Origin of the sequence: Methanoregula sp., assembly GCF_050010295.1 — an archaeon.
Lineage (GTDB): Archaea > Halobacteriota > Methanomicrobia > Methanomicrobiales > Methanospirillaceae > Methanoregula.
Map to the genome: position 1 here is coordinate 53,606 of NZ_JBEKLH010000008.1, position 54,732 is coordinate 108,337.

Genomic DNA, 54,732 nt, shown 5'->3' on the forward strand with positions numbered 1-54,732 from the left:
GGACGTTCCGGCCGTCGACAATGACCCCCTTGTTATGGATCTTTTCGATCCGGTTCGTATCGAGGTCTGCACACCGGGCTTCCAGGGGGATATGTTCAGCGGCGCCGATACGGTTGATGAGCGCAACCATCTCGTCGTTGTCGTTCCGGCCATCAACGTTATACCAGTACGAGTCCAGCAGTACCCTGACACGGACGCCACGCCGCGAGGCATTGATGGCGGCGGACAGGTACGGGTTCAGGGTGAGGGGGGTCTCATTGGTTATGTACGCCTCCTCGATCTCGATGCTCACTTCTGCCGATTTTATCAGGTCCGCGATCTGGCCGCTTGTATCGGGCGCAAGAACCGGGATGACCGTGGCATTATCGAACCTCCGGGGCGCGAACTCAGCGGCATATTTGACTGTCGAGGGCGATTCCGGATTTCCGGCTGCCCCGCTATAGGGGACAACTGACGGGCTTTTCATATCCGTCAGGAAAACGGTTGAGAAATAGCCGGCCAGCGCCGGGTCCTCAAGGTAGACACCCCACCCCCTGTTGCCGGTCGTCCCCGTTTCCGCAAACCCGCTGAATTTGAAATTCTCGCTCGTCAGCAGGACCGCCCTCCGGTCAATGACGGCATATTTTGCGTGGTCGTAGCGGTACGGGGCGTGCACGTCCTTTGAAGAGACCATCGCAGAGACCGGAATTCCGCTCCGGTTCATCTGCCAGAGGGCATCTTTTTCTTCGGGCAAAATCCCGCCCACCGGACCACCTTCAACGAGGACCTGCACGTCAGCACCACGGTTATGCGCCGCCATGAGAGCCTCCCCCATCGCCGGGCTGGAGAACTCGTACACGTTGAGCAGGATCTCCTTTGTGGCATTGTTCACGACATAAGCGAACAGCCCGTCAGAACAGTCCGGGGAAACGAATGCTGTCACCGAGACGTTCCGGAAGACCGCAGGAGGAAACCGTGACTGGCCGATCATGAGGGGGCGGGGATCCCACCGGCCGTTTTCGAGGAAGTGGACCTGCCCTTCGCGCGGTTTCACGTCCCCCGGCCAGCTGACTTTCTGCACAAGGTTCCCGTTCTCGTACAGCATCAGCGCGCCCCTGGTGTTCGCCATGCGGAGGGTATCCCCGCTTATCACGTCCGGAATATCCGGGGACGTGTCCAGCCATTCAAAATCCGGGGGCCTGCCATGGCTCTGCTCGAACGCCTTCCCGCTCCGGGCAACCGTCGTGCTCCCGTCAATTTTTGCGCCGGCCGGGAACCGGAACCCTCCCCTCCCGTCAGAAACCGTGATACCGTCAAGCGCCCCGGTCCCGGAAAGGACGATATACTCATCAGCATCATCATGAAGATAAGGATCGGGACAGAACTCAGCGATCCGGACTGCCGCTCCCGCGTGCGTCACGCACAGGCAAAAAAGGATGAGCACAGGGAGGCAGCGTATACTGAGCCAGTTCATGCCATTGAAGATATAAAATTCATGATATAATAGATAACCGTTATGATCCGGCAGCAAAGACCAAAGGTACACTCTCATGAGAGACCCCTCGTAGTGAAAGTCGGGGGGAGCCTGTATAACCGGGTCCCGGACCTCGTGCCTTTCCTCCGGTCCTCAGTGCGTCCGCTCTTTGTCGTCCCCGGGGGCGGCCCGTTTGCCGACGCCGTCAGGGATGCGGGGCTCGATGATGAGACCGCCCACTGGGAAGCCATCGCGGCCATGGACGAGTACGGCAGCTATATCGCATCGCAGGGTATTCCTGCCACGGACCGGCTCGCGGTGCCGGACCAGACCGTCGTCCTCCTCCCCGCCCGCGTCCTGCGGGAGCGGGACCCTCTCCCCCATTCATGGGACGTCACGTCCGATACCATCGCGGCATGGGCAGCCTCCTCCCTCTGCCTCGACCTCCTCCTCCTCAAATCCGTGGACGGGATCGCGAGCGGAGGTGTCCTGCGGGAACACGTGGACACCCCGCTGGCCACAGACGTGACCGACCTGCTCTTTATTCCCTATGTCCTTAAAAACCGGGTGGATACGTTCATTCTTAATGGATCGCGCCCGGAACTGCTCCGCCGATACCTCAGCGGCGACCCGGTCCCGGGCACGCGCATCAGTACAACCTTTTAAAGGTTTCAAAAGAGATACTATAGGAATCCTTGGAGGAGCAATAATGTCAGATAAGAAGTGTACATCCTGCAGCGCTCCGCTTGCAGAAGAGGGCGCTACGGAATTCGGTTGCCCCGCGTGCGGTGTCGAGATCACCCGGTGCTACCGGTGCAGGGAGCAGAGTATTCCCTACGTCTGCTCTAAGTGCGGGTTCGGGGGACCGTGAACCATGGGCAGTGTCGCTGTCATCATGAAGGTCATGCCCGAGTCACCTGAAGTGGACCTCGAGCAGCTCAAAAAGGCACTCAGAGAGAGGTTACCCGGCATCCAGGATATCAAGGAAGAGCCCATCGGTTTTGGCCTCAAGGCGATCAAGTTCGTGGCGATCGTCAACGACGCCGGCGGGGAAACAGACGCCCTTGAAAAGTCCATCGGTGCCATACCCGGTGTCGAGCGGGCAGAGATCATTGAAGTGACCCTGACATAACACAGTTCAGGAACGTCTTTTTTTCATCCCCGGTTTTTTCCCTGGGACTCTTACTCTTCCATCACCGATTCTTCCAGCGCTTCGAGCACGTGTTTCGTGCTGATGCGGATCTTTTCCACGGACTCGCGGAACGCGATGACTTCCGATTCATCGATCCGGATTGCGATCGGGAAGACCCCTTCGCGGTTGATTCGGGCAGGCACGCCGATACAGACATCGCCGATCCCGTGGACTTCGCGCTTGATATAGGCGGACACGGTCAGGATGCGGTTTTCATCGGACAGCACGGTCCTGACTAGGGATGCGATCGCCTCACCGGGCCCGTACACGGTTGAGCCCTTGTTCTGGATGATCATCTGGCCGCTGCACTTCACCGACTCGATGATCTCCTTAACCGGCAGGTGTGAAAACTCCGGCAGGTTCGAGATCCTGATACCGCCGATGGTGGTCGCGGACCAGAGCGGGACAAGGCTGTCGCCATGTTCGCCGATGATACGGGTATGGACCTCGCTCACGTGGACATGGAAGTACGAAGCGATCAGCGATTTGAGGCGCATCGAGTCCAGGTGCGTCCCGAGGCCGAAGACCTGGGTGGGCTTCAGCTTCGAATATTTCAGCGCAACGCTGGTCATGACATCGACGGGGTTGGTGACCACCAGTATCTTGGTCTCCGGAGCGATCTCGCCGATCGTCCTGGCAAGCGGGGCAATGATCCGTGCGTTGCCCATCGCAAGATCAAGGCGGTCCTGTTCCGGCGTGCGCGGTGCTCCTGCAGTAATGACGACCACATCTGACCCTGCAGCGTCTTTCAGGTCAGTTGTCCAGGTGACCCGCATATCCGTCCCCCGTGCAGCAAACGAGTCCCCGAGATCCTGGGTAATGCCTTTCAGAAGAGATTCGCGCCCTTTCCTCCCATAGAGAAGGATCTCGCTGACATGCGGGATAGCGGAGATGGCATGTGCGGCAAACATCCCGACATTGCCCGTTGCACCGATAATGGTCACTTTTGCCATGATATTCGCGAATGGGGACGTGTTATCGGTCGACTGCACGTTTCTGCGTTTGCCAAAGCGCTCATCCTCCGCCCCGTTACCCCATGGGCGCCGGATGTCTGCGGTAAGTCTGCTCCCTTCCGGGCCTGAACCGGTCCCCGCAGCGACAGGTCGCCATTCCCTCCGGAATTTTGATCCCTGGCCATCGACCTCATGGGACAAGGTTTCACGGTCAGAACGCACAAGCTCCCGCAGGCCGTTGCAGCCTCAGTCAAACTTCGCCCCCCGCGTACCGACGGTTTCGGGTAACAAGTGACGCCGAGCCACCCGGGCTAGTCCCCATATACTTTTGCACACCGCCCAATAAAGGCTTCTTGCCCTGTGCACGGATGCACCCGCGATCTTCCGGAACCGCCGGCATGAGTTCACGGGATGAACGCTTCCCCGCCGGCCCGGGCCAGCCATTCCTCCTGTATCTTTCGGGTGGCCGCAACGTCATTTTTGTCAAAAAGATCCAGCGCGGCCAGCGGGGGGACGCCCGGGAGCAGGACCGGCGGCAGCTCGAGGAGGTCCCCCTGGTACACTTCGATCACCTGCTCTCCTTCCGTCTCCGCGATCTTTACCGGGTAGCGGGTGACCGGGTGCTTCTGCATGTCCTCGAACTGTTCGAATATTTTCACCCGTCGTATCCTGAGGTACCCGCGGTTCACTTCAAGGTTGAAGGCAGACCAGAATGCCGAAGCGTACCAAGCGTCGTTCATCACGACGCGGGGCACACCGAGGCAGGCAGCGGAAAGGCCGAGCGTCCCCGCACCGGAACAGGCATCGACAAAATACCGGGCCGGGGGATTCCCCACGTGCTGCTCCACGGCCCGGATCTTCGGGTACCCTCCGCGAGGAAACTCGATATGCAGGAGGGACTGCTGCTTGTACACCACCAGGGGGCCAGTGCGGAGCGGGAAGATATCCGCCCGTACATCGCATCCCGCAAGGAGTTCGTAGACCTTCGGGACCGTTTTCAGGTCCGGGCTGGTTATTCCCGGGACAAAACTGCCGGTCCTGACGACCCCGCGGAGTTCAGGGACCTCTGCAACGAGGCGTTCTGCCGTCTTTTTTGTCACCCGCGGCGAGAGCAGTACGAGCGATTTCTCCGTAAGGAACGGCGGGCGGTCCATGGCATACCCGGGGTGCACGAGCGGCGACCCGACAGCGATCAGCGGGTCCGTCCTGTTCAGGTCCCCCTCCGCGACCATGATTACGTACATGTGGGCAAAGACCTCGTCGATGAACCTTTTGCCGCACGAACACGGCCGGGCATACTCCAGCGACGGGAGCGGGGCACGCTTGTCAAGGATCCTCAGGCTGCAGTCCGGGCAGGGGAGAAAAAGGGAGGGGAGGGTTGCCAGGACGTCCTGTGCGGATTTGACACAGTCCATCTCGCAGACAGGACACTTCATGCTGCTCCCTATGATCGTCCCAAGATAGAAAGTTTTTCAAATTTTCCTTCGGGGCATGGCGCTGGGAAGGGACGGGAAGAGAAGACCAGTCAAAAGGACCAGAAAACAGTGGGCCCGAAGGGATTCGAACCCATGACCGCCCGGTTATGAGCCGGGCGCTCTGACCGGACTGAGCTACGGGCCCTTTAAACGCCCCCCACAGGGCTCGAACCTGTGACATTCGGATTAACAGTCCGACACTCTACCAACTGAGTTAGGGAGGCAGTCTCACTGCGCCTTATTAGATTCTTTCTGAGTACTTTTAAAGGTAACTACCGGGAGGCAGGGTGTGCAGGTGACGGGGGATACCGTCAATAATGTTCATCCCGCTTCATGGCCTCGAGGAGCCCGATGATCTCCTCCAGGTCCGCGTTCAGGTGCGTGAAGAGCTCCACGGTCCGGGGAGTTACCACAGCGCCATCAGGTGAAGCACGGATGTACCCCAGCTGCTCCAGCACGTGCAGCGAATAGCGGATGCGGTGGGAGGGCAGGTCGAGGAGCTCGGAGAGTTTCATGATGCCGATCGTTTCGTGGTCAGCTACGGCACGGGCCACCTGCAGGTGGCGGCTGACCAGTTCAGCCTCGTCCTTCATCTTTTCGAGCATTCGGTCTCCTCCATCCTCCGGATCGCCGGTATTATTCACCGGTTTTTTTATCCGGTTGTTCGTGAAGCCATGCCCTGGTCTCCCGGTATTTTTTCCGGAAATTGACCGAAAGCACCAGTGCGCCCGCGAGCAGCACGGCGACCAGCGGGAGCCGGAACCGTGCCGGGATGAGAAAAAGGGCCAGGACGGATACCGCAACGAGAAGGACGATGATATTCAGCTGTACTGCAAGCCGGTAGAACTTCCACCTGAACTGGTCTTTGGCTTTCGCATCCATCACTCGTACGTCGACCCCGGAATAAAAGTACTTGACGTTTCACTACATATATTCCCGGCAGATGGATCCACTTTCCGATACGATCAGGAAGAGCGGTGCCGACGCCTACGTCACGTATGCCTCATCGCGCGACGCAGACATGCGGTACCTGACGACATTTGTCACGAGCGACCCGTTCGTCTTCTTCAAAAAGCCCGGCAGGAACGGCGTTATCATCATCTCCCAGATGGAGACCGGGCGCGCGTCCCACGAATCGAAGGCCACGGTCATGACCCGGACGCAGGCCGGGTTACCGGAGATACTCAAAACGGAAAAAGACCCGTTCCGCGCGACGGCACGGATGATCGCCGGCCAGACGGGAGAAAACATTCTCGTACCGCCCCAGTTTCCCGTAGCCCTTGCCGAGGCACTCAGGGAGTACTGTACGGTCACGGTCGACAAGGGGACCGTCCTTTCCCTGCGGGCAAAAAAATCTGCACCGGAACTCCGGGCGATACGGCACGTCCAGGAGGTCACCGGGGCTGCCATGGGGCTCGCCGTGGCCCTCATCAGGAAGTCATCGGTAAAGAAGGGAGTCCTCCACCTCGGGGGAAGACCCCTCACTGCCGAACAGGTGAAATATGCCATGCACTGCCACCTGCTGGAGCACGGCTGCACCGCGGTTGACACCATCGTCTCGTGCGGGGAGGACACCGCGATCCCCCACATGACCGGTACCGGCCCGCTGAGGGCTGACGAACCGGTCATCATCGATCTCTTCCCGGTCGAAGAAGAGAGCGGCTATTATTCCGATATGACCCGCACTGTAGTCAAGGGCGAGCCGTCTCCCGGGATCCGCGAGATGTACGATGCCCTGCGGGAGGCAAAACAGCTCGCGGTGTCCAAGGTAAAACCGGGAGTGCCGGGTGCAGAGGTATACCAGGCCGTTGTGGACTTTTTCCGGGAACGGGGGTACGAGAGCGACACCCGCGGGTTTGTCCACAATCTCGGGCACGGCGTAGGGCTGCAGGTCCACGAGCTCCCCACGGTCGGGCCCTCGGGAAAGGAACTCGAAGCCGGCAACGTCATCACCCTCGAACCGGGGCTCTACTATCCCGGAACCGGCGGCGTCCGGCTGGAGGATATCGGCGCGGTCACACGGAAGGGCTTTGCAAATTTCACGGATTTCCCGGAGGATCTCATCGTATGAATGACGAAGTGTTCGAAAAATACCGGGATGCAGGGAGGGTTGCGGCAACGATCCTGCAGGACGGTGCACGGTCCATCCGTGTCGGGGCATCATACCGTGAACTCGTCGAATCGATCGAGGCGAGGGTCGGGGAGGAAGGGGCAGCGCTCGCCTTCCCGCTCAACCTCTCACTCAACGAGGACGCCGCGCACGACACTGCCTCGTACGGCGATGAGCGGGTATTCTCCCGGGGCGACGTGGCAAAACTGGACCTCGGGGTGCAGATCGACGGGTACATTGCGGACACCGCGACCACGGTCGACCTGGGCAGCAATTCGCTCCTCCTGCAGGCCTCCGAACAGGCACTCGAATCGGCGATACGGTCAGTCCGGCCGGGGGCAACAGCAGGCGGGCTCGGGGCGGCCATCCAGAAAGAGATCGAGAGCCGCGGCTACCGCCCGATCTCGAACCTGACCGGGCACGGGCTTGACCGGTACGTCCTCCACCGCTCCCCCACCATCCCCAACATCGGGATCTCCGGTGGGGTGGTACTCGAGGAAGGGATGGTCTTTGCCATCGAACCGTTCGCCTCGACAGGCATCGGCCGGGTGGGCGAGAAACCGAGGAGGGAGATCTATTCCCTGGTCTCCCAGAGACCGGTCCGGACGCCTGCCGGCCGAATCGTGCTCGAAAAGATCCGGGAACGCAACGGGCTGCCCTTTGCCCGCCGCTGGCTGGGGGATAAAAAACTCGATATAGCACTGCCTTTGCTTGTCCGGTCGCAGGTGCTCCATGTCTACCCGGTACTTTCTGACATCCCGGGGGCGCTGGTCTCCCAGCACGAGCACACGGTGATTGTCACGCCGGACGGCTGCGTCGTGACGACCCGGTGAGATAGCCTTATTCATTCTGGCGATGAATAATTAAGGTTACAGCCATGTCTGGAGATTCTGAAGCCCTGCGCATTATGGAAGTCGTTCTGACCGCTGAGATATTCAACCAGAACCCAGAACTCGATATCAACGACCTGACCCCGACCTGTCGCGAGATCTTCGGTGCGGCGACCGCCACGGAAGTCAAGCGGCCGGTGTATGTCAGCGACGGGCTGATCAAGCGCACCCTCGCCATTCCCGACGCCCACCAGAAACTCGCGGCAAACCCTTTTGTCGCCTACGAGGAGTTTGGCCAGCGCCTCCGGCTCACGGCACTTGAACCGGCTGCCCGCTGGTTCCTGAAACAGGGAGGCAGGCCCTGCATCGAGAAGAACCCGGCACTTGCATTTTTCTTCGAAAACCTTGACTCTGCCGGCGTCTCCTACAAGGCGGTCCGCGCAGCCAACCCCCCGTTCGAGGACACGAAGGCGCACCTCGATGCCCGCATCTCAAAACTGGTGAGCGAAGACGAAAAACTCAGGGGAGCGCTCGACCTTGTCATCATCAACGCCCCCGAAGAGGTCGAGCAGCACATCGACGACCTTGTCTGCACCCCGGACCAGATGGCGATAATCGGCAAGATCCAGCACGCCCTGATCCACCGCGAATTCCTGCACCGGCACCGGATCTACGAGATCGGGAAACTCCTCTTCGTAGGCCCGCCGGGCACGGGGAAAACCTCCATGGCGCTCGCCATGTCCCGGACCATGCATATGCCCGTGCTCGAGGTGCGGCTCTCGATGATCACCTCGCAGTACCTTGGAGAGACCTCGAAAAATATCGACCGCATCTTTGAACTTGCAAAAAAACTGTCTCCGGTCATCCTCTTTATCGATGAATTCGACTTTGTCGCAAAAAGCCGGACCACCGATGATCACGGGGCAATGAAACGCGCGGTGAACTCCCTCCTGAAGAATATCGACAAGATCAACCTGATCAAGAACAGCGTCATCCTGATCGGTGCCACCAACCACCCGCAGCTGCTGGACGAGGCGGCGTGGCGGAGGTTCGATGAGGTGGTGGAGTTCGCGCTCCCCGACGAAGAGATGCGGAAGAACATCTTAAAGAAAGTGACCTCCACTCTCAGGTGCACGGTGGACTACCAGAAACTGGCAGCCCGGACCGAAGGGTTCTCCGGCTCCGATCTCCGCATGATGATCAAGGAAGCTATTCTCTCCGCGCTCATGGACAAGCGGCAGTCCATCGAGACAACAGATATTGAAAAGGGGATCAGCATGGTCAGGAACCGGGAAGCGATCCGCCACCTGAACTGGTTGTAACATGAAGATCACGCTGCTCGGGACCGGCGATGCCATCGGGACACCGAAGGTGGGATGCAGCTGTTCCCAGTGTTCCCATGCAAAGGCCACCGGCGCCATGCGCCTCCGTACATCCCTCCTTGTCGAGAACGAGGGGCGGCACCTCCTGATCGACTCGTCACCCGACCTGAGGCAGCAGCTCCTGCTGCACGGCTCGCCGCATATCGATGCGGTCATCTGGACCCATGGGCACTATGACCATTTCATCGGTTTTGGCGAGTTCTACCGGATCCAGGACATCCCCCCGGTCTTTGCACCGCAGCCGGTCCTCAGTTACTGTGCCGAGATCTTCCGGTTCCTCACCTTCGACAAGGGCGCCATCCAGCCCTACGAGTCGTTCGATATCTTCGGGGTCACGGTCACACCCTTCATGGTCAGGCACCCGCCGGCATTCACCTGCGGGATGCTCTTCGAGACTGAAGAGTCCCGGGTCGGGTTCACATCGGACACGAACATCGATATCCCTAAAAAGAGCCTGGACCTCCTGAAAGACCTCGACCTCCTCCTCGTCGACGCACTCGTGCCCTCCAGCATCACCATCCATAAGCACATGAATTACCTTGATGCCTGTACGCTGGCCGGACGGCTCGGCCCGCAGGACTTCCGCTGCGTTCACCAGAGCCACCTTCTTCCCTGGGGGCTCCCCCACCTCGGTACCGACGGGGAGACTTTCGATTTTGCGTAAAGAGACCGGCCCGCGGGTGTACTACGGGGTCACCACACCCATACCTTAATAGTTTTCACGTTCCCAAACATAGGTGCATGATTGTAAAAGTACTCGAACTCGAAAAGGACAAGGTGCGGCTCATCATCCAGGGGGAGGGGCACACGTTCATGAACGCCCTTGTCGAGGAGATCCTGAGCGACCCTGACGTCGATGTCGCAAAATATATGATCGAGTTCCAGTTTTCTGACCCGGAACTGCTCGTCACGACGAAAGGCAGGAAAAATCCCCTGCCCATCATCAAGAAGGCCTGCAGGCGGGTCAGCGGCCACTGCGATGAACTCATCAAGGGACTGAAGAAGCGTTGAATAAAAAGATTACGGAATATTTTTTTGGCAGATTGTGATTTAGTTCCGGGAAGACGTTTCCTTCAGCGGGGTCGACCCTGGCCATTGAAGGGATCTCGCCTCGACATCCGGCCCGGTATCACCCTGAACAGGAAGGGCCTCACGTTTAGGACAGGAAAAAAATGTTTCATTATCAGGAGACAGGGTCTCCAAAAAAAGTGCCGGGCTATTCCGCACGTTCGGTGAAAACGATCGATCCGGAAATCCGGGAGATCTTGATCTTGACTTTCTGTCCCGGCTTTGCATTCGCCACGTACATGATGTACCTGCCCATCTTCACGACCCCGTCCCCGCGTTTGGAGATCGACTGGATCTCGACATCCAGTATCTGGCCTTCCTCGAGGTTTTCCGAGACGGGCTCGGTGCGGGCCTTGCGTTTCCTGACCGGGCGGTGGCTCCCGCAGGCATCGCAGCGGAGGATCATGACCCTGTCGTCCTTGACGAGCCTTGTATCCGGCTTGCCGCATTCGGAACAGATCACGTAGTCGTCTACGTAACTCTTGATGATGGCCTTGATAAGGGATACCTCGAACTTCCCGTTGAAAATGGCGCGGTTCCCGTCGATCTTCCCGCTCGTCCCGAGTTCTCCCAGCAAAAATTTCATCAGGTGGTCCTGGTCACGGCGTACTTTTCCCACGATTTCGGCAAAATTTTCCAGCACGGTCGTCTTTCCCTCGACGTAGGCCTTCGCCTCGGGAACGACAAAACGCTCGGAGGATTCGGTCTTCTCAGTGATATTGGAATAGGCCTGTTTGAGAAGATTTTCGTACGGGTCCGTCATAATTGTATACAACAATGGTGCCGGCTGACAAAAAGGCTTTCCCCGGTAAAGAACAGGCAGCCGGGAACGGGGTTTTATTGAGGGAAGGATTATGCATGCCGGGAGATACAGAACGGTTCCCTTCGATCCCGGCAGAAACCAGCGCACCTGCGAAAAAAGAGGACCGCCTCCGGGTCTGCACCACCGCACAGGGAGTCCGGGGTCAGGAGGGGTGTGAATTTTTGATCAGAACGGAGACCAGTTCCCGGGTCTTCTTCTCATTCTCGATATCGTCCTGGTGGATGTTCCCGTTCCCCACGCATTTCATGCCCCGTGCCTCTATCCATTTCCGGAAGACTTCGGCAGTCTGCCCGGGTCTGCCGCCATGCGTGCAGAACGCAGTCGCCTTCTTTCCTTCGCACCCCTTCAGCGCATCGATCGCGGCATGGATCGCCGGTGTCGGCTTGAACGCCCAGACAGGTGACCCGAACACGAGCTGGTCGTAGCCGGAGACATCGATAACCGCCGGTTCGATCGGTGTCTTCTCTTCCCCCCGTGCCATTTTGCACCGGACAAGGAACCTGGTCAGCCGGTTGTAGCTGGCCTTGTCCGTGATCTCGATCAGCTTCCCGTCGCAGGCCGATGCAATATGCTGGGCCACGTGGCGGGTGTTGCCGCTCTCGCTGTGGTACATGATGCAAATCTTCATCAGGATATAATTGGAAAACCACGCTATAAAAAAGGTGGTAAAAACGGCAATACCTTATGACAGGCATGGGAGTCGCTACTGCAGTCACACCAATGGAAGGAAAAATGACCGGAGATAATTTCCTGAACCACGAGGGAGCACGTCAGTGCTCTCCGAGTGGAGAAGGAAATAATTTCTGAAAGAAATTATTTCCTGAACTGGGGCATCATGGCCCGGACTTCCTTTCCGACCTCTTCGATCAGGTGCTCCTCGTCCGCTTTTGTCAGGGCGTTGAACTGCGGGCGGTTGACCAGGTTCTCGAGCATCCACTCGCGGGCGAACCGCCCGGTCTGGATATCCTCGAGTATCTCCTGCATCGCGTCGTAGGCTTCCGGCCCGATGACCCGGGGGCCGCGGGTGAGGTCGCCGTACTGCGCCGTGTTGCTGATGTATTTGCGCATGTTGGTGAGGCCGCCCTCGTAGATCAGGTCGACGATCAGCTTGAGCTCGTGGAGCACTTCGAGATAGGCCATTTCCGGCTCGTAGCCGGCCTCGACCAGGGTCTCGAACCCGGCCTTGACAAGGGAGGTGCAGCCGCCGCACAGCACGGCCTGCTCGCCGAACAGGTCGGTCTCGGTCTCCTCGCGGAAGGAGGTCTCAAGGACGACGGCACGGGTCGCACCGATGCCTTTCGCGTACGCAAGGGCAATCGCGTGGGCTTTTCCCGAATGGTCCTGGTGCACGGCGATGAGCGCGGGCACGCCTTTGCCTTCCTCGTACTGGCGGCGCACCATGAACCCGGGCCCCTTGGGTGCCACCATGATGACATCCACCGCCGGCGGGGGGACGATCTGGCCGAAATGGATGTTGAACCCATGGGAGAACATGAGGCATTTGTTTTCTTTGAGATGCGGCATGATCTCGCTCCGGTAGACTCCCGCCTGGTGCTCATCGGGGAGGAGGATCTGGACGATATCCGCTTTCTTTGTTGCCTCGGCGACCGGCATCACGGTCATGCCGTCCTTTACGGCAGCATCCCAGCTCTTCCCGGGGCGCAGCCCGATCACGACATCGAGCCCGCTGTCCCTCAGGTTCAGCGACTGCCCTCTGCCCTGTGACCCATAGCCGATCACAGCGATCTTTTTGCCTTTCAGCACGCCGGGATCCGCGTCTGCCTCATAATATTTTTTTAACATATGCGATCCCTTTGATATCAGCAACAGAGAACATAAATATGATATGAAAAAACTAAAGAAGCACAACGCGAAGAACCATCTGGATGCGATGACCTATTCCTGTTAAACACACCCATGCTGACCAGTCCCCGGACAAGACATTCTCAAAGGACTTGCCGGATGTCCAGGCAACCTCTCCCGATGTCCGGATCAACCTCACCCGGGTCGGGGTCAAGAACGTCAAGAAGCTTGTCGAAGTCCACCGGAGCGGGAAACGCCCGGTCATTTTCATCTCGAACTTCGATGTCTATGTCGACCTCCCCGGAAGCCTCAAGGGCGCCAACCTTTCCCGCAATTTCGAGGTGATCGACGAGGTCCTCCAGCAGGCGATTGACGGCGAGGTGAACGAGATCGAGAAACTCTGCAGCGTGGTGGCGCGAAAACTTCTCGACCGTCACGAATACGCGGACCGCACCGAGGTCTTCATGCGCAGCGAGTTCATGGTCAAGCGCGAGACCCCGATCAGCCATACTGCCTGCCATGAAGTCGTCAAGGTCCACGCCCGGGCCATCGCCCGCAGGACGTTCAGGAGCCCGATCGTCAGGAAGAGCATCGGCGCGGAAGTGACCGGGATGACGGCCTGCCCCTGCGCCCAGAACATCATGAAGGAACGCGCGATGCACGTCCTGCAGGACCTCGATGTCTCCCAGGACAAAATCGACGATTTCTTCTCCGCGGTACCCATGGCAACCCACAACCAGCGGGGGAAGGGATTCCTCTGCATCGAAACGGACGACGACGAGCACGTTGACCTCGAGAAGATCATCTGCATTCTCAAGGACTCGATGAGCAGCGGCATCTACGAGCTCCTGAAGAGAGGCGATGAAGGTGCCGTGGTGCTCGCCGCGCACAAGAATCCCCGGTTCGTGGAAGACTGCGTCCGCGAGATGGCCAGGAAAGTCCTTGCGGAATTCGAGTACCTTGCCGGCGACTCGGTCGTCACGATCAAGCAGACCAACGAGGAGAGCATCCACCAGCACGATGCCTACGCGGAGCGCCGGGCCACGATTGCCGAACTGGTCGATGAACTGAACGGGGAAAAACAGTTCACCGGCTGAAAACCGGTACAATTTTTCCCGGGTTTTGTAGAAATCGACGGATAAATAATTGGCCTATTATTTTATTGCCCGGGGGCAGTTTTGCGCCAAATATTTTTATCCACCCGATTCCGGGGCAGGATTCTGAAAATAACTCCATTCTGACGCTTTTACCTCTCCGCGATTAAGTCATAAAGGTTATAAAATCGGTAGTACAAGATAGAGTTGAACGTACTCTGTACGGTCAATTATCTCTAGAGATGAGAGATCTTTCGTAAATTTGTACCGCAATACGAACAACTCAACATAACATGAGGCGATAATATTGTCGAAAGTTGTAGAGATTTCCCCAACCACAAGACATGAAGGACACTCAAAGCTTGTCTTGAAGGTTAACGACCAGGGCATCATCGAGACGGGTAACTGGTGTTCCATTACCCCGGTGAGGGGAGTTGAAAAACTCGCCGTCGGAAAGACACCCGAGCAGGTGCCCAAGATCGCATCCCGTGTCTGTGGTATCTGTCCGATAGCCCACAACCTCGCGGCCACCGAAGCAATGGAAGCATCCATCAAGTGCGAGATCCCCAAGGACGCACTGATGCTCCGTCACATCCTCCAGCTGGCAAACCGGCTGCACAGCATTGCACTGCACGATATCCTTATCCTGCCCGATCTTTACCTTCCGGGCACCGAGGTCAAGATCAACCCGTTCACCGCAGAAGAGCCGGTGCGCACCGTTGCAAAGCGCATCCAGCGCCTCCGTGAGATCGGCCAGACCATCGGCCAGATCGCCGGCGGCGACTGCATCCACCCGAGAAACACCCGGGTCGGCGGCATGTACCGCAACTGCTCCGAGCAGGCCAAGATCAAGATGTACGACCTCGCAAAGGAGGCACTGCCCCTTGCACATGCCCAGATGGACCTCATGATCGCGATCCTCCGGAACTACCAGGCACGCGAGTCAGTGGACGTCGGCGGCATGAAGGTCGCACTCCCCAAGACCCTCGGGTACCACAACCAGGGCTACCTTGCAACCCACGCGTTCTACGGCAGCTCAAGCCTTGAGGAATGCCCCAGCTGGGACATCAACCGGTTCAAGGAAGTCAGGCCGTGGGACTGGTACATGGGCGAGATGGACGTCACCCTTGAAGAGCCCCGGTACCCGATCGGCGGCACCACCAAGCTCGGCACCAAGACCAACCCCCAGATGGAAGCCTGCACCGGCATCCCGATGTACGACGGCCAGCCCGTTGAAGTTGGCCCGCGTGCCCGTCTCGCAGTCTATAAGAACTATGACGAGAAGGGCACGGTCGGCCAGAACGTGGCCCGTGAGATGGAGTACCCCGACAGCCTGTACGAGATGATCGACTGCATCGACGCCCTGAACCCGGATGGCAAGGTCGTCGCAGACTACATCCCCGATGGCGACGGCTCCCTCGGCTGGGCATCCAACGAGGCCCCCCGTGGTACCGATGTCCACATCACCCGTGTCAAGGACTGGAAGGTCCAGTACTTCAGCATGCTCGTGCCGACCACCTGGAACTTTGGAACCTGCAGCGCTGCACTCACCGGTGCACCCTGGCAGCTTGCCGAGGTCATCATGCGCGGGTACGACCCGTGTGTATCATGTGCAACCCACATGATCGTACTGGATGAAGAAAACAAGGTAGTGGCTCAGAAGCTCATCCAGTGAGTATAACCTGATGCTGTATTCGGAAATCGTAATAGTTGGGGTTGGAAATCCCCTATTTGGCGATGACGGGTTTGGCCCTGCGGTAATTGAGGAAATGCAGAAGCTCACACTTCCCGACAATGTAACAATACAGGACGGTGGCGCTGGCGCCCCGCACTTTATTTTTAATTTCCTCGATCCCGAAGTGACAAAGAAACTAATCGTTGTCGACATTTCAGATTTTAATGCAAAGCCAGGAACGATTACCAAAATCCCGGGTTCAAAACTAATACCTGGTTCTTATATTGACCCACATTCGTGGGATGGAGCGGATCAACTCTGTCGTATCAGAGATCATATCGATACTACAGTGATCTTGTGCCAACCTACAAAGGTTCCAGAACAAGGGGATGATGGTGTCGTGATGCAACTCTCTGAAGAAGTTCAAAACGCGATTCCGAAAACGATTCGGGTTATACTGGAAATAATAGGAGTGGATTATGGGACTACTATCAATCTTCAGGAAGAAAGACGCCAGCGCGGAACCGCAGAAACCTGCAGCTCCCCAGTCTGGAAAATCGGAATCAACTAAAAAGGAGGTTAAGCCTGTGGCAGATAAAATTACAGTGGGCTACACACACGTGAGTGGGTGTACCGGTTGTACTGTGGCATTAGCAGACAACTATGCTGGATTGTTAACACTCCTCGACAAGTACGTCGACCTTAAGTATATGCCAACACTTGCAGACGCAAGGCACATCCAGAAGGTGGACGTTTCATTCGTTGAGGGTTCAGTCTGTATCAACGACAAACTCGCAGTGGAAGAGATCAAGGAAACCCGTGAAAAGTCAACCATCGTGGTCGCCCTCGGCGGCTGCGCATGCTACGGCAACATCACCCGGTTCTGCCGCGGTGGTCAGCAGAACCAGCCGGCACACGAGGCATTCCTGCCGATCAACGAATTGATCAAGGTCGACGTGTTCATCCCAGGATGCGCACCGACCCCGCAGATGATCAGGAACGTGGCGGTCATGGCATACCTGCTCCTCAAGGGAACCAAGGAACAGAAAGACCTCGCGACAGCATTCCTCAAGCCCCTCATGGCGCTCCCGGTCCAGGGAACCGCATGCGGCGCATCGACAGCCTGCTTCTGCGACCTGATGACCAATGTCATCGACCAGGGTCTCTGCATGGGATGCGGCAGCTGTGCATCGGCCTGCCCGGTCAATGCAATTACCCATGAGTACGGCAAGCCCCAGGGCGAGCGCGACCTGTGCATCAAGTGCGGTGCCTGCTACAACCAGTGCCCGCGGAGCTGGTTCAGCTTTGATGTGGTCGAGAACTATGAGGCGATCAACGAGGCCATAATGGCGGCACTCCAGTGAAGGTGATTGAAATGGGAGCAGAACTCGGTAAATACAAATCAGTCGTCTCAGCCCGGAGCACCAACAAGGAGCTTCTCAAGCACGCCCAGGATGGCGGTATCGTCACCTCGCTGTTTGCATTTGCGCTCGACGAAGGCATCATTGACGGAGCAATTGTTGCCGCAACCAAGGAATTCGCGAAAGCAAACCCGTCAAAAGTCATGAGGGACAACTCGAACTGGGACATGATCGAGCCCTGGAGGCCGATCCCGGCGATCGTCAACACCAAGGCTGAGCTGCTTGCAGCAGCAGGTACCAAGTACAACATCAGCCCGAACGTCTCGATGATCAAGGAGGCAACCCGCAGCTTCGGCCTGGACAAGGTCGGTATCGTCGGTACCCCCTGCCAGATGCAGGCGATCCGGAAACTCCAGCTCTACCCGATCGGTGCCCGGGATGTCGGCGCCAGCATTGCACTCGCAGTCGGTATCTTCTGCATGGAGAACTTCCCGTACCAGAGCATCCTCCAGCTCGTGGAAGACCACGCGGCAATGAAGATGGAGTCCGTCAAGAAGATGGAGATCGGCAAGGGCAAGTTCTGGGTCTACGGCAAGCGCGGACAGGTCGTCCAGCTGCCGCTCAAGGTGACCCACAAGTACGAGCAGCCCGGCTGCCACGTCTGCCTTGACTACGTTGCCAACCTCGGTGACATCTCCACCGGATCCGTCGGCAGCCCCGATGGATGGAGCACCGTCTTTGTCAGGTCCAAGATCGGAGACTCGGTCTGGGCAAAGGCAATGGCAGCAGGCGTTTTCGAGACCCAGCCCATCGAGAAGGTCAAGCCCGGCCTTGAACTCGTGACCAAGCTCGCAAACGAGAAGATCACGAAGAACAAGGCAACCGTCGAGGCCCGCAAGACCTTCGGTGTCGGCAAGGCGCTCAGAAGCCCATACATCTAATCTTATTTTTTTTTTGATGAGAGTCATCAGACTCGAATCATGAGAAGACTCATCAGTGTCTTCGCTGTGGCAAGACTAGCTCGCATTTTTTCCTATGGCCACGAAGTGGACATAGGTATTATAAAATTGAGATAGCCGAGCCTAGAGAAGAATCCGTCAGGATTCTTCGCTGTGGGGAAGGTCATCAGACCCGAGCTACGAGAAGAAAATCATCAGATTTCTTCGAGCTGGCGAAGCTGATGTGCATTTTTTACCTTGTGGACACAGAATTCCCCGAACGCCAGACCAGACTCGTCGTATTGCCGCCTCTTTTTCCCTAGCCGTCCTGTATCGTCGCAGCAACACCGGCCTGATAACCGCTTATCGTTTAATTCATCTGGTAGTAATTGAAATGAACTGAATAATCATCACCATCGAACCCGATCCCATGAAATCAAAAAATAAACGAGATCGAACCGTTTCGTCCAAGAACAAGAGAGCCGGATATACGAATGAGGGCGCTCCGGATCTCTCCGGAATTCTACAAAAGCTTGCCGGATTGTTAACCCGCTATGATTTTATTGTCCTTTTTTTCCTGCTTTTTATCGCGTATAATACCGTCACGGGAATAGGAATAATCAGCGGGGACGCTGCACCCGCATCATTCCTTCCGGCTTCGATCCTGATGAACCATAATCTCAATTTTGATTATAATCCGTTACTCGTTTCCGATCCTGGTTTAAGCTATGCTTTTCCCCTTATAAACGGCCATTACGTCTCGCTGTTTCCGATAGTGACACCAATCCTCATCACGCCGGTATACGGGATATCGTACGTGATATGCAATGTCTTCAGTATCCCCCTCAGCCCCGCTGGATTTTTGATCCTGGCAAAGACCGCTGCCTCAGTCATAGCAGCGCTGGCAGGGGTTTTTTTCTATCTGGCCTCAAAAGAGTTATTTTCTCAGAAGGTTGCGCTTGCAGCGACGTGCATTTTTGCATTTGCCACCAGTACCTGGTCTATCGGCAGCCAGGAATTGTGGCAGCACGGAACGGTGGAACTACTCCTGATTTCACTCATCTACCTCACCGTAAGGAATGAGAAAAAGGAGGGGACAATACATATTCTCCTTCTGGGAATTGTCTCAGGCCTTTTCATTTTCAACCGCCCTCCCGATTCAGTTCTGCTGATTCCCGTGGTATTCTATATCTTCTGGTACCAGAAAGCGAAGCTGATTCATTATATATCCGGTGGAATTATAGGGGGTCTCCCCTTTTTGTACTATAATTATTCGGTTTTTGGAAATGTTTTCGGGGGTTACAATGAAAACATCAGGTTTTTTATCCTGGGTTCCGAGTTTATAAAAAATTATATCGGCCTGCTCGTTGCACCCAATGTGGGACTCTTTATTTTTTGTCCTGTCCTTATCCTGTCAGTTGCCGGATTTCTTACATTATGGCAGATGCATACCAGTAAAATCCAGCAGGTACTGCTTGGTTTTGGACCGGTAATAGTCCTCCAGGTTCTCGTGTATAGTTTTTTCAGCTTATGGGGTTCCTCGGCAGAATATTGTTACGGGCCAAGGTTTTTGACAGGGTTTGTCCCCGTGCTGGGCCTCTACACCGGATTTTTTCTGAACAGTTATTTTGGAACTCCACGAACGAATCATCCCGTACGGGAAAAGAATATTGTTCTGATAGTAGTAGGAATTCTTCTCATCGTTTCAATAATCATCCAGTTTATTGGAGTTTTTTATTATCTTTATTATCCTTACAAGACAATGAACGAGGAGCGTGTATGGAACTGGAGCGATTCGATCATTACCGGAAGTTATACCTATGGATCAGGAAATATCACGGGGATCTATGTCTATACTCTGCCCCCGCTCCCTCCTCTCCTCGAATATCAGTTTCATCCTGTCCCTGCTGGAAAATAGCCAGGGGCGGGATCGGTACTTTACCCTTTTTAATGTTGGTGAGGGTCGAAAGACCCGAACCACGAGAAGAACCCGTCAGGATTCTTCGAGTTGGCGAAGGTCATCAGACCTGAGCAATGAGAAGAACCCGTCAGTGTCTTCGAGTTGGCGAAGGTCATCAGACCTGAGCAATGAGAAGAATTCGTCAGTGTCTTCGAGTTGGCGAAGGTCATCAGACCTGAGCAATGAGAAGACTCATCAGTGTCTTCGAGTTGGCGAAGCTGATGTGCATTTTTCCCTATTGCTATGAGATGGAAACATGGTTTTTCTGAAAAATCTGGTTCAACTGAACCTGGATAAGACCGCCACCGCAGATGGCACAGGTGCCGGAAAAAAATTCCTTTACCCGTTCCCCGAAAACGCAAAATCGATGTACCCGCGGTAGGGGTCAGTACCGAGCAGCCGGACGCGGACCTTCTGCCCGACGCGGAGGCCCCGTTCCCCCTCCACGACCCGTCCTTCTGCCGGGGGAGTGGTGAGCCGGACGTACGTGCCCTTATCGGAGGCGCCGGTGACGAGACCGGTGAACGTCCTCCCGATCTGGTCGCGGAGGAGGACTGCTGCCGCCGCTTTCCTCATGAACCGTTCCGCCTTCTTGGACTCCTTCTCCCGGTCGGTGAGCCAGGCGCAGAGGTCTCCGAGTTCCTGCACGGTATAGGGGCTTGGCTTTCTGTCGATGACGGACTTCAGCAGCCGCTGGATGACAAGGTCGACGTAGCGCCGGTTCGGGGCGGTGCCGTGGGTATAGTCCGTGACCGCGAGGGCAAAGTGCCCGACCGGGGGGGTGCCGGGCTCGAGCAGGGCGTACTCTCCCGGGCCCATCAGCTTGACGACCGTGAGCGAGAGATCGGGGAACCGCTCTGGGTCTGCCTCCTTCCGTGCGAGAAGGAAGCGGGAGAGTGCCTGCACGTCCGGCTCTGCCGGAAGGCTCACCCCGAGTTCCGCTGCCGTCGCCACGATCCCTTCCCAGTCCCGGGGCGTGCGCACGACCCGCTCGATCCGGGGGATGCCTGCTGACGAGAGGAAGGCCATCATGGTCCGGTTCGCTGCCACCATGAACTCCTCGATGAGGGAGCGGGCCGCGTTCTCCTCAACGAGGACAAGGTCCTTGACCGCTCCTTTCTCGTAGACTGCCTGCGCCTCGATCGTCTCAAGGGCAAGCGCCCCCTGCCGGGTTCGCCGCTCTTTCAGGCGGAGGGCCGCCTCGTTCTGCAGCCGGATCTGGCCCGCAAGGCCGGCAACCGCCTGAACGGCGGAGGGTTCCGGGCCGGTCCCCTCCAGCCAGGTGCCGACCTCCTCGTACACCAGTTTGGCATGGTTTGCAACCATTGCCCGGAAGACGCTGCCGTACCGGATGCTCCCGTCCGGAAGGACCGTGTATTCCACGACCATAGCCATGCAGTCCCGCCCGGGCAGGAGCGAGGTGATCCCGCCCGAGAGCCTGAGCGGGAGCATGGGGAACGTGACGATATCGAAGTAGATCGAGGCCCCGTTATGGGCCGCGTGCCGGTCGGTCTGCGACCCTTTCGGGACCCGGAGGTCGACATCGGCGATGGCGACCTGCACGTGGATCCCGCCGTCCCCGCCCTTTTCGCAGTACTCCAGCTGGTCGAGATCCATGGAGTCATAATTGTCGATAGAAGACCAGAGGATGGCACGCAGGTCCTGCACAGTGCCCGGCGCTGTCCCGCGGGCATACGGGTCGATGGCCCCGACCTCCCGGAGGACGGCCCCCGGGTAGTTCGGGCGGAACCCGTACTTCTTCATGACATCCCAGGCAATGGCCTCGAGGTCAACCGGGGCCCTGCTTCGTTCTTCGCCGGTTCGTTTCATGACTGGTGATCATGGATCTGTCTGTTCTCCTCCCATATGTCCTGATCGGCTTTGTCCAGCGGTGAAGGGAGGTGCGGGGAAAACGGGCGGAAACGGGTTGTTTTTCTCACAAACCTCCGGCTGGTATATACAAAAGGGGAGAGATCGCAGCAGGCCCATGACACGGCACTCCGTGATCCGGTGGGAAAACAAAAAAAAACCTGCTGCCGGCCGGGAAGATACCCGGCAGGTGAACCGGTACCTCCTAGCACCCGGGTTATTCCCTGTACCGGTACGCACCGGGCGGAACGGTGATCTCGAACCGCGCTCCTTTCCCCGGCTCCCCGGCCTCGCGGATCGTAATACCGGTGATGCCCAGGATCTCCCGGGCCAGAAAGAGACAGAGACCGGTATTTTTCCCGTACCCCCGCTCAAAGATCTTCTCTTTCTCGTCCGCGGGGACGCCCGCACCGGTATCTTCCCAGGAGATGACCAGGGCCCCTTCACGTTCAGCGGCGCGTACCGTCACCTTCACCTGATCCCCGTCGTACCGGAGCGTGTTGTCCATCAGCTGCTTGGAAAATACCTTGGGGAGCATGGAATCGGCATAGACCCCGGCACCTCCAAGCTCCATTGCAGCTATGCCGGACCGGGAATGGCACTTGCTCAGGATCTCCTCCACATCCTGCCATGCGGGGGCCCTGACCCCCAGGTCCTGGTAGAGCCGGGTAAACCCGATCTGGCGGCGGATGTCGCCGATGGTCTTCTCGATATTCGCGATATGGCCGTTCACCCGGGGATCGGCTGATTCCTCTTTTGCAAGCTCGATAAACCCAAGGCAGACCGAGATCCTGTTGACGATGTCATGCCGGGTGATCCGGGAGAGCAGGTTCAGTTTCCGGTTCGCAGTGGTCAGCGCGTCCTGGAGCATCCGCCGTGCCGTAATATCGTGGACGGTCTCGATTGCCCCGGTGACAGCCCCGTCAGCACCATAGAGCGCAGATGTACTCTCGTGGAGCACGAGGTGCTTCCCGCCCGGCCCGGGGGCCGGGAAGGGGGAGCCGGATCCCACAGGCTCTTATCCTTCCGGGATGGACAATACCGTGATGGAACCTGCACGGGAACTGATCCACAGCGTGACGGCCGGTACCGGGAAAGAACCGTACCAGCTCACCCTTCACCGCGAGGATTTTTCTGCGCTCTATCCCGGCATGGCAAGGTATGTCCTTGCCGTTACGTCCGGCGGCGAGACGCTCGCGGTCTTCCGCACGAACACGTACGAGTATTCCCCGCTCGTCCCCCTCACCGCGGAGACTGCTGCACGGGAGGCCGCCGCCGGGTGGGAGAGGGAGATCCACGACGACCCTTCCGCATTGTTCCGGAAGTACCCGCCGGACCGGGCGGTCCGGCATGCTGCCCCGGCAGTCGATCTCGTCGTCCTCCAGGGAAGCCCCCGGGCAGACGGGAACTGCAGCATCCTGGCCTCCTGGGCGGTTGAAGCTGCGCACGGGGCCGGAAGGACCGCTCAGGTCATCTATCCCCATGACCTGGACATCCACTGCTGCATCGGCTGCTACCAGTGCTACAACACCGGCTCGTGCGTCTTTGACGACGACATGACGGCAATTATCGGTGCAGTCCGGGGCGCATCGCTCCTCATCGTCTGTTCGCCGGTGTATACCAATACCGTGACCGGCGGGCTCAAGCTGGTCATCGACCGCATGCAGGCCTACCATGCCGAGCGGGCGCTGTACGGCGGAAGGCAGGGACAGAAAGGGCTGGTCTTCTCGGTGGCCGGGCGCAAGGGAGCGGAAAATTTCACCTGCATCACCCGGGTCGTGACGGCATTTTTCCGCAACCTCGGCATCGGGCCGGCCGGGCAGGTCCTGGTCGACCGTGCCGATACGGTCAGGGACATCAGGACGCTCGAGGGTATGGAGCAGGCCGTGAAAGAGAAGGTGCGCAGCTGCCTGCGGTAATGCAGGGTTTTTTCTGGTTACAAACCGGGGCCAGCAGGCGCGTCCTTTCCCGCTCCCGCTTTACGTCCCCTTCTCCAGCACCGCTTTCAGCGGCTCCCAGTACCAGGTGTACCAGCCCTGCCGTATCTCCTCGTACTGCTCCTCCGGGACACCGGCCTGGCCAAAGGTGAGTTTCGTTCCTTCCTGGGCCGGTGCAAGCGTGATGGTGATCGTGGAGTGATGCCCTTCCGGCCAGTCGGATGCCCGCCAGCTCTGGACGATCTTCCGGTCCTGCACGAGCTCGAGGTTCCTGCCGCTCGAATAGCCGTCGTTGGTGGAGAACGTTCCCCCTACGGTCCGGCTGATCTCTGCGGCTCCCCCGGTGAAGAGGGCGTGTTTCTTCTCGTCCATGAGCATTTCATAGACCGCGTGGGGAGATGCCGGAAGCGTGAGGGTCTGGTGGATGGTCCTGGTTTTCATTCGGGTGCCTCGTTCAGCTCGAATGATCTCATGCGCAGGGGATTAACGTTTGGATTGGGGAGGGGGATCTGGCGGGTACTCCGGTCGCCCGTGTCACTCTTCCCGCCAGTCCTGCCGGTCGAGCCAGTACATGTACACGATGGCCGTGACGGCACAGATGGCGACGAAAGCCGCAGGCATGTACCACTGCCCCGCGAGGTAACGCAGGAGGAGCGAAAGGAGGATCCCGAGGCCGATGCCGAGGAGGAGCATGCTCGTGACGACTTTCGGGTTGGTGAAGGTGGCGTAGAGTTGCGGGATGTCCATACGTGCTCTATCGGGTTGTTGGGTGGCGCGGGGGAAAAAGTTTTGCCGGGGCGGGCTCCCTCTTTTCTTCCGGGCAGATCGCAGGTTTTCCCTGCGCCGCGCACCCGATCATGTCCGGGGGCGGCGGATCATCCCGGAGTTTTTTCCCGCGCCGCTGTCAGGGCGCTCGCGATCCGGTACACAATCGCCGGTAGATCCGGGGCTGTCAGGCACCCGGACAGCCTGCTGCACTGCTCTTTCTCAGGTACGTGGCCGACCCGATCATGCAGATTCCCTGGATGAGGATGCCGTACAGGATGTCCGGGCTCCCCATGAAGAGGAAGGCCGTCGTGGCGATCGCGATGGCCCAGAGGACGACGATGACGAGTACCGGGTTCCGGCATGGCGGGTTCATGACACCCGGTTGAAAGTACGGAAATAAATGGTTTGTTAAAAAAACCTGGCATGTGTTCCGATCAGCCGACTCTTGATTTCAGATATTCTGCAGGAGCGCCTCTGTCCTGAGTGTCTGGCGTTCTGCCTGCCTCACACCACCAGCCCGGCGATCCATCCGACAAGGATGTGACATCGGCAGCCCCTGCCGGGCCGGGAGAGGCAGGCAATCCCTGCCCGGGATATCCTTAAATATTGCGAGCAGGATCTATTGATTTATTTACGGCAGGGCTCATGCGGGGGAGCTGGTGCCGTAACCTGTGGGGGCCATGGGGGTACTATGTTTGAAAAGATACTGTTCCCGACAGATTTTTCCGCGCACGCACAGGCGGAGCTCGACTGCCTCTCGGGTTTTCCCCACGTCCGCGAGATCCACCTCCTCCATGTCGTGAAAGCGTTCCCGATCCCGGTGATCGAGAGGCTGGCAGCGGAGGTGACAAGGGAATATCTTGAGGAGGCGAAGCGGTACCTGGAGTCCCTGGACCCAGCGGTCACCGTTACCCTCGACGTGACTGCTGCAAGGGATATTGCCGGTGCGATCCTCGATGCGGCAGGAGCGGCAGGGGCAGACCTCATCGTGATCAGCGGTTATGCCACGAGCTTCAGGGCCGGCATCCTCCTCGGGCGGGTCCCGGCAACGGTCCTCTGCCGGATCAGCAGGACCAACGTGCTGGTGATGCCCAACCGGCTGATCGACAGCCTGCAGGGGAAGACCTACACCAAGTTCTGCCGGAACATCTTTGCAAAAGTCCTCTGTCCCACGGACTTCTCGGAGTTTTCAGAAAAAGCGATCGCGTGCGCTGGAGCCGCGGGAGGCGTGCGTGAGATCCTCCTTCTCCACGTGGTACCGGAGGATACCGCACAGGACACAACGCCGTATGCAAAGGCCCGGCTCCACAGGATCCGGGAGGCGCTCCCCCACCGGAAGGTGAAGGTCAGGACGATCGTGACGGGCGGCGACCCTGCCCCCGGGATCGCACGGGTCGCAGGCGAAGAGGATGCCTCGCTGATCTGGCTGAGCGTGGAGGGCAAAGGCTGCCTGCACGAGTTCCTTGCCGGCAGTATCGTGCAGGACGTGGTGACTACCGGGAAACGGCCGGTGCTGGTCATACGATCGGTTGAGTGAGGGGAACCGGAAGTTGCTACGGGTGCAGGACCGGCGGGGGGTTGGGCCGGGGCGGGAATGGTGGCGGGGCGGTGCTCCCGGCCACCGGTCCGGAGGTTTCCCGGGGAGTGCAGGGGCATGGCAGGATGCAGGGGGACTGGCACCCTGCTGAGACCTCATCCCCGGGTTACCACCGGACCCTTGCGGGCCCGTATGAGGTCCAGGCCGACTCCCACCGGTATCAGGAATGTTGCGGCATAGTACACGAACACATCGGGTCCGTAATAGGTGGCCCGGAACAGCAGGACAATGAAGAGGTAGTCGAGCACGACCGCGATCACGGTCCAGGCTGCCCCGATCCCTGCGTAATACGCGAGGGGAAGATCTCTTGCCCTGAACCACCACCACGCGACCGCGATGGTGACCGGGGTGCAGACGATGAGGATGACCCAGCCCATGATGCCCGCAAACGGCGAGAAGAAGAGCAGGAGCGATGCGAGGTACCCGATGAGCCAGAGGCCCGTGCCGAGGCCCGCGGTATCCTTGATCCATTGCTTCATACGTTGTATTGGTGTCGCTCCGCGTCTTGTGCTTTGTGCCGGGGCCGGGGATACCGGAGGAGACGTTGAGTTTTTGAGCTGTTGAGGGCCGAAGGCCCGAAACACGAGAAGGCGGAAAGCCTTCAATTTGGTGAGGGTCATCTGACCCGAACCACAAGAAGACGTACGTTTTCGAATTGGAGAGGGCCGAAGGCCAGAGCCAGGAGAAGAATCCGACAGGATTCTTCGATCTGGAGATCGAAGGTCGGCTTATGCCTCCCTTCTCCTCGTCGGGGTCTTTCAAACCCCTCCGATCTGGAGGTCGAAGGTCAGCTTATGCCTCCCTTCTCCTCGTCGGGGTCTTTCAAACCCCTCCGATCTGGCAGTCGAAGGTCGGCTTATGCCTCCCTTCTCCTCGTCGGGGTCTTTCAAACCCCTCCGATCTGGCAGTCGAAGGTCGGCTTATGCCTCCCTTCTCCTCGTCGGGGTCTTTCAAACCCCTCCGATCCTAAAAACCATACCATGATCCACGTTACGTAAAGAACATGGTGGATGTGACAATATTCGAAGACCGCACGACCAGGCGCCTCATCGTCGGCATCGTTGCGGGGCTGGCCCTCGGGATGGCATTGGACATTGTGCTGGTCGTGTTCGGGGGTTCGGCGTATATGCCGGTAGTCTTTTTCATCCGATAGGTCCATCAGGACCTGGAGGAGGAGGAGAATTCGCGAGAATTCTTCGATTTGGTGCTGGTCGTGGCCCTGGCGGTGCTGGTATGGTAGTCGGACAGGCTGGAGTGAGGGAGCAAAGGCAAGACTTGGGGGATTTCATAATAACGGGAAGGCAGGTATCCGATGTGGATACCTGCGCCCACCGATGTCCCGATAGCCCGCCCCGCCATTCCCGTACTACTTTATCGGCCACCCCCGGCCGATCGTCACTGGAGTACGCAGGCAACCGGGTGTATCAATACAGCACCTCTTATACTTTGGAGACCAATAGAATGGCACACAGTTTCCCATCAAGGACTGTACGAGAAATCATTATGTTTGGTTCATCGAATTTTGGCGGAAACCGCGGTCCCCGTGACTTCGGCCCCCGCGAAATGACAAAAGTAGTCTGTTCAGACTGCGGCAAAGAGTGCGAAGTACCGTTCAAGCCAACTGAGGGAAGGCCCGTCTATTGCAGGGACTGCCTCCCGAAACACCGGAAGCCCCGCTTCTGAAGTGTTTGACGGTTTATCATTTCTCTTTTTTTAGTAAGCGAAAAATCCGCGCAGAGGTTTCTCACGGAGCAGGGCCTGTCCCTCGCGGTGAGGACTAACGGAGGCAGCGAAGAAGTTTTCTTCAGGAAATCCCGGGCGGCGGAGAATCTGCTGTCCGGGAGGCGGGGCAGATCCGGGGAGCGGTCCCTGAGAACCGCCCGTGGCCTGCCGGGTGTTCCCGGAAAATGTAAATAACAATTTTTATCATCCCATATTCCCATTTTCCGGATCGGTGAGATGGTGATGCAAAAAACAATCTGGGGGGGAGCCCTCGTGCTGGGTATCCTGCTGGCCGGTTTCATCTTCATTGCAGGGTGTGACGGGGTATGCGAAAACGGGAAGTGCGGTACCTGGTTCAGCTACTCCGGGTCCCCGACGAACGGGCAGGTCGTACAGCAGAGGACCCTGGTGCTGAACCAGGACATGTCGTATACCCTGGTGTCCAAGACCACCGTACCTTCAACAACGTTTGGCCAGAGCATTCCCGGAAACGACCAGGTGGTGACGGGGACTTGGGAGCAGCTCGCCGGGAACATGATAAAACTGGATCTCCCGGCGTACGGGGGGCAGTCCATGGGGGGCTCGTTCAACCAGTTCATCATCCTCCAGTACGATCCCGGGGTGCCGAGGCTGGTCGTGTACGGGACGGATGGCACGGCAACCTATGACCCGCTGTGCTTCTACCGGAATGCCAATGACTGGGGGCAGCACACTCAGCCGAGCGGGTATCCCTACCCTCTCCCGGCATAATATTTTTCGATCGTCTCCGCCCCGGAACCGGGTTCGCCCGGGACTGGCCCACGCGGTGGGGACTGCCGCGATCAGAACAATCATAAGAACGGGACAGGCAACGACCCGGTTCATACCAAGCCCGGAAAAGAGATACCGGGACATGGATCGTAAGGGACCCTGATTTTCTCCGGCCGGTCACGGGAAAACAGAGGAGCATAACCGCCAGCCGCCGTCTTCGATTGACCTCCTCCGGGCAGCTGACGACGGCGCCCGGGCGCCTGCTGCATTTCATTCACCACAGGAAATAAATAGGGCCCGGCACCCTATGTTCCCATGGTGGCACTATGCCGGAATTAGCACTGGACAGAACAACAACCGCCCTCGTAGTCATCGACCTGCAGAAGGGGATCGCAGCACAGCCCACGAAGCCGTACTCCGCACAGGAGGTTGTCAGGAATGCAGCCTTTCTCGTACAGGCGTTTCGGAAGAACGGGATGCCGGTATTCCTCGTGCATGTGGTCTCGACACCGGAGACGATGCTGAAGGTCAGCAGCGACCAGTCATTCTCCCGTCCTCTGCCCCTGCCCGCGGACTGGTCCGAGTTTGTCCCGGAGATCGCACCGCTCCCGTCGGACGTCGTGATCGGGAAGAAGCAGTGGGGGGCGTTCTATGGCACCGACCTCGAGCTCCAGCTCAGGAGGCGGGGGATAGGCATGATCGTCCTCTGCGGGATCTCCACGGACTTCGGTGTCGAGAGCACCGCCCGGTTCGCCTACGAGTACGGCTTCCAGCAGGTCTTTGCCGAGGATGCCATGGCCTCGATGTCGGCAGAGGGGCACAACGCAGCGGTCACCTTCATCTTCCCGAGGATGGGCAGGGTGCGGAAGACCGGTGAGATACTCAGGGCGATCGGGTAACTGCGTGCGTAATGGCCGGGGCCCGGGACCACGTTCACGACCTTACCAGCTCATATACCGATCGTGCAGATGCAACGACAATGCGGGCAGACTCCTCATGATAGATGCAGCCGTAATCAGCTCCTTCGCGGATGTCCATGGCAAAGGAAAAGTGTTCCAGCACCCAGGGCGAAAGTACTCCGGTATCAACGAGCAGGGCTTCAACCGCATACTTCAGGCAGCGGTGACTCTTCTCCCGGTAGCCTTTGCCGAATATCTGTGAGCGGAGTGAGTGGAAGAGCGAGTAGTACCCTTGGATTATCGCCCATTTCTCCAGGTGGTCCAGAAGCGATCGCTCTGCTGCGGTAAGATCCGCTTCAGCTTCGCGGAGTTCTTTTGCAACAAGTGCCGGGTCAATGGGGATTTTGACGATCTTTCCCCGCTCCAGGCACTCATCGAACCGGTATCTCACACCTGCTCACCCACGAGGAGCTTGCCGGACTGTATCCGCTCGAACAGCGGGCGGTCACGTATCCGGAGCTGCACAGCCTCATCCGGAGAGAGAATGATCGGAGAAATTTTCCGCGATATGGCGGGCTCATAGCGCGAGATCAGGGTCATTGCTGCCGGACGGTCGGTTGTTTCCAGATAGAGATCGATATCGCTCTCCGCAGAATCTTCTCCTGCCGCACAACTGCCAAAGAGGATCATCCGCACGATACCGTTCTGCCCGGCAGTAATAAGCGGTGAGAGTTCGAGCAGGGTTGCAAAAATTTTTGCCTCCCGCACAATCGGATGGGAGATACTGGCACGGAACAGGAGCGTCCTCCCTCTCCGCTCGCTGGTTATCAGGCCCGATTCCTCCAGTGCCCGGAGCTGTTCGCTCGCGGCACCGGTACTGATCGAGAGCGTCTTTGCCAGCTCCCGGACATAATAACTGTTCCGGTCATGGCGCCCGAGGAACGTGAGGATCCCGAGAGCGGGGGTGCCGAATATGTTCATATTATTGAACATATGTTCATTATTATGAACAATTATATTTAGATATTCTGTCATTACCCACCGGAAATTCCGGCCGGTGCACTCCGGGTCAACCTGATGTTCCCGGCCCGGAGGGCGGCCGCCGTCCGGGCCGTCACCCTTTCTTTTCGAGCAGGACCGTCTTCACTTCTTCCGCATGGCCCTTCGGGCTCACTTTCCGCCAGACCGCGACGACAGTACCGGCCGGGTCGATTAAGAAGGTGTCCCGCATGGTGCCGAAAAATTCCTTCCCGAACATCTTCTTCGGCACCCAGGAACCGTACGCCCTGAGCACCCGGTGTTCCGTGTCCGAGAGCAGCAGGATCGTGAGGCTGTGGCGGGCAGCAAAGTTCTGGTGGCTCTCAGGCGTGTCCCCGCTCACGCCGATCACCTGGGCGCCGAGCCCGGCGAACTGTTCGAGGGCTGCATTGAACTGCATCGCCTCGATGGTGCAGCCCGGGGTGTTGTCCTTCGGGTAGAAGTACAGCACCACCCATTTCCCGCGGAACTGTTCGAGGCAGACGGTCATATTATCCGCGTCCGGCAGGCAGAACGCCGGCGCCGGTCTTGTAAGGAGGGGATCCTCCGTAACTGGTGGCATGGGAGAGTGATGGGAGCGGGGGACGATAAGGCTGACGGCGTGGTCCGGGAGGTCCTCCCCGGGTCACCCGCCCCGGCTGATACCCCGTGAAAGGGGATGATCCGGACCGGCCCCCGTACCAGCAACAGCAGGAAGAGGACGCGAGTCCTCCTGCCAGCAACGTTGCGGGCCCGGAAAAACTTTGTGTCCGCCGCCCCAGGGGCCCGGAGGGCGGCCGCGGTACCCCGGATTTCCCGTTACGGCCGGGAGATAACCTCTTTTTCCCCCTTGAAATAGGCGATCTCTTCCAGGTACACCATGAAGAGGTACCCGGCAAGGACGCCGATGACGATGCCGGCCAGGTGCAGGGAGACGCTCACGGTCCGCGTCGAGTTGGCCAGCCGCTCCGGAAAGAGGTTCCAGATGAAGTACCCGAAGATGACGACGATCGCGACGGTGAGGAGCCGGGAAGACCAGGGGAACTTCTGCAGGACGCGGTATAAATCCTTGAACTGGTGGCGGTACGCGAAGGCCGCAAGCACCAGCATGCAGGTCGCGGCAGCCAGGCTGAGCAGGAGAGGGGAGCTCCTCGCGGTGTGGTACAGGAGCATGTAGCGGGCGATGACCCCCGCAGACAGGGCGAGGATACCTGCCAGTACAACACCGTAATAGCTGCGCATCCTCCTCCCGGATGCCTGCTCCAGGTACATCAGCCAGAAGAGGAGCAGCAGCCCCGCGAGCGCCGAATCGATCCCCGAGAGGCCTGCATAATAGCTCGTCGTCACATTGAAGAGGGCAAAGAATGCGCCGAAGATGAGAAAGACGACGACGATCACCTTGGTCAGCACGAGGTACAGCCGTTTCCGGTTGACGATGGTGGCCAGCACGAGGCCGTAGATGGCGATCAGCAGGTATGCGGTCACGTTCCCGAGGAAATGGTCGAAGTCCAGGTGGACAAACGACGACGTGAAGAGCTGGTAGACATGGAAGTCCTGCAGGTCGACCTGCAGGCCCGAGCGGAATGCCGGGTATACCGAGACGTAATACTCGACGACGATCGTGATCGCCGGGATGATGAGCACGATCGCGAGATAGAGGGAGAAGAGGCTGATGTTGATGGTCGATCGGAAGTCCTGGTATTTTTTCACAAGGTTCATGATATGCGGCCGGTCTTTCCCCGTCTGTAATCTATACATCGGTTCCGTTGGGATAAAAAGAGAGGGTCGCACCATGGCCGCCGGCGGTCCCCTTCCTGCTCACCGGTTCCGGGCAAGGCCGCCCGCAATGCCATGACGGGAATGCCGGACCTCCGGGTTACTGCGGGATGCTGAGGGGGTGCGGGCCCGACAGGGTACCCACGGTTTGAAGGCGATTTTATTAAGAAATGGGCGATGGTTCCGGCGCATGAACGGCTGGTCCGGAGATCGTGATGGGATAAAACAGGGTCACCAGCTGAGTACATCACCTGACTGGGAATGGTATAAATACCAGCCCCGGATAAGTGACACGTACCGCAATGCGGGGTGAAGGTATGGAGTTCAGGGAGATTGTGATGTCGCGGTACGCGACCAAGAAATTTGACGGGCGGAAGATCCCCGAAGGGAAGGTCAGCGAGCTCCTGGAGCTCGTGCGGTTCGCCCCTTCGGCCATCAACCTCCAGCCGTGGAAGATCAAGGTTGTCACAGACCAGAAGGTGAAGGAGCAGCTGAAGCCGGCGACGTGGGGCCAGGAGCAGATCACGTCCTGCTCGCACCTGCTGGTCTTCTGCGCGAACCCGGACTTTGACAGCCTGATCAAAAAGGTCGGGCAACTGATGAAAACATCCGGGGTGCCTGAGGAGGCCCGGACGATGGTGATCGGGATTGCAACGGACATGACCGGGAAGATGAGCGGGGAGCAGAAACTCTGCTGGGCGCAGTCCCAGCTCTTCCTCGCGCTCGGCAACGCCGTGAACGGCGCCAGGTCGCTTGGCTTTGACTCCTGCCCGATGGGAGGGTTCGACCCGAAGGAGTATGCCAGGATCCTGGAGATCCCGCCGCCGCTCGTCCCCACGATGCTCTGCCCGCTGGGTTACGCGGCGGACAAGCCAATGCCAAAAGTGCGGTTTCCAAAGGAGGAGATCTTCTTTTAGGGGAGATTCCCGGATTTGTTCACCGGAGACGAGATCTTTTTTCGTTCTTCTCCCGGGTGTACGGAGCGCACGGGAGCCCGGTCAGAAGGTCAGTGCCCGGACTCCTGGTACGTGAGCAGCGGGTGACCGCTCTTTCGCTTCGAAGAAATTTGCCTGTCAACCCGGAATAAAAAATAATTTCAGGCTCTGTTGAAATCCTCGGAGAAACATGCAGTCGCTCTAGGGGGAGACTGCTGTTCGAAGAATTCTGACGAATTTTTCTCTCCTTCAAGGTTCTGATGACCCTTTCAGATTCCCGAAGGGAAGAGCAGGCTGGAGAATGCGGCATCTCATCAGAGATGTGGCAGAGGGAGTTTGGAAAAACTCCCTCTTGTTGAACGTCATCAGACTTGAGACAGGAGAATGCTTCAGTGTCGTCGGACCTGAAGCAGGAGAAGAAGAATCTTCTCCTGACCGAAGGTCTTCGGTAGAACTCGTCAGAGTTCTACGACTTGAGAGAGGGGGTCACCCTCCTGACCGCAGCAGAGTATAAACAAATGATCGGAAAATAGGGTTTCAACAAAGCCCAGTTTCATGAATCCTGGCCATTTCGTTTCCGGTTCCTGGTGAGGGATTCTCCCGGGCCGGAAAACAGGGAACCTTCGGATACGGGGTTATTTTACGATGGTCCCGTCGACCCGGTAATCCTGCGTACATTCCCCGTCAAGGACCGTCTCAAACGTGCTCGACTGCCCGGCCCCCAGCGCGCCGATGAAGACGGACCGCGAATCGCGTATGGTCCCGCTCTGGACATTGACAAGGTTGAAGTACAGCACGACATTCTCCACCGGTGTGTTTCCCGCGTTGTAGGCATACCCGGAAACTTTCCCGTAGCACCCGAGGCCAAACGACCAGCTCTCATCGTAGCCATAGTGGGCCCGGATGGTGTCCTGCACGGTGTCCTGGCCGGTTGTCCCGGCCGAGGTGCATCCCGCGAGGAATACCCCGGCGATGATGAGTATCAGAACGATGGCAGTTTTTTTCATGGACATCCTCTTTTTCACTCTGTTCAGGTATCTGATTATTCCGTCTCGCTATTTGTTGGTACCGGTCTGCCTGTCCCGCTTCTCCCCACCATTCAGCACATCCGGAAGCCCCGCATCCAAGGGTTCTCTTCAGCCCGGGAGTCTCCGGGGGCGGGAGGCGGCACGGATGGCCGTCCGGGGATGCCGGGCTGGCACCGGCCCGGGTCGGGGACACGGTGAAAGCCCGGCAGCAGGCCGGGATGTGCCGGGGAGGGGCATGGACCGGGCGTCAGCCCCCGATCCCGCCGCGCTCACTTCTTCCCGTCTGCGCTGTCGAACCCGCACCGCCGGCAGGAGTAGGTGCCGTCTGGCCTCAGGACGATATTGGCAGCCTGGCACCGCTCGCAGGTCGGGCGATCGTGTTTCACATGGGATGCCTGTGTTCGCTTGTCCATGGCGGATGATTGGAAGAGGGTCTATAAAGATGTGCCGTACGGCCGGCACCGTGATATCCCGGCACGCTATCGCTGGCCCGGACCGCCCCGGTCCCCCGCCGCTCCCTTCCGCTTCCGGACATGGGACGGGTACCAGAGCGTGAACGCGATCCCGGCCGCGAGCACGAGGAAGGTAAGGAGCACGATCGGCCCTTTGTACCCCGGGGGGCCCATGACCGCAGCCGAGGAGAGGCCGAGGTTTATGGCAAACACCGCGCCCCACGCCAGGGTCATGAACCGGTTGGCGGTGAGAAATCCCGGGTGCTCCTGGATCTCTTTTGGCACCATCTCCCGGGCGTACTGCAGGGTGAACGGGTGCCGGGCAAGGACCGAGCCGAAAGCCACCGCCGCGAGGCCCGCGTAGACCAGGACGTTCATCCAGCTGATGATCCATGCCTGGCCGAAGAGCCCGAGCGCGGCCAGCGGAAGCCCGAAGATCGCGAGGTTTGCCCAGGCCATGACCCGGCCCTTCGGCAGGTCGTGGCACCCGGCAACAACGGCCGCGACGAGCGCCGCGAGCAGGGCGATCTTCGCCTGCTCCACGGAGCTGCCGGCGAAGACCGCGTACACGATAAGGGGGGCAAATCCCCAGAGAATGCCCGGGGGGCCCCTCATTGGTGTCCTCCCGGAAGACTCAGGCATTCCTGAGCACCTGTCCGAAGGGCGCTGTCATGTGGTGTTTCATATCGGCAAACACTTTTTTCCGGAAACCAGGGATTCGCATAAGCGGGATGAGGACTGCATTGAATAGCCGGGTCTTCAGGTCTCCCTGCGGAAAATCGAACATCCCGTGCTCCCGGTAGTACCGGTAATCTGCCTGGAATGCAATTCTCAATCCTCCGTAGATGCTGTCCCGGAATACCTTGTGGCCGCCGATCGCGTAGAAGGTTCGCGGGGGGATGTATCCTGCTTCTGCACACCGTACGAGACGTGCTGCCATGGCATCGAGCAGGGCATCAAGTTCCCCGGAACCTGAAACCTCATCCGTAACAAACTGTGCATGACACCCGCCATTGTCTGCCCATGCCGCAAGTGCCTCTTTCAGGGAAGGGATCTGCCCGAGGGGGCCGGCGATCACAAAGCCAATCTGTCTGCCCTCAAGAGCCGGAGTATGGCCCAAAAAAAAACTCCGGTCGAAGAACTGCTTCCATGCCGACGAGAGATACCGGTCGTGCACCGAGCCTGCCATGATGATGATATCCGCGGGCACCAGTTTGTTTTTGAAAAAGTCAGCGTACCCGTCGGTATAAACGCAGGTGTTGTCATAGCCGCACTGGCAGCACCCGAGACAGCCTCCCTTTATATTCACGTCATGAAGGTTGATCATCTCTGATGAGCCGGAAAAATTTTTGAGGAGCCGGTCGGTCATTGCCGCAAGATTGGGGGAACTGCCATCGGAATCGGTCAGGATGACAACTTTTTTTGTACCTGTGCCAGGACTTTTTTGTTCCTTACCCGGGACATACGTGTGAGCCGGCCAGACGAGCGGGGCGTTCTCCCGCTGGACGGGAACCTTTTCCTGTACCGCGGTGATGAGCAGGGATGCGAACTTCTCCAGACGCTTTCGTTCCTCATCAGATAAGAGATCCCTCATCTCCGCGGAGTAAAACCCGAGGTATTTCATCCCGAGATCGTCGCTGACTGCATGGATGTAGGCATGGGCGATCTGGTCGAAGAAATGGATGGATGTTGAGAGCGACGCGGCATAGGTTCCGGCACATGCGTCCTGTGCCTTCCGCTCGAAGATGAGTTCGATAAACCGTTTGTACTGGGAAGAGACGACCAGGTAATAGAGCGGAAATGCCCAGAGGACCATATCTGCGGACCGGATGCTCTCAATAGTTTTATTCCAGGCTTCGGTATCCTTCTCAAGCTTTCGTATGTCATGTGCCACGTTGAGAATCTCATAGCGGTGTTCCGGGAATTTCTTCCGGATGAACGCAACATACTGCATCGTAACACTGATATCGCCCTTCGGGCTGCCATTCAATACAACAATTTTCATGACTTTTTCCTCACGGTTTCCCGTATCTTCACCATTTTTTTCCCTGCATCCTGCAGGGTATCCCTTTCCTGTCCCGCAGGAGGAGGAATTTTTTATCTTTAGTCGATGAGCAGGATTGCAATCCGTTCCGGATTCTCCGGTGCCGGAAAATGGATCGGTATGCCAGCGTCCGCTGCTGTCTTCACCACATTGATCCCGAGCGCTTCCGGGGAGAACCGCATCATGGTCGGGTGGATGCATCTCCCTTCCTGTACATTACAGGTCTCGCATAACCTGCAACCGGGGCCGCATATGGTCGTGAGAGCAAACGTATACCCGGCATTGAAGGCCGCCTGCTCCAGGTCCAGCATGACCCGGTGGAGTTTCCGGGTCTCGGTTACCCAGGCCGTCAGGAATGCGACAGCTGATTCTTTCGATGCTTGTGGAGCTGACGGATCGATCAGGTCGCGGAAGAGGGAATACCGGATCTCTTCCCCGAACTCCGCTCCGGAATGGAACCTGACCAGAAGTGCGTAGTGGTAGTCCCTGAGGGATTGCCTGAAGTCTTCGACCAGCGGTGCATGGGGCGGGCAGGTAAGGGACTTCCCGAACTCGTAGCACCCCATCCTGCATTTCTGCCGGACCCGGTCCTCGACAACGATCCCGTCTGCAGGGATGATCCTCGCATCTGCGGCACCTGCTTCCCGCACTTTGTCAGCAAGGAATCTGAATTCCTCGCATTCCGTCCCGGATTTTTTCATCATAATCTCCGTTCCCGGTATTATTCATCCGGCCTGCTTGCGCTGTCCAGGATCTTCCGTGCGAACTCCTGGAGGGCATCCGCTTTCACGAGCGCAATCCCCCGCTCCACGTCCCCGAGCACCAGCAGGATATCCCCCTGCTTGATGTCGAAGATCTCCCGGGCTTCCTTCGGGATCACGACCTGCCCGCGCTCGCCGACTTTCACGCTGCCGAAGAGGTGTTTCGTCTTCTCTTTCCGTGGTGCGATCATCTCGTCTACCAGGTCATCATTCCCACATTTCATACTTTTCATACAATACCTATTTGTATGATTTTCCATATAAAGGTGTCGCTGGGACCGGATGTTGAGGGGAGAGCAGGAAAATTTCCGCCGCACGGATACAGGAAACCGGAAAAAATCCGGCGGCGGTACAACCGGAATTCTCCAGAGCCGAAAAATGCTCTTACCGGGTGGTCACGACCACCGGGTCTATCGTCGCATCAATTAAAAGATCAAACGCGACCTCGTCAAGCCAGCCGGCCTTTTCGAACATGGACATGAAACAGACCCCGGCCGCCTTCGCGTCGCCGTGGCTGCGGATGAGGTCACGCACCTGCTCTTTTGTCACCGGCATGTTCGGCATCGCAAGCCCGCCCATGATGACGACAAGTTTCGGCCGGACGGTTGCCGGCCCGCCGCAGACCTGCATCCCCACTTCATCGATATTCCGGATCTTCTTTGCCTTTGATTCGTCCAGCAGGGGCACGAAGACCTGTTCGGGCTGGAGCCCGCGGACGGATATGGCGAGGAGCTCGATAAAGGGCGTGCAGGTGCCGGCGCACCCGTAATACGCGATCTGGTCCCCGTCCCTGATCCCGATACCCTGCACAAACTCCCTGAACGGGCGCAGGATGCCGGGGACGCTTGAGTACTTCTCCGTTTTCGTCATGGCGTATCACCCGGTGTCCGGCGCCGGGACGGATAAGGGTTGCGAAAAGAGGAATGCCCGGAGGGTATCCCACCGCCGGCCGGCTCTTTCCTGCACGGCGGGAGCGCATCACCGGAACCGGTCGTCCGACCGGGCCGTCTCCGCATTCCCCGCGACCTTCTCCAGCCAGCCGCAGGACGAGCCCGGGTACGAGTCGAACCCGGGGACATACGGCTTGATGTCGAGGAGCGGGGTGCCGTCAAGGACGTCCACGTCCTCCACTTCCAGGGTCGTGCCCTTCACTCCGATGAGCCGGACGACCGAGAGCCCGATCGCGTTCGGGCGCCGGGGCGAGCGGGTGGCAAAGACCCCCCGGGGCGTCGAATCGAGGAAGGGCGTCACCGTCAGACCGCAGCCTGTGCATTGGTGAAACGCGTAGATCAGGATGATGCGGGCAAACCCGTCGAGGTCAGAGAGCCCTTCCCGGTACTTCCCGAAGACCTCGACCGTCCCCCGGACACCCCGGGCGCCGTTCGGCTGGATAGGCATGCCCGCAGTATCGTGGAACGGGGAGCGGATGGTCCCGATCGGCGGATACGTGAAGGCAGTCGCTGTTGGTTCCGCGTGCATACCGGAGTATCGACCCGCAGACAAAAAAACCTCCCGCGGTTTACGGAAGGCAGGAAAAGAACACCACTGGCCCGGCCGCAGACTTTACAAGCCCAGGTTCAGGGCCGCGACCGTCAGCTGGATCTCCAGCTTCGTACGGTATGTCGCGATATCGTTCCGGAACTGCTGGTTCAGGGATTTTATTACGGTATTCGTCGTTATCAGGGCGGCGTCATCATGCTTTTCCAGGGCATCCACGAGGACGGTGCGCCGGGCTGCAATCTGGTCAGAGACGCTTTGCGCCGCGGAGACATCAATTCCCTGGCTGCTCAGCGAGGCGAGGAGTTCGTTCTGTTTCATGACGGCGAGGTCAAAGACCTGGAGCCTGGCGGCGTCGCCGGCCAGCCAGGCATAACCCTTCACGCCGTCCACAGATTTCCCGACCGATGCAATTGAGTCGTTGATGCTCGACCTCATGTCTCCCGTGCTGCCGTTGAAGATCTGCATCTGCGCCTTGGTCTCCTCTGAGAACTTCCGGGTCAGATCCCCCATGTCGCTGCGGGCCGCGTCAATCTCGTCCACCGTCCCCATGAGCGGTATGGAGGTTGCCGTGGCAAGATAATCCTCCTCGATCATCTGGAGATCTACCCCGCCGGAACCTCCGCTGATATTCGTGATGTAGGTGATGACACCGTCCATGCGGGCTTTCTGGAACCCGGCAAGGTCTGCTGCATGGGCTTTGAGTGCACCGATCAGTGCCGGGTTGTCTGCGGAAAGGTTCTGCTGCTGCACGGGCAGCGGGATAATTTCCGTTGCTGCGCTGGCGAGAGGGACCCCGACCGCTATGAGAAGAAGAAAACACACCCCGATCCTGAAGATGACCTGCCTGTTCATTACCCGCTCCGGATAGTGTCCGCACCCGGCTTCTCCTGTATGCAGAACACGCTACTATCAATTCGGTAGTGGTATTGAAATATTTTCCTGATGGTGAAAGTTATTCATCTAACCCCGCGGTTCAGTCAACCGGGCGGGCGGCACCGCCTGTACCAGGCAGGCGCAGGGAATCCCATTTTACCTGCAGCCCGGTATGAGGTGCATCATCCCCCTCTCATTTCGCAGGGGTAATTCTTTAGCAGCCAGAGCGAACCTATAGGTACAGGGTGCGGCGTGGAGAACGGGTTTTTTTTCAGGGGAAAGCAGTCCGTCATCATCAACGGGGATATCTTTGCCACCCGTGAGATCGCAGAAGAGAGCGTCGACCTGGTGGTCACGTCGCCGCCGTATAACGTGGATATCAAGTACAATTCCCATGACGACCGGGTCACGTACGACGAGTACCTCGCCTTCTCGCGCCGCTGGATGAAACGCTGCCACGGCTGGCTCAAAACCGACGGCAGGTTCTGCCTCAACATACCCCTTGACAAGAACAAGGGCGGCCAGCAGAGCGTCGGGGCCGACCTCACCACCATCGCCAAGGAGGCCGGGTTCTCCTACCACTCGACCATCGTCTGGAACGAAGGGAACATCTCCCGGAGGACCGCGTGGGGCTCGTGGGCCAGCGCCTCGGCACCCTACGTGATCGCCCCCGTGGAACTGATCGTCGTGCTCTACAAGGAGAGCTGGAAGAAGACCAGCGGGTCGCGCCAGTCCGATATCACCCGGGAGGAGTTCATGGCCTGGACCAACGGCCTCTGGACATTCTCCGGAGAACGCAAGTCCCGGATCGGCCACCCTGCCCCGTTCCCGGTCGAGCTCCCGCTCCGCTGCATGAAACTCTTCTCGTTCGTTAAGGATACCGTGCTCGATCCCTTCATGGGCAGCGGGAGCACGCTGGTCGCGGCCGCCCGCTGCGGCCGCTACGGCATCGGCATCGAGATCGATCCCCGCTACTGTGGGATCGCAGCGGACCGGGTCCGGGAAGAGGAGGGACAGCCGGGGAGATCGCCGCCACCACGGGCATAACCATCCCCGGCAGGAGGGGCCGGTCCGGGGTTCCGGTACCGGAAAAGGGATACCGGTCAGCATTTTCACCGGCTGGCCCGGCCCTTCCGCATTGCGCAGGTTCATATCGTCCCGCACTACAGGATCAGCGTGGGGAACCATGACGGGAACGGCAGAGATATTCATTGCAGGCGCAGCGGACCGCCCGGAAGGCATACGGCGCGTGCTCGGCGAATTCGATCTCTCGGTACTCTCCGGGGCAGCAGTCGCCCTCAAGGCGAATTTCAACAGCGCTGACCCGTACCCGGCTTCCACGCACATCGGTACCCTCGGTACCATCTGCGACGCTATCATTGCCGAGCGGCCGGGCCAGCTCACCCTTGCAGAGCGGAGCGGCATGGGCAGGACGAGCGAGGTGCTCACGAGGATGGGCGTCGCCTCGCTTGCGCACGAGAAAGGCTTCTCCGTCAGCGTCCTGGACGACCTCGACCGCCACGGCTGGCAGGAGGTCCAGGCGCCCGGGCTCCACTGGAGCCGCGGCTTCTTCCTCGCCTCGGTCTTCGCGAAGGCCGACCGGGTCGTGCAGACCTGCTGCCTCAAGACCCACCGGTACGGGGGGCATTTCACCCTCTCCCTCAAGAATTCCGTGGGCGGCGTCGCCCGCCGGGTCCCGGGCGTGAACTACGATTTCATGGGCGAACTGCACAGCTCCCCGCACCAGCGCTCGATGATCGCCGAGATCAACCGCTTCTACCGCACCGATCTCGTGGTGATGGATGCCACGGAAGGGTTTGCGAGCGGCGGCCCGGACAAGGGAAAACTGATCAAACCCGGGCTCATCATCGCGGGAAGCGACCGGGTCGCGCTCGACGCGGTGGGCGTCGCCCTGCTCCGGGTGCATGGCACGGTCCCGGACGTGGCGGACGGGCGGATCTTCGGTCTCGAGCAGATCGCACGGGCAGCCGAGCTCGGTGTCGGCGTGGCATCGGCAGGCGCGATCCGGCTCGTCCCGCTCGACAGCGAAGGGGAAACCGCTGCACAGAAGATCCAGGAACAGCTGGACGCCGAAAAACAGGAAGACGACCAGCGTACATGATTCCGGCTGTTCATACTGGCGGGGGGATTTGAAAAGATGAACGAAAGACGGGATGAGCCGGTCAGAAAAGATCTTACCGATGCAGCAAAGAACTGGCTGGCCATCGACGGGCTCTGGTTTCAGGCAGTCGAACAGGAGTACGGGATGGATGCAGCCATTGGATTGGACCGGAAGGTCTGGGAGCAGTTCTCGGTCATCGAGGCCCGGCGGATCAGGGAACGGCTGCATCTCCCTTATCAGGGCGGGCTGGATGCGCTGGAAACAGCACTCAAAAACCGGCTCTTCGAACTGGTCAATGAGCAGAAAATTGTCCGGCCGGACCCCGCGACACTCATCCTGACAATGAAGAGCTGCCGGGTGCAGGCTGCACGCGAACGCAAAAAGATGCCGCTTTTCCCGTGTAAACCGGTCGGTCTTGTGGATTTTCCGGTCTTTGCCCATGAGATAGATCCACGAATCACAACCGAGTGTATCTCATGCCCGCCGGCATCCCTGCCCGGCATTCCTTATTGTTCGTGGAAGTTCAGGATGGCAGGCGCGGAAAACCAGGGATGACCAGGACAGTGTGCTGACGGGTCCGGCACGACTCCCATGAACATCCGGAATTCCACCGGATGCAAAATGACGGAATGGATAAATACTGAACCGCTGCTAAGGAGGCATTGTCGGGCGTTCCAGCAACGCAGGAAATGTGATTTTATGGACGGTGCACTTTTCAGGACCCAGACCAGGGAATACGATATCAACAATGTCACGGTGCGGGGCACGGTTCCCGTCTGGTTTTCGGGCGACCTTTTCCGGAACGGCCCTGCGATCTTTGAGCAGGGGGCCGACCGCATGCGCCACTTTTTTGACGGCTACGCGATGCTGCACCGGTTCTCGTTCCGCGAAGGGGTTGTCTCGTACCGGAGCCGCACCCTCAAGACCGCGGAGTACGCCAACGATAAAAAACTCGGGCGGATCGCCGGGAACGAGTGGGGGACGGCTGCATGGTCCACCGCCGGCTTCCTGACCCGGCTCTCCAACCTGTCCGGTCCGGCAACCGTTGACAATACGAATGTCAACATCGCGGTCATGGGCGGAAGATATGTCGCCCTTTCCGATTTCTCGACCATGGTCTCATTCGACCCCCATACGCTCCAGACCTGCGGCCATGTCCATTTTGAGGACCGGTACGGGGATACGTTCATGGCAGGTGCGGCGCACCCGTCAGCCGACCCCGTCACCGGGGATCTCTTCAACGCGCTCTCGCGCTACGGGCCGTCCGGGGATGTCGCGCTCTACCGCATCGCGCACGACGCCCCGGAGAAGCGCGAGATCATCGCAAAGATCCGGACAAAAAAGCAGACCTATTTCCACAGTTTCGGGCTCACCCCCGGGTATTTCATCTTCATCGAGATGCCCTGGGAGCTGGACATCTTCCGGCTCGTCACCGGGCAGCTCCGCGGGATCCCGCTCGCGGAGTGCTATAGCTGGAACCCGCAGAAAGGCACGAAGTTCCATGTCGTGAGCAGGAAGGACGGTACGGTCACCACGTTCTCAACGGAAGCGTTCTTCGTCTTCCACACGGTGAATGCATTCGAGGAGGGCGGGAAGATCGTCATCGACATCGCAGCATACCCGGATGCTTCCATCAACGCGGAGTTCTTCTTCGACCATCTCCTCACCAGGGGCCTGAGCAGGAAGTCCGCGGCCCGCCTGAAACGGTTCACCCTGGACCTCGACACCGGGATTGTCGGAAGCACTGTTATCTGCGGGGAGGAGACCTTCGACCTCCCCGGGATCTCCCGGAACGTCGCGGGGAGGGCCTACCGCTATGCCTACGGCCTCGGCATGCCGGACGATCCAGGCACTGATTTTCCTACACGGCTCCTGAAAATAGATGTGACCCGCGGCACCAGCACCGCATGGCAGGCTGACCAGGCATTCCCGGGAGAGCCGGTCTTTGTCGCCCGTCCCGGCGGGGCTGATGAGGACGACGGCGTGGTACTCTCCCTTGTCTTTGACGGGAGATCGGGGACCTCGTACCTGCTCATTCTCGATGGCACGACCATGAAAGAAGTCGCCCGGGCCGTCCTGCCCCATCGCATCCCGTTCGGGCTCCACGGGATCTTCGTGGAAGGCCATTCCTGAAACATCCTGGAGCGGTATTCCGGGGAGATCCGGGACCGGCCCGGCGTGCTTGCGGAACTCCGGGACCTCCTCGCCCGGGAAGGGACCGTGACGTTCCTGTACGCAGCCCGCGATCAGGAGCACAACAATGCCGTGGCGTTCCGGGAATTCCTTGAGAAGGAAGCCCTGCCGTGAGGACCGCCCGGTGCCGGCATGAGGGATTGGGCCGGGGCAGCTGCGGTCTCACGAGTACGGGTGGATACGGCTGAACAGCCTGACTTTCACGGCATCATTGATCATGAAGAAGAAGAGCGCATACCCCCATACCAAGAGGGCAAAGGCCAGCCCGATGGACTGCATGAATATGCCGAAGATGGCGAAAGAGGTCCCCAGGATCGCGGTCAGCTCGGTGGCGCCGAAGAGCGAGAGCGTGGGGAGGGGCGGTTCCCAGAAGTGCTGCTTCCCGGTCCGGGCGAGATAGATCGTCAAGTGTCCCGCGACCGCGAGCTTGACGAAGATGAGCGACTGGACAATGCCGGGGCTCAGGTGGAAATATTCCCTGGCCAGCCAGAGCAGCAGGAAACTTTCTGCAACCCCGAGGATCCCGAGGATGCTCGCGAGGGTCAGGATCCGGTTCATCTGCCAGCGGACCGGGCGTGCCGCAGCAACCGCATTGTCGTACGCGATCAGCATGATCGGGATGTCGTTGATGATGGCAAGGACCACGATCATCACGGCAGTCACGGGGTAAAAGTTCAGGAGGAGGATGCAGAGTGCAAGGAAGATCAGGACACGGACCGTCTCGGCGATACGGTACACCGCATAGTTCTCCATCCGCCGGAAGATCATCCTGCTCTCGTGGATCGCATCGAGGATTACCGAGAGGCCCGGCTTGGTCAGGACGATATCCGCGGCAGATTTCGCTGCATCGGTCGCACCGGCAACGGCAATACCTGAATCGGCAGCCCGGAGAGCAGGAGCATCGTTGACCCCGTCGCCCGTCATCCCGACGATATGATCCCCCTCCTGCAGGATCTTCACAATCTGGTACTTGTTCTCCGGGAAGACCTGGGCAAAGCCATCGGCATCCTCGAGCTGTTTCAGCGCATCCTTTCCCTCACCACCGATGAACGCCGACTGGGGGAGGATCCTGGTCCCGAGACCTACCTTCCCGGCGATCTCCTTTGCGATCGCGATATGATCCCCGGTAACCATCTTGACATCGACGCCGAGCCTTTTTGCCTCGGTGATGGTCGCCGCCGAGTCGTCGCGGGGCGGATCGAAGAGCCCGATGAGACCGAGATACTGCCAGGCCCCGCCGGGGTCGGTGCGCCCGACTGCGAGTGCCCGGTATCCCTTTTCCGCGAGTTCGAGGACCCACCCGTCCAGCCGGGCACGCTGCTCATCGCCCGGGACGGCGAGCCCGGAAATGGCCTGGGGCGCCCCTTTGGCCACTTCGAACGTCCCGCCACTCCCGTCACGAACCGTGGCCTTCGAGTACTTTGGGACCGGGTCGAACGGGACAAAATCCGTTACCGTATAACCGGCCGCAGGTACCCCCTTTGTCCCTGTCGACGAAGATCTCGCGAATATCGCTTTATCGATGGGATCGTTGCTCTCCTTTGCAGACGAGAATGCAGCGGCCGCGATCACTTCGTCTTCCGTGATCCCCGGAAACGTTTTCACGTCAGCGACACGGATGGAGTTCTTCGTGATCGTCCCGGTCTTGTCGGAACAGAGGATATCCATACCCGCCAACTCCTCGATGGCGCTGAGACGGCTGACGATCGCCTCTCTCTTCGCAAGGGCAACCGCGCCTACCGCGAGGGAGACCGTGAGGACGGCCGGAAGCGCCGTCGGGATAGCGGCGACGATCAGGATGAGGGCGAACAGGAGGGTGTCGGGGATGGATTCCCCGCGGATCATAGAGACAATAAAAACAAGGCTGACGAGGGAGACAGCAAGGATGATCAGATAGTTCCCGATCCTGACGACCGCCTGCTGGAAATGGCTCCGGGGTGGTTTCTCCCGGAGCAGGCTGGTGGTCCTGCCAAAAAATGTCTTCGCCCCCGTACCCGTTACGATTGCATCCATCTCGCCCTGCCACACGATGGACCCGGAATACGCATCGTCCCCGTCCTTCTTCTCGACCGGCAGGGATTCTCCGGTCAGGGCCGATTCGTCAAGAAGGAGATACTTCCCATGCGTGAGCCGGACATCTCCAGGGACGATGTCCCCGAGCCGGATGTGGACGGTATCGCCCGGGACCAGCCCGCGGGCCGGGATCTCCTGCCACTTCCCGTCCCGGAGTACGCGGGCGTTCAGGGCGAGACGCTGTTTTAAGAGTTCGATGGCATTCTCCGCCTTGTGCTCCTGGAAGAACCCGACGGCCGCGTTGATGAGGAGCATCAGGAAGATGATCCCGAAATCTTCCCAGTGCTGGATCACGGCCGAGAGAAGGGCAGCGATCTCGATCATCCACGGGATCGGGCCCCAGAAATAGCCGAGGAACTTAAGGAGCGGGTGCTTCTTCTCTTCCGGAATATCGTTGTACCCGTATTTCTGCAGCCGCCGCTGTACTTCTGCGGTGCTGAGGCCTCCGGGACCGGTCGTGAGGATCTCTGCCAGCTCTCCAGCGGACCGGGATGCATCCGGGCTGGCGGGGTTGTCCTCCTGGATCTCGCCATTCTCCAGCTTCTTTCCGGTCTCCATCATCAGGGAACCTCGCGGATCAGGTGAGGACGCGGATGGTCTCCGGTGCCGGGATATGGGGTGGAAGGCTCCAGGAGATACTGAGATCCACCCGCTCTCCCGGCCGGACCATGACACCCGTTCTCATATCCCGGCCGGTTACAAAGCGAACCTTCCCTGCGGCCGGATATGAGAGGACTCCTCCTTTTTCCAGGACCGGGGCCCCCGCGACATCCACTCCAGTGCAGAGGATCGGGCCCGGTGCTCTCTACCTGCAAGTACCGGCGTAGGAGGAGACTGAACCGGTGGCAGGTGCGGGCCCGCCTGACAAGCGGGGCGCGGGAGCCTGCATCGTTCAGCAGAGTCACCCCCCACATCATCATCGGCAGCAGAACAGGTACTCACATCTTCGTTCCCCAGATCGTGTGCTCGAAGCGCTGGGCTTTCTCCGAACCTTTCAGACAGAACAGGGTATGCTTCAGCCCGAATTCCGGCGTTACCGGGCAGGTGGGGCAGATACACCCTTTCTCGAACGTGATACACATGAAGCTCTTGCCGGTTGCACAGAAGAGGAGCTCGCCGCCCTTCCTCGCGCAGCCAGTATACGTCGGGCAGCCCGGGCAGGTGCACATACCCTTGAACTTCTCTACGGCCGCTCCCATCTCTGCCGGCGACATCCCTTTCATCGCCTTCGTCATCTCTTCGAACTTGTCCATCATCTCACCCCTTCGTGGAAACACCGCGATCTCTCCGGGAGTTCATGCCACGAACCCCGGAAATACCGCCCGCTCCGGGACTGCAGGACCGCCGGTGCCCGTATGGGGGGGCACGACCGGCAGTTCTTCCAGTCGGACGCAGTTACGAGCGGAGATTAATAGGATCTCCCCTTCGTTCCAGGTTTTGAGGCAAATTCTGAAAAGAGGGGTGATCCCTGCCGATGCTCCGGTCGAGGAACGCCCCTGGGCAACGGGCACCTCCCTCAGGAGTGGGCCCTCGCGTAGGTGTCCGCCATCCGTGAAGCGACCGGGTCCCACTGGAAGACCCGGTCAACCTTGGACCTCCCCCGCCTCCCGAGCACCTCGGCGTTCTCCGGCTCGTCGATCAGGCTGCTGATCCCCCATGCCAGGGAATCAGGCGTGGGCTCCGCCTTGATCCCATTCACGAAGGAGTCGATATTCTCCGCGAGGCCGCCCACGTTCGAGGCCACCACCGGCTTCTCCGCGCTCCACGCCTCTAAGAGGACGAGGCCGAACGGCTCGTTCCTGCTCGGGATGACGACGACGTTGCACGCGTTCAGGAGGCGGAGGTACTCCGAGTCGGGGATGTGGCCCACGAAGTTGACCGGGAGGTCGCGGGCCCGCTCCTGGAGGTACTGCCGCATCCCGCCGTCCCCGGCCACGATCACTTTCGCGTCCCAGCGTTCCCGGCAGACCTTTCTCAGGGCCTCGATCAGGAGGTCCGGGCCCTTCTGGTACACGAGCCTCCCGATGAAGAGGATGACGGGGGCGTAGGGGTGGATCCCGTAGGCCCGCTTCACCTCCCCCGCGTCGACCGAGGCGCGGTACTGCCGGGGCACGACGCCGTTCGGGACCACGTCGCACTTCCAGTCCGGGATGTTGTAGAGCCGCATCACCTCGTTCTTGAGGGTTGCCGAGACCGTCGTCACCCTTTTTGCGATAAGCCCCCCGTACCACTCCTTGCCGGAAACCTCCCGGTACTCCCACCAGTCCCCGGCCTGGTTGCCGTTCCTCCCGAACTCGGTCGAGTGGAAGGTGAGGATGGTGTCCCGGTCCTGGAGGTGGTGGAGGGCCTGGACCGCGTGCCAGTCGTGGAAGTGGAGGATGTCGAAGCGCCCGGGGCTGTCACACTCCCGGAACTGCCCGACCATCTTCATGCTCATGTCGTTGCAGTACGCCACCGGGTTGCTCCCGCCGGGCTGGCAGTAGTGGTACCGGACATCGTTCACCGTCTGGTCCGGGATGGAACCCCGCGAGAAGTAGTGGACCTCATGGGATTTTGCCAGGCTCTCGGCGAGGTTGGTCGCCGCGCTCGCGAGCCCCCCCACCCGCTCGGCATGGAGGGACTCCCAGCAGAAGAAGGCTATCTTCAGGGTCTCCATGCAGCCTCCCCCGGCCCGGCGCCGTGGTCCTCCGCCCCGACCCCGACCGCCCCGCGGCCCAGGTGCCGGTTCCATGCGCCCGATCTCCTCCCCCCTGCCGGGAGGATCACTCCTGAGATGACTGTTCCCTGTCGGTTCCTGTACGAATCTCCGTGTGGTCCTGAGATGCGAATGATCTTCACCAGGTCAGGCTGTTTGACCGGAGAATTACATAGCGTCTCACCCGAACCTCAGATTTTGAGACCAATTTTGAAACATTGCACCGCGGTTACCGCATCCGGCCGGTACAGGAGGGATATCTCCAGATATGAGACGGCCGTTACGGGTTCCGGCAGAGGACAGAAAGCGAAAAAAAGATCTTCCGGAGGAGTAACTGCCTCCGGGCCGGAGGACCGCTCCGGCTCCAGGTAAACATCACATCTTCGACTGGTCGCGCGTCTTGTTCGCCCCGCCGGGCATGGATTCTCTGCGGGCGCCGAGGCCCAGCATGGGGTCACGGTGCTTCTTCCGCTTCCCGTCGCTCCGGGGAACCTGGTCCCCGGGTTCTTCCGGGCCGGGTTGTACGGAGAGGAAGCAGTCGACCGGGTTGCGGTCGCCGATGCAGGTCTTGTCCTTATAGTCCTCGCAGTCGCTGCAGGTGGGAACCTGGGAGGGCAGGAGCGAGGGAAAATGGTTCTTCCAGAGCGCAGGGTCGATCTTTCCTGTCTCGAGGAAACGCTGGATATGCCGCGCCGTGTATTTCATACCGGTGAGTTTGGTGTTTATCTCACTTATGCCCTTCTTCTCCGGGGTTACAGGGAGCTGGTATATTAGTGAAATTTTTAGAATATTGTTCTGACGCTCCTGGGGGCTACGTCTTCAGGGTCCTGACGGACCCTTCAGACTCCGCCCCCGCCGCGTGGGCGTCCCCCAAAAATGATAGTCACTCAGAAGGTTATCGAGAAATTTCAGTAAAAAAAAGAAATAATCAATCGGGGGTCGAAGGTCGGCTTTTGCATCCCTTCTCCTCTTCGAGATCTGAAGACTTCTCAGAGATTCGAGGGGTGCTCCCCTTGGGATGCCTCCCCCTCGGGGAGCCGCTGGTTCCCGAAGGGAACCAAAGGCTGGAGAAGAACCATCAGAACCTTGGTCGAAAACACTTTAAGTAGTAACTAGTCAACCGGTTCAGAGGTGACATCAATGACAGAGGAAATTATTGTCGTAAGTACACCTTATCTTCCGGGCTACCGGATCACAAAGACCATCGGATTTACCTGGGGTCTCATTGTGAGAAGCCGGGGTCTCGGCAGGAATATAACCGCAGGCCTCCGGTCCCTTGCTGGAGGAGAGATCCACGAGTACACCGAATTGTTGAGCCAGTCGCGTGAACAGGCGCTCGGCCGGTTGAAGGACCATGCAAAAGCGTTGGGTGCAAATGCGATCATCGGCGTGCAGTTCGATTCGTCAGATATTAGTTACATGACCGAACTACTCGCGTATGGGACAGCAGTTGTTGTTGAGAAGGAAACCGAGAAAATAAGCCCGGTCAGACTTGGGTAAAAAAATCGCTTTTTTCGGGTTTTGTCCAGCTGTCGGCAGATGGGTTATTCGCGAGCAATACGGAAGGTTCTGATAAGGTAGAGGTTGGTGATCGATTTTTCATCCGGTGCTGATAAGTTAACGGTTGATCGTTATTTTTCTCTCTCGTAAAGATTTCTCAACCGACCGCCAACTCATCAGAACCCTCTACAACTTTTTTTGTCGACCGATAGGATTAGCAGAACGAAGCCATCTCGTTCGCGAAAAAATCGGTCACCGAAGTGCCGCACTCCTCTCACCGCGCGATGTCCCGGACATTGCCGCTGGTCAGCTCGCGCACCTGGTTGAAACACGCGGCCGACTCCTTCTCCCGCCCGAGCCGGCCCAGGCAGAGGCCGAGGTTCGCCCACGCGGTCGCATCGAGCGGGTCTGTCTCCAGGGCGTCGCGCAGCAGCGCCTCTGCCTCGTCATACCGCCGGAGCCGTGCAAGGGCGACCGCCTTGTTGGTCATGACCATGGCTACCCCCGGGTTCACCGCGAGACATTCGTCGTAGAACCTGACCGCCTCCTCAAACTCCCCCAGCTCTGCGAGCGCGACCCCCGTGTTGTAGAGCGCCTTCGGGTACTTCCTGCGGATACCAAGGGTCCTGTCGAAGCAGCGGATGGCGTCGCGAAGCTCCCCGATCTGGTAATGGCAGTTCCCGCTCATGAACCATACCTCGGCGTGCCCGGGGTCGCGTGCGACGACCTCTTCAAAACAGGCGACCGCGTCCCGGTACTGCGCCAGCCGGAAGAGGGCGAGGCCTTTCATGAACCACGCATCGGCACATCCCGGATCGGTCTCAAGCGCCCGTTCGCAGCAGAGTATGGTCTCGCGGAAGAGGCCGAGGCGGTCGACTGCAGCACCGAGGGCGACGAGCACCCCGGGGTTCTCCGGTTCCTGTTCAAGGGCACGGTCGAAACACCCGATCGCCTCGGCATACCTTCCGGTACAGGTGAGCGCTGTCCCGCGCCGGTACCATTCTTCCGCCGTCGTTTCAGTGCCTGTTGCCGGATGTTCCAGGACCGATCCCCCTGTATGATAGGGGATCGGGCCGGGAGCCTAAAAAACCTCGGGTACCGGCAGCAGGGGCCATAGTTTCCATAGGTTTTTCATTCCTGCTGCCCAATGCACTGCCAGTCACGGAAAAAATCCGCGGGGGGATGACCCATGCAGTACCGCTTTGCAGACAGGCTCTCGCGCGTCCCGGCATCGTTCCTCGACGAACTCTTCCGGGTCTCGGCCGATCCGTCCATCATCTCGTTTGCCGGCGGACTCCCGTCCTCTGCGCTGATCGATACCGGGGGGATTGCAGCGGCGACCCGCGACGTCATGGAAGGGGAAGCCAGCGTCGCCCTCCAGTACACGACCACCGACGGCTACCTCCCGCTTCGGGAGTTCATCGCGGAACGTTACCGGCGGCGCCTCGGCATCCCGGCCACGGCGGGAGAGATCCAGATCGTCAACGGCTCCCAGCAGTGCCTCGACCTCTTCGCCAAGATCTTCCTGGACAAGGGAGACCACGTGGGCATGGAGCGCCCCGGGTACCTCGGGGCGATCGAGGCCTTCTCACTCTACGAACCAACCGTCGACACGGTCGGGCTGGAAGACGACGGGCCGGACCTTGGGGCATTCGAACGGCTCGTCAGCGGAACACCGGTCAGGTTCTTCTACGGCATCCCCAACAGCCAGAACCCGTCCGGCACCACCTGGTCGCTTGAGAAAAGGAGAGCGGTCGCCGGGATCCTTGGCGACACCGACACCGTCTTTTACGAAGACGATGCCTTCGGCGAGCTCTTCTTCGACGGCAGGCCGAGGCCCCCGCTGAAACGCTGGCTGCCGGACCAGGCCGTCCTGTCCGGTTCGTTCTCAAAAATAATCGCGCCGGGAATGCGGATCGGCTGGATGTATGCCCCGCGGGAGATCCTGGCCAGGTTCAATATCGTCAAGCAGGCGGCAGACCTGCACTCCAACTTCCTCTGCCAGAAGATCATGCACCGGTACCTGGCAACGCATGACCTCGATGGGCATATCCGGAGGATCGTCGCGGTGTACGGAAGGCGGTGCCGGCTGATGTGCGACCTGCTCGACGACCTGCTGCCGCAGTGCCCCCACACCCGCCCGGAGGGGGGCATGTTCCTGATGGCAACACTCCCCCCGGGGATCTCCTCGCGGAAGGTCTTTGACGAGGGGGTAAAGAACAAGGTCGCGGTCCTCCCCGGGCTCCCGTTCTATGTTGACGGGGGAGGGGACGATACCATCCGGATGAACTTCTCGGCCCCGGACGAAGAGCAGATCAGGGAAGGCGTGCACCGGCTCTCGCGGGTGATCGCGTCATTCCGGTGATCTGGAGGGGCCGGGCTCCTCCCGGGCCCCCGGAAAAACGGCTCCAAAAAAATCGTCGGCTTTCATCATAGATGCTCTAGGGGGCTACGGCCTATGATGCCTCGAAGAACTCTGATGAGTTCTTCTCGTCTTCAGGGTTCGATGGGTTATCAAACCCGAGAAGGAGAAGGGAGGCATAAGCCGACCTTCGACTTTCTGATGGACCCTTCAGACTCCGCCCCCGCCGCTCGGGCATCCCTCCATGTTGGGATAGCCCCTCAGAAGGTTGATGAAAATATCCCGAACGGGGTCGAAGATTCACTTCGTAAATCTTCTCCTCTTCGAGGTCTGAAGACCTCTCAGAGATTCAAGGGGATGCTCCCCTTGGGCTGATTGAGTAGTCTTCAGACTACGAAATCGAGAAGATGCATTCGCATCTTCGCTGCCTCCCCCGGAAGAGCATGCTGGAGAATGTCGAGAGTCATCAGACTTGAGACAGGAGAATGCTTCAGTGTCGTCGGACCTGAAGCAGGAGAAGAAGAATCTTCTCCTGACCGAAGGTCTTCGATAGAACCCGAAGGGTTCTTCGACTTGAGAGAGGGGGTCACCCTCATAAACCGTTAAAGAATATTGGTGAGCAAAGCAGGAGTTCTCCATCGTCCGGAAAACGCATCTTATTTATAGCGCAGGATCCTGATGTACCATTACAGGGTGATTCTGTGAAAAAATCCATCGCAACTCTTCTGGTTATCGTTATTCTCTGCGCCTTGTGTGCCGCAATGATCGTACCGGTCGCAGCTGCCGGGGAAACCCCGACGATAACCACCCAGGAGACGTTCGTCACGCCGCCGACACCGGAACCGACGACCCCCCCTACGACGGAGCCGACGACCGTGCCCACGACCACCGTCGTGACCACTCCGCCGACACTCCTCCCGACAATCACCGAACCGACCATCACCATCCCCCCGCAACCGACGGAAGTGGGAGGCGGCAAGGGCTGGATCGACACGTACTGCAACGTGAACGGGGCGACTGTCTATTTCGACGGCGTTCCGCAGGGGCAGACTGCCGGGGGCATTCTCTCGGTAGCGGTATCTCCCTCCTCGTCCCCGGTCTCCACGGTCACGGTATCGCTGTCCGGCTATACCCCGTGGTCGGGCCCGCTCCCGCATATGCCGCAGGACCAGGAGCATGTCGCGGTCTATGCTACCCTGAACCCGATCCCCACCCAGACAACGGTGCCCCCGGTACAGCCCGGGGCACTGTATGCCCAGTCAAGCCCGGCGGGCGCCTCGATCTCCATGAACGGCAATTTCATGGGGTATTCCCCGCTCACCATCCCGAACCTGCCGCCCGGGACGTACTCCATGAAGGCGTCGCTGAACGGGTACACCCCGGACACCCGCCTGGTCACCCTGTACTCCGGCCAGACCGCCACCTATTACCCGACGCTCCAGCCGTCCCCCCCGCCGCCCCGCAGCACCGGCACCGTAGCGGTGACATCGAACCCGGACCATGCCCTGATCTATGTCGACGGGAACTACCAGGGCAAGGCGCCGCTCGCCGTCACCCTGTATCCCGGGAGCCACGCGTTCAGGCTGGCCCTGCCCGGGTACACGGATTATAGCTCAACGGTCTACGTGAACCCGAACACCAACCAGAACCTGAACGCGGTCATGGCCCCGGCCGTGTACGGTACGGTGGTCATCACCTCGCTACCCGGCGCGGGCGTGTTTATGGACAACAACCCCATGGGC

At 59.1% G+C, this 54,732-nt stretch carries 62 protein-coding genes, 2 tRNA genes and 1 other RNA gene (2 of these 65 only partly in view); 29 read left to right on the forward strand and 36 right to left on the reverse strand.

Annotated elements, in window-relative coordinates:
* Window positions 1-1,453, reverse strand: partial view of a phospholipase D-like domain-containing protein gene (locus ABSB80_RS10560; RefSeq protein WP_428370582.1) — the 5' portion only. The gene continues 227 nt to the left of window position 1, outside the view; only the first 1,453 of its 1,680 coding nucleotides appear in the window; its start codon is at window positions 1,451-1,453; the stop codon falls past the left edge of the window.
* 42 nt (window positions 1,454-1,495) lie between these two features.
* On the opposite strand from ABSB80_RS10560, the gene ABSB80_RS10565 reads away from it, so the two are divergent.
* From ABSB80_RS10565 to ABSB80_RS10575, 3 genes are read left to right on the forward strand one after another with little or no spacing between them, the layout of a single operon-like run.
* Entirely contained in the window at window positions 1,496-2,119 is a 624-nt protein-coding gene (locus tag ABSB80_RS10565; protein ID WP_428370583.1) for an amino acid kinase family protein, read from the forward strand.
* 43 nt (window positions 2,120-2,162) lie between these two features.
* Complete coding sequence (locus ABSB80_RS10570) at window positions 2,163-2,324, forward strand: zinc finger domain-containing protein (RefSeq protein ID WP_428370584.1); 162 nt, start codon at window positions 2,163-2,165, stop codon at window positions 2,322-2,324.
* 3 nt (window positions 2,325-2,327) lie between these two features.
* A complete protein-coding gene (locus ABSB80_RS10575; protein ID WP_428370585.1) occupies window positions 2,328-2,585 on the forward strand; it encodes an elongation factor 1-beta in 258 nt (85 codons plus the stop codon).
* 50 nt (window positions 2,586-2,635) lie between these two features.
* Here ABSB80_RS10575 and ABSB80_RS10580 read toward each other — a convergent pair whose 3' ends face one another.
* The 7 genes from ABSB80_RS10580 to ABSB80_RS10610 form a co-directional block, all read right to left on the reverse strand.
* Entirely contained in the window at window positions 2,636-3,598 is a 963-nt protein-coding gene (locus ABSB80_RS10580) for a malate dehydrogenase (RefSeq protein WP_428370586.1), read from the reverse strand.
* An 11-nt stretch (window positions 3,599-3,609) separates the two neighbouring features.
* Window positions 3,610-3,920, reverse strand: an RNA gene (gene ffs / locus ABSB80_RS10585) — signal recognition particle sRNA.
* Window positions 3,921-4,002: 82 nt separating this feature from the next.
* Window positions 4,003-5,034 carry a hypothetical protein gene (locus ABSB80_RS10590; protein ID WP_428370587.1) on the reverse strand — a complete coding sequence of 344 codons (1,032 nt, stop codon included), beginning with the start codon at window positions 5,032-5,034 and terminating at the stop codon, window positions 4,003-4,005.
* Window positions 5,035-5,143: 109 nt separating this feature from the next.
* Window positions 5,144-5,218, reverse strand: a tRNA-Ile gene (locus ABSB80_RS10595).
* A 6-nt stretch (window positions 5,219-5,224) separates the two neighbouring features.
* A tRNA-Asn gene (locus tag ABSB80_RS10600) sits at window positions 5,225-5,297 on the reverse strand.
* A gap of 87 nt (window positions 5,298-5,384) precedes the next feature.
* Window positions 5,385-5,678, reverse strand: a complete 294-nt coding sequence (locus ABSB80_RS10605; protein ID WP_428370588.1) for a hypothetical protein — start codon at window positions 5,676-5,678, stop codon at window positions 5,385-5,387.
* Window positions 5,679-5,709: 31 nt separating this feature from the next.
* Window positions 5,710-5,955: a hypothetical protein gene (locus ABSB80_RS10610; protein ID WP_428370589.1), complete on the reverse strand. Its 246-nt coding sequence runs from the start codon at window positions 5,953-5,955 to the stop codon at window positions 5,710-5,712.
* A 61-nt stretch (window positions 5,956-6,016) separates the two neighbouring features.
* Here ABSB80_RS10610 and ABSB80_RS10615 point away from each other — a divergent pair, with 61 nt between their 5' ends.
* From ABSB80_RS10615 to ABSB80_RS10635, 5 genes are all read left to right on the forward strand, one after another.
* Window positions 6,017-7,144 carry a M24 family metallopeptidase gene (locus ABSB80_RS10615; protein WP_428370590.1) on the forward strand — a complete coding sequence of 376 codons (1,128 nt, stop codon included), beginning with the start codon at window positions 6,017-6,019 and terminating at the stop codon, window positions 7,142-7,144.
* A complete protein-coding gene (gene map, locus ABSB80_RS10620) occupies window positions 7,141-8,016 on the forward strand; it encodes a type II methionyl aminopeptidase (RefSeq protein WP_428370591.1) in 876 nt (291 codons plus the stop codon). The genes ABSB80_RS10615 and map overlap by 4 nt, the downstream gene beginning before the upstream one ends.
* Window positions 8,017-8,060: 44 nt before the next feature.
* Window positions 8,061-9,335: an ATP-binding protein gene (locus ABSB80_RS10625; RefSeq protein ID WP_428370592.1), complete on the forward strand. Its 1,275-nt coding sequence runs from the start codon at window positions 8,061-8,063 to the stop codon at window positions 9,333-9,335.
* A 1-nt stretch (window position 9,336) separates the two neighbouring features.
* Entirely contained in the window at window positions 9,337-10,059 is a 723-nt protein-coding gene (locus ABSB80_RS10630) for an MBL fold metallo-hydrolase (RefSeq protein WP_428370593.1), read from the forward strand.
* A gap of 77 nt (window positions 10,060-10,136) precedes the next feature.
* Entirely contained in the window at window positions 10,137-10,406 is a 270-nt protein-coding gene (locus ABSB80_RS10635; RefSeq protein ID WP_428370594.1) for a DNA-directed RNA polymerase subunit L, read from the forward strand.
* A gap of 205 nt (window positions 10,407-10,611) precedes the next feature.
* Here the strand turns inward: ABSB80_RS10635 and ABSB80_RS10640 are convergent, their stop codons facing one another.
* The 3 genes from ABSB80_RS10640 to ilvC all read right to left on the reverse strand — a co-directional run bounded on the left by ABSB80_RS10640 (window position 10,612) and on the right by ilvC (window position 13,089).
* Window positions 10,612-11,226, reverse strand: coding sequence for a translation initiation factor IF-2 subunit beta (locus ABSB80_RS10640; RefSeq protein ID WP_428370595.1), 615 nt, complete (start codon window positions 11,224-11,226; stop codon window positions 10,612-10,614).
* A gap of 202 nt (window positions 11,227-11,428) precedes the next feature.
* A complete protein-coding gene (locus tag ABSB80_RS10645; RefSeq protein ID WP_428370596.1) occupies window positions 11,429-11,914 on the reverse strand; it encodes a flavodoxin family protein in 486 nt (161 codons plus the stop codon).
* 185 nt (window positions 11,915-12,099) lie between these two features.
* Window positions 12,100-13,089 (reverse strand): ketol-acid reductoisomerase, encoded by a 990-nt coding sequence (gene ilvC, locus ABSB80_RS10650; RefSeq protein ID WP_428370597.1) that lies wholly within the window; start codon window positions 13,087-13,089, stop codon window positions 12,100-12,102.
* Window positions 13,090-13,241: 152 nt separating this feature from the next.
* Here ilvC and mptA point away from each other — a divergent pair, with 152 nt between their 5' ends.
* The 6 genes from mptA to ABSB80_RS10680 all read left to right on the forward strand — a co-directional run bounded on the left by mptA (window position 13,242) and on the right by ABSB80_RS10680 (window position 20,075).
* Window positions 13,242-14,186, forward strand: coding sequence for a GTP cyclohydrolase MptA (gene mptA / locus ABSB80_RS10655; RefSeq protein ID WP_428370598.1), 945 nt, complete (start codon window positions 13,242-13,244; stop codon window positions 14,184-14,186).
* 304 nt (window positions 14,187-14,490) lie between these two features.
* Window positions 14,491-15,858 (forward strand): coenzyme F420 hydrogenase subunit alpha, encoded by a 1,368-nt coding sequence (gene frhA / locus ABSB80_RS10660; RefSeq protein ID WP_428370599.1) that lies wholly within the window; start codon window positions 14,491-14,493, stop codon window positions 15,856-15,858.
* Window positions 15,859-15,868: 10 nt separating this feature from the next.
* Complete coding sequence (gene frhD / locus ABSB80_RS10665; RefSeq protein ID WP_428370600.1) at window positions 15,869-16,429, forward strand: coenzyme F420-reducing hydrogenase, FrhD protein; 561 nt, start codon at window positions 15,869-15,871, stop codon at window positions 16,427-16,429.
* 34 nt (window positions 16,430-16,463) lie between these two features.
* Window positions 16,464-17,222 carry a coenzyme F420 hydrogenase subunit gamma gene (frhG, locus tag ABSB80_RS10670; RefSeq protein WP_490356197.1) on the forward strand — a complete coding sequence of 253 codons (759 nt, stop codon included), beginning with the start codon at window positions 16,464-16,466 and terminating at the stop codon, window positions 17,220-17,222.
* An 11-nt stretch (window positions 17,223-17,233) separates the two neighbouring features.
* Complete coding sequence (gene frhB / locus ABSB80_RS10675) at window positions 17,234-18,160, forward strand: coenzyme F420 hydrogenase subunit beta (RefSeq protein ID WP_428370602.1); 927 nt, start codon at window positions 17,234-17,236, stop codon at window positions 18,158-18,160.
* A gap of 427 nt (window positions 18,161-18,587) precedes the next feature.
* Complete coding sequence (locus ABSB80_RS10680; RefSeq protein ID WP_428370603.1) at window positions 18,588-20,075, forward strand: glycosyltransferase family 39 protein; 1,488 nt, start codon at window positions 18,588-18,590, stop codon at window positions 20,073-20,075.
* A gap of 381 nt (window positions 20,076-20,456) precedes the next feature.
* Here the strand turns inward: ABSB80_RS10680 and ABSB80_RS10685 are convergent, their stop codons facing one another.
* Together ABSB80_RS10685 and ABSB80_RS10690 are read right to left on the reverse strand one after the other, a co-directional pair.
* A complete protein-coding gene (locus ABSB80_RS10685; RefSeq protein WP_428370604.1) occupies window positions 20,457-21,947 on the reverse strand; it encodes an RNB domain-containing ribonuclease in 1,491 nt (496 codons plus the stop codon).
* Between the two features lie 256 nt (window positions 21,948-22,203).
* A complete protein-coding gene (locus ABSB80_RS10690; protein WP_428370605.1) occupies window positions 22,204-22,998 on the reverse strand; it encodes a sensor histidine kinase in 795 nt (264 codons plus the stop codon).
* A gap of 34 nt (window positions 22,999-23,032) precedes the next feature.
* Here ABSB80_RS10690 and ABSB80_RS10695 point away from each other — a divergent pair, with 34 nt between their 5' ends.
* On the forward strand, window positions 23,033-23,905 hold the full coding sequence (locus tag ABSB80_RS10695) for a flavodoxin family protein (protein ID WP_428370650.1): 873 nt from the start codon (window positions 23,033-23,035) through the stop codon (window positions 23,903-23,905).
* A 60-nt stretch (window positions 23,906-23,965) separates the two neighbouring features.
* Here ABSB80_RS10695 and ABSB80_RS10700 read toward each other — a convergent pair whose 3' ends face one another.
* The 3 genes from ABSB80_RS10700 to ABSB80_RS10710 form a co-directional block, all read right to left on the reverse strand.
* Window positions 23,966-24,364 (reverse strand): SRPBCC domain-containing protein, encoded by a 399-nt coding sequence (locus ABSB80_RS10700; RefSeq protein WP_428370606.1) that lies wholly within the window; start codon window positions 24,362-24,364, stop codon window positions 23,966-23,968.
* A gap of 93 nt (window positions 24,365-24,457) precedes the next feature.
* A complete protein-coding gene (locus ABSB80_RS10705; RefSeq protein ID WP_428370607.1) occupies window positions 24,458-24,670 on the reverse strand; it encodes a hypothetical protein in 213 nt (70 codons plus the stop codon).
* A 205-nt stretch (window positions 24,671-24,875) separates the two neighbouring features.
* Window positions 24,876-25,064: a hypothetical protein gene (locus ABSB80_RS10710; RefSeq protein WP_428370608.1), complete on the reverse strand. Its 189-nt coding sequence runs from the start codon at window positions 25,062-25,064 to the stop codon at window positions 24,876-24,878.
* 318 nt (window positions 25,065-25,382) lie between these two features.
* Between ABSB80_RS10710 and ABSB80_RS10715 the strand changes: the two genes are divergently transcribed.
* On the forward strand, window positions 25,383-26,228 hold the full coding sequence (locus tag ABSB80_RS10715) for a universal stress protein (RefSeq protein WP_428370609.1): 846 nt from the start codon (window positions 25,383-25,385) through the stop codon (window positions 26,226-26,228).
* Window positions 26,229-26,383: 155 nt separating this feature from the next.
* On the opposite strand, the gene ABSB80_RS10720 is transcribed toward ABSB80_RS10715, so the two are convergent.
* Window positions 26,384-26,767: a hypothetical protein gene (locus tag ABSB80_RS10720; RefSeq protein ID WP_428370610.1), complete on the reverse strand. Its 384-nt coding sequence runs from the start codon at window positions 26,765-26,767 to the stop codon at window positions 26,384-26,386.
* 533 nt (window positions 26,768-27,300) lie between these two features.
* Between ABSB80_RS10720 and ABSB80_RS10725 the strand changes: the two genes are divergently transcribed.
* The 4 genes from ABSB80_RS10725 (at window position 27,301) to ABSB80_RS10740 (ending at window position 29,659) form a co-directional block, all read left to right on the forward strand.
* Window positions 27,301-27,441, forward strand: a complete 141-nt coding sequence (locus tag ABSB80_RS10725; protein ID WP_428370611.1) for a hypothetical protein — start codon at window positions 27,301-27,303, stop codon at window positions 27,439-27,441.
* 350 nt (window positions 27,442-27,791) lie between these two features.
* Entirely contained in the window at window positions 27,792-27,971 is a 180-nt protein-coding gene (locus ABSB80_RS10730) for a CxxC-x17-CxxC domain-containing protein (RefSeq protein WP_292544394.1), read from the forward strand.
* Window positions 27,972-28,253: 282 nt separating this feature from the next.
* Window positions 28,254-28,760, forward strand: a complete 507-nt coding sequence (locus tag ABSB80_RS10735) for a hypothetical protein (protein ID WP_428370612.1) — start codon at window positions 28,254-28,256, stop codon at window positions 28,758-28,760.
* A 326-nt stretch (window positions 28,761-29,086) separates the two neighbouring features.
* Window positions 29,087-29,659 carry a hydrolase gene (locus tag ABSB80_RS10740; protein WP_428370613.1) on the forward strand — a complete coding sequence of 191 codons (573 nt, stop codon included), beginning with the start codon at window positions 29,087-29,089 and terminating at the stop codon, window positions 29,657-29,659.
* Between the two features lie 34 nt (window positions 29,660-29,693).
* On the opposite strand, the gene ABSB80_RS10745 is transcribed toward ABSB80_RS10740, so the two are convergent.
* The 4 genes from ABSB80_RS10745 to ABSB80_RS10760 all read right to left on the reverse strand — a co-directional run bounded on the left by ABSB80_RS10745 (window position 29,694) and on the right by ABSB80_RS10760 (window position 32,395).
* Window positions 29,694-30,110, reverse strand: coding sequence for a HEPN domain-containing protein (locus ABSB80_RS10745; protein ID WP_428370614.1), 417 nt, complete (start codon window positions 30,108-30,110; stop codon window positions 29,694-29,696).
* The gene (locus ABSB80_RS10750) at window positions 30,107-30,640 is read right to left on the reverse strand and encodes an ArsR family transcriptional regulator (RefSeq protein WP_428370615.1); all 534 of its coding nucleotides are present in this window, start codon (window positions 30,638-30,640) and stop codon (window positions 30,107-30,109) included. Before ABSB80_RS10750 ends, ABSB80_RS10745 begins: the two co-directional genes overlap by 4 nt.
* A 133-nt stretch (window positions 30,641-30,773) precedes the next feature.
* Window positions 30,774-31,259 (reverse strand): peroxiredoxin, encoded by a 486-nt coding sequence (locus tag ABSB80_RS10755; RefSeq protein ID WP_428370616.1) that lies wholly within the window; start codon window positions 31,257-31,259, stop codon window positions 30,774-30,776.
* Window positions 31,260-31,495: 236 nt separating this feature from the next.
* Complete coding sequence (locus ABSB80_RS10760) at window positions 31,496-32,395, reverse strand: rhomboid family protein (RefSeq protein ID WP_428370617.1); 900 nt, start codon at window positions 32,393-32,395, stop codon at window positions 31,496-31,498.
* A 374-nt stretch (window positions 32,396-32,769) separates the two neighbouring features.
* On the opposite strand from ABSB80_RS10760, the gene ABSB80_RS10765 reads away from it, so the two are divergent.
* Window positions 32,770-33,369, forward strand: coding sequence for a nitroreductase family protein (locus tag ABSB80_RS10765; RefSeq protein ID WP_428370618.1), 600 nt, complete (start codon window positions 32,770-32,772; stop codon window positions 33,367-33,369).
* A gap of 653 nt (window positions 33,370-34,022) precedes the next feature.
* Here ABSB80_RS10765 and ABSB80_RS10770 read toward each other — a convergent pair.
* The 9 genes from ABSB80_RS10770 to ABSB80_RS10810 form a co-directional block, all read right to left on the reverse strand.
* Window positions 34,023-34,394 (reverse strand): FxLYD domain-containing protein, encoded by a 372-nt coding sequence (locus ABSB80_RS10770; protein ID WP_428370619.1) that lies wholly within the window; start codon window positions 34,392-34,394, stop codon window positions 34,023-34,025.
* A gap of 290 nt (window positions 34,395-34,684) precedes the next feature.
* The gene (locus tag ABSB80_RS10775; protein ID WP_428370620.1) at window positions 34,685-34,828 is read right to left on the reverse strand and encodes a hypothetical protein; all 144 of its coding nucleotides are present in this window, start codon (window positions 34,826-34,828) and stop codon (window positions 34,685-34,687) included.
* Between the two features lie 66 nt (window positions 34,829-34,894).
* Window positions 34,895-35,509: a DUF3159 domain-containing protein gene (locus ABSB80_RS10780; RefSeq protein WP_428370621.1), complete on the reverse strand. Its 615-nt coding sequence runs from the start codon at window positions 35,507-35,509 to the stop codon at window positions 34,895-34,897.
* Window positions 35,502-36,872, reverse strand: a complete 1,371-nt coding sequence (locus tag ABSB80_RS10785) for an NAD(P)H-dependent oxidoreductase (protein WP_428370622.1) — start codon at window positions 36,870-36,872, stop codon at window positions 35,502-35,504. The genes ABSB80_RS10780 and ABSB80_RS10785 overlap by 8 nt, the downstream gene beginning before the upstream one ends.
* Before the next feature lie 98 nt (window positions 36,873-36,970).
* Window positions 36,971-37,615 carry a DUF2284 domain-containing protein gene (locus ABSB80_RS10790; RefSeq protein ID WP_428370623.1) on the reverse strand — a complete coding sequence of 215 codons (645 nt, stop codon included), beginning with the start codon at window positions 37,613-37,615 and terminating at the stop codon, window positions 36,971-36,973.
* Between the two features lie 17 nt (window positions 37,616-37,632).
* Complete coding sequence (locus ABSB80_RS10795; RefSeq protein WP_428370624.1) at window positions 37,633-37,905, reverse strand: AbrB/MazE/SpoVT family DNA-binding domain-containing protein; 273 nt, start codon at window positions 37,903-37,905, stop codon at window positions 37,633-37,635.
* Between the two features lie 151 nt (window positions 37,906-38,056).
* A complete protein-coding gene (locus ABSB80_RS10800; protein WP_428370625.1) occupies window positions 38,057-38,542 on the reverse strand; it encodes a DUF2124 family protein in 486 nt (161 codons plus the stop codon).
* 108 nt (window positions 38,543-38,650) lie between these two features.
* On the reverse strand, window positions 38,651-39,151 hold the full coding sequence (gene tsaA, locus ABSB80_RS10805; protein WP_428370626.1) for a tRNA (N6-threonylcarbamoyladenosine(37)-N6)-methyltransferase TrmO: 501 nt from the start codon (window positions 39,149-39,151) through the stop codon (window positions 38,651-38,653).
* Between the two features lie 84 nt (window positions 39,152-39,235).
* Window positions 39,236-40,024, reverse strand: coding sequence for a hypothetical protein (locus tag ABSB80_RS10810; RefSeq protein WP_428370627.1), 789 nt, complete (start codon window positions 40,022-40,024; stop codon window positions 39,236-39,238).
* Between the two features lie 273 nt (window positions 40,025-40,297).
* Between ABSB80_RS10810 and ABSB80_RS10815 the strand changes: the two genes are divergently transcribed.
* From ABSB80_RS10815 to ABSB80_RS10835, 5 genes are all read left to right on the forward strand, one after another.
* Complete coding sequence (locus tag ABSB80_RS10815; RefSeq protein ID WP_428370628.1) at window positions 40,298-41,092, forward strand: DNA-methyltransferase; 795 nt, start codon at window positions 40,298-40,300, stop codon at window positions 41,090-41,092.
* Between the two features lie 139 nt (window positions 41,093-41,231).
* Window positions 41,232-42,167 carry a DUF362 domain-containing protein gene (locus tag ABSB80_RS10820; RefSeq protein WP_428370629.1) on the forward strand — a complete coding sequence of 312 codons (936 nt, stop codon included), beginning with the start codon at window positions 41,232-41,234 and terminating at the stop codon, window positions 42,165-42,167.
* A gap of 36 nt (window positions 42,168-42,203) precedes the next feature.
* Window positions 42,204-42,722 carry a DUF6125 family protein gene (locus ABSB80_RS10825; RefSeq protein WP_428370630.1) on the forward strand — a complete coding sequence of 173 codons (519 nt, stop codon included), beginning with the start codon at window positions 42,204-42,206 and terminating at the stop codon, window positions 42,720-42,722.
* 144 nt (window positions 42,723-42,866) lie between these two features.
* Window positions 42,867-44,300 (forward strand): carotenoid oxygenase family protein, encoded by a 1,434-nt coding sequence (locus ABSB80_RS10830; protein WP_428370631.1) that lies wholly within the window; start codon window positions 42,867-42,869, stop codon window positions 44,298-44,300.
* Window positions 44,301-44,306: 6 nt separating this feature from the next.
* Window positions 44,307-44,474, forward strand: coding sequence for a DUF488 family protein, N3 subclade (locus tag ABSB80_RS10835; RefSeq protein WP_428370651.1), 168 nt, complete (start codon window positions 44,307-44,309; stop codon window positions 44,472-44,474).
* A 48-nt stretch (window positions 44,475-44,522) separates the two neighbouring features.
* On the opposite strand, the gene ABSB80_RS10840 is transcribed toward ABSB80_RS10835, so the two are convergent.
* The 5 genes from ABSB80_RS10840 to ABSB80_RS10860 all read right to left on the reverse strand — a co-directional run bounded on the left by ABSB80_RS10840 (window position 44,523) and on the right by ABSB80_RS10860 (window position 49,833).
* Entirely contained in the window at window positions 44,523-46,994 is a 2,472-nt protein-coding gene (locus ABSB80_RS10840) for a plasma-membrane proton-efflux P-type ATPase (RefSeq protein ID WP_428370632.1), read from the reverse strand.
* Between the two features lie 377 nt (window positions 46,995-47,371).
* A complete protein-coding gene (locus ABSB80_RS10845) occupies window positions 47,372-47,686 on the reverse strand; it encodes a DUF2769 domain-containing protein (protein WP_428370633.1) in 315 nt (104 codons plus the stop codon).
* A 263-nt stretch (window positions 47,687-47,949) separates the two neighbouring features.
* A complete protein-coding gene (locus ABSB80_RS10850; protein ID WP_428370634.1) occupies window positions 47,950-49,089 on the reverse strand; it encodes a glycosyltransferase family 4 protein in 1,140 nt (379 codons plus the stop codon).
* The gene (locus ABSB80_RS10855) at window positions 49,077-49,199 is read right to left on the reverse strand and encodes a hypothetical protein (protein WP_428370635.1); all 123 of its coding nucleotides are present in this window, start codon (window positions 49,197-49,199) and stop codon (window positions 49,077-49,079) included. Before ABSB80_RS10855 ends, ABSB80_RS10850 begins: the two co-directional genes overlap by 13 nt.
* A gap of 304 nt (window positions 49,200-49,503) precedes the next feature.
* A complete protein-coding gene (locus ABSB80_RS10860) occupies window positions 49,504-49,833 on the reverse strand; it encodes a hypothetical protein (protein ID WP_428370636.1) in 330 nt (109 codons plus the stop codon).
* A 435-nt stretch (window positions 49,834-50,268) separates the two neighbouring features.
* On the opposite strand from ABSB80_RS10860, the gene ABSB80_RS10865 reads away from it, so the two are divergent.
* Window positions 50,269-50,628, forward strand: a complete 360-nt coding sequence (locus ABSB80_RS10865; protein WP_428370637.1) for a heavy metal-binding domain-containing protein — start codon at window positions 50,269-50,271, stop codon at window positions 50,626-50,628.
* A gap of 274 nt (window positions 50,629-50,902) precedes the next feature.
* Here ABSB80_RS10865 and ABSB80_RS10870 read toward each other — a convergent pair whose 3' ends face one another.
* Window positions 50,903-51,697, reverse strand: a complete 795-nt coding sequence (locus ABSB80_RS10870; RefSeq protein ID WP_428370652.1) for a tetratricopeptide repeat protein — start codon at window positions 51,695-51,697, stop codon at window positions 50,903-50,905.
* A gap of 120 nt (window positions 51,698-51,817) precedes the next feature.
* Between ABSB80_RS10870 and ABSB80_RS10875 the strand changes: the two genes are divergently transcribed.
* On the forward strand, window positions 51,818-52,993 hold the full coding sequence (locus tag ABSB80_RS10875) for an aminotransferase-like domain-containing protein (RefSeq protein ID WP_428370638.1): 1,176 nt from the start codon (window positions 51,818-51,820) through the stop codon (window positions 52,991-52,993).
* Between the two features lie 698 nt (window positions 52,994-53,691).
* On the forward strand, window positions 53,692-54,732 hold the 5' portion of the coding sequence (locus ABSB80_RS10880) for a PEGA domain-containing protein (RefSeq protein ID WP_428370639.1). The gene runs 489 nt beyond the window's last position; only the first 1,041 of its 1,530 coding nucleotides appear in the window; its start codon is at window positions 53,692-53,694; its stop codon lies beyond the right edge, outside the window.

Coding starts and splice junctions, on each gene's coding strand:
- ABSB80_RS10730 (WP_292544394.1), top strand. CDS start 27,792: ATGTTTGGTTCATCGAATTTTGGCGGAAACCGCGGTCCCCGTGACTTC.
- ABSB80_RS10625 (WP_428370592.1), top strand. CDS start 8,061: ATGTCTGGAGATTCTGAAGCCCTGCGCATTATGGAAGTCGTTCTGACC.
- ABSB80_RS10705 (WP_428370607.1), bottom strand. CDS start 24,670: ATGGACATCCCGCAACTCTACGCCACCTTCACCAACCCGAAAGTCGTC.
- ABSB80_RS10820 (WP_428370629.1), top strand. CDS start 41,232: ATGACGGGAACGGCAGAGATATTCATTGCAGGCGCAGCGGACCGCCCG.
- ABSB80_RS10795 (WP_428370624.1), bottom strand. CDS start 37,905: ATGAAAAGTATGAAATGTGGGAATGATGACCTGGTAGACGAGATGATC.
- ABSB80_RS10720 (WP_428370610.1), bottom strand. CDS start 26,767: ATGAAGCAATGGATCAAGGATACCGCGGGCCTCGGCACGGGCCTCTGG.
- ABSB80_RS10845 (WP_428370633.1), bottom strand. CDS start 47,686: ATGGACAAGTTCGAAGAGATGACGAAGGCGATGAAAGGGATGTCGCCG.
- ABSB80_RS10765 (WP_428370618.1), top strand. CDS start 32,770: ATGGAGTTCAGGGAGATTGTGATGTCGCGGTACGCGACCAAGAAATTT.
- ABSB80_RS10775 (WP_428370620.1), bottom strand. CDS start 34,828: ATGGACAAGCGAACACAGGCATCCCATGTGAAACACGATCGCCCGACC.
- ABSB80_RS10850 (WP_428370634.1), bottom strand. CDS start 49,089: ATGGAGACCCTGAAGATAGCCTTCTTCTGCTGGGAGTCCCTCCATGCC.
- ABSB80_RS10790 (WP_428370623.1), bottom strand. CDS start 37,615: ATGATGAAAAAATCCGGGACGGAATGCGAGGAATTCAGATTCCTTGCT.
- ABSB80_RS10825 (WP_428370630.1), top strand. CDS start 42,204: ATGAACGAAAGACGGGATGAGCCGGTCAGAAAAGATCTTACCGATGCA.
- ABSB80_RS10635 (WP_428370594.1), top strand. CDS start 10,137: ATGATTGTAAAAGTACTCGAACTCGAAAAGGACAAGGTGCGGCTCATC.
- ABSB80_RS10800 (WP_428370625.1), bottom strand. CDS start 38,542: ATGACGAAAACGGAGAAGTACTCAAGCGTCCCCGGCATCCTGCGCCCG.
- ABSB80_RS10875 (WP_428370638.1), top strand. CDS start 51,818: ATGCAGTACCGCTTTGCAGACAGGCTCTCGCGCGTCCCGGCATCGTTC.
- ABSB80_RS10605 (WP_428370588.1), bottom strand. CDS start 5,678: ATGCTCGAAAAGATGAAGGACGAGGCTGAACTGGTCAGCCGCCACCTG.
- ABSB80_RS10760 (WP_428370617.1), bottom strand. CDS start 32,395: ATGAACCTTGTGAAAAAATACCAGGACTTCCGATCGACCATCAACATC.
- ABSB80_RS10695 (WP_428370650.1), top strand. CDS start 23,033: ATGGAACCTGCACGGGAACTGATCCACAGCGTGACGGCCGGTACCGGG.
- ABSB80_RS10840 (WP_428370632.1), bottom strand. CDS start 46,994: ATGATGGAGACCGGAAAGAAGCTGGAGAATGGCGAGATCCAGGAGGAC.
- ABSB80_RS10700 (WP_428370606.1), bottom strand. CDS start 24,364: ATGAAAACCAGGACCATCCACCAGACCCTCACGCTTCCGGCATCTCCC.
- ABSB80_RS10570 (WP_428370584.1), top strand. CDS start 2,163: ATGTCAGATAAGAAGTGTACATCCTGCAGCGCTCCGCTTGCAGAAGAG.
- ABSB80_RS10770 (WP_428370619.1), bottom strand. CDS start 34,394: ATGAAAAAAACTGCCATCGTTCTGATACTCATCATCGCCGGGGTATTC.
- ABSB80_RS10830 (WP_428370631.1), top strand. CDS start 42,867: ATGGACGGTGCACTTTTCAGGACCCAGACCAGGGAATACGATATCAAC.
- ABSB80_RS10590 (WP_428370587.1), bottom strand. CDS start 5,034: ATGAAGTGTCCTGTCTGCGAGATGGACTGTGTCAAATCCGCACAGGAC.
- ABSB80_RS10710 (WP_428370608.1), bottom strand. CDS start 25,064: ATGAACCCGCCATGCCGGAACCCGGTACTCGTCATCGTCGTCCTCTGG.
- ABSB80_RS10645 (WP_428370596.1), bottom strand. CDS start 11,914: ATGAAGATTTGCATCATGTACCACAGCGAGAGCGGCAACACCCGCCAC.
- tsaA (WP_428370626.1), bottom strand. CDS start 39,151: ATGCACGCGGAACCAACAGCGACTGCCTTCACGTATCCGCCGATCGGG.
- ABSB80_RS10580 (WP_428370586.1), bottom strand. CDS start 3,598: ATGGCAAAAGTGACCATTATCGGTGCAACGGGCAATGTCGGGATGTTT.
- ABSB80_RS10735 (WP_428370612.1), top strand. CDS start 28,254: ATGCAAAAAACAATCTGGGGGGGAGCCCTCGTGCTGGGTATCCTGCTG.
- ABSB80_RS10780 (WP_428370621.1), bottom strand. CDS start 35,509: ATGCCTGAGTCTTCCGGGAGGACACCAATGAGGGGCCCCCCGGGCATT.
- ABSB80_RS10860 (WP_428370636.1), bottom strand. CDS start 49,833: ATGAAATACACGGCGCGGCATATCCAGCGTTTCCTCGAGACAGGAAAG.
- ABSB80_RS10740 (WP_428370613.1), top strand. CDS start 29,087: ATGCCGGAATTAGCACTGGACAGAACAACAACCGCCCTCGTAGTCATC.
- ABSB80_RS10685 (WP_428370604.1), bottom strand. CDS start 21,947: ATGAAACGAACCGGCGAAGAACGAAGCAGGGCCCCGGTTGACCTCGAG.
- frhB (WP_428370602.1), top strand. CDS start 17,234: ATGGGAGCAGAACTCGGTAAATACAAATCAGTCGTCTCAGCCCGGAGC.
- ABSB80_RS10750 (WP_428370615.1), bottom strand. CDS start 30,640: ATGAACATATTCGGCACCCCCGCTCTCGGGATCCTCACGTTCCTCGGG.
- ilvC (WP_428370597.1), bottom strand. CDS start 13,089: ATGTTAAAAAAATATTATGAGGCAGACGCGGATCCCGGCGTGCTGAAA.
- ABSB80_RS10810 (WP_428370627.1), bottom strand. CDS start 40,024: ATGAACAGGCAGGTCATCTTCAGGATCGGGGTGTGTTTTCTTCTTCTC.
- ABSB80_RS10575 (WP_428370585.1), top strand. CDS start 2,328: ATGGGCAGTGTCGCTGTCATCATGAAGGTCATGCCCGAGTCACCTGAA.
- ABSB80_RS10755 (WP_428370616.1), bottom strand. CDS start 31,259: ATGCCACCAGTTACGGAGGATCCCCTCCTTACAAGACCGGCGCCGGCG.
- ABSB80_RS10680 (WP_428370603.1), top strand. CDS start 18,588: ATGAAATCAAAAAATAAACGAGATCGAACCGTTTCGTCCAAGAACAAG.
- ABSB80_RS10640 (WP_428370595.1), bottom strand. CDS start 11,226: ATGACGGACCCGTACGAAAATCTTCTCAAACAGGCCTATTCCAATATC.
- ABSB80_RS10630 (WP_428370593.1), top strand. CDS start 9,337: ATGAAGATCACGCTGCTCGGGACCGGCGATGCCATCGGGACACCGAAG.
- ABSB80_RS10715 (WP_428370609.1), top strand. CDS start 25,383: ATGTTTGAAAAGATACTGTTCCCGACAGATTTTTCCGCGCACGCACAG.
- ABSB80_RS10610 (WP_428370589.1), bottom strand. CDS start 5,955: ATGGATGCGAAAGCCAAAGACCAGTTCAGGTGGAAGTTCTACCGGCTT.
- frhD (WP_428370600.1), top strand. CDS start 15,869: ATGCTGTATTCGGAAATCGTAATAGTTGGGGTTGGAAATCCCCTATTT.
- ABSB80_RS10615 (WP_428370590.1), top strand. CDS start 6,017: ATGGATCCACTTTCCGATACGATCAGGAAGAGCGGTGCCGACGCCTAC.
- ABSB80_RS10565 (WP_428370583.1), top strand. CDS start 1,496: ATGATCCGGCAGCAAAGACCAAAGGTACACTCTCATGAGAGACCCCTC.
- map (WP_428370591.1), top strand. CDS start 7,141: ATGAATGACGAAGTGTTCGAAAAATACCGGGATGCAGGGAGGGTTGCG.
- ABSB80_RS10785 (WP_428370622.1), bottom strand. CDS start 36,872: ATGAAAATTGTTGTATTGAATGGCAGCCCGAAGGGCGATATCAGTGTT.
- ABSB80_RS10865 (WP_428370637.1), top strand. CDS start 50,269: ATGACAGAGGAAATTATTGTCGTAAGTACACCTTATCTTCCGGGCTAC.